Origin of the sequence: Ketobacter alkanivorans (assembly GCF_002863865.1) — a bacterium.
Lineage (GTDB): Bacteria > Pseudomonadota > Gammaproteobacteria > Pseudomonadales > Ketobacteraceae > Ketobacter > Ketobacter alkanivorans.
Map to the genome: position 1 here is coordinate 4,572,839 of NZ_CP022684.1, position 57,671 is coordinate 4,630,509.

The 57,671-nt window shown below is 50.3% G+C and carries 46 protein-coding genes and 1 pseudogene (2 of these 47 running past the window's edge); 20 read left to right on the forward strand and 27 right to left on the reverse strand.

The features are described from left to right. Positions 1-730, forward strand: the 3' portion of a protein-coding gene (locus Kalk_RS19560) for an alpha/beta fold hydrolase (RefSeq protein WP_101895859.1). It extends 251 nt beyond the left edge of the window; only the last 730 of its 981 coding nucleotides appear in the window; its start codon lies off the left edge, out of view; it ends in the stop codon at positions 728-730. On the opposite strand, the gene Kalk_RS19565 is transcribed toward Kalk_RS19560, so the two are convergent. From Kalk_RS19565 to rnt, 4 genes and pseudogenes are all read right to left on the reverse strand, one after another. Next, the gene (locus tag Kalk_RS19565; protein WP_233716734.1) at positions 723-1,829 is read right to left on the reverse strand and encodes a saccharopine dehydrogenase NADP-binding domain-containing protein; all 1,107 of its coding nucleotides are present in this window, start codon (positions 1,827-1,829) and stop codon (positions 723-725) included. The genes Kalk_RS19560 and Kalk_RS19565 overlap by 8 nt on opposite strands. Then, complete coding sequence (locus Kalk_RS19570; protein WP_158643603.1) at positions 1,826-2,836, reverse strand: DUF4166 domain-containing protein; 1,011 nt, start codon at positions 2,834-2,836, stop codon at positions 1,826-1,828. The genes Kalk_RS19565 and Kalk_RS19570 overlap by 4 nt, the downstream gene beginning before the upstream one ends. Further along, positions 2,833-3,185, reverse strand: a pseudogene (locus Kalk_RS19575) (DUF2269 family protein). Before Kalk_RS19575 ends, Kalk_RS19570 begins: the two are co-directional and overlap by 4 nt. Positions 3,186-3,196: 11 nt before the next feature. Then, complete coding sequence (gene rnt, locus Kalk_RS19580; RefSeq protein WP_101895861.1) at positions 3,197-3,841, reverse strand: ribonuclease T; 645 nt, start codon at positions 3,839-3,841, stop codon at positions 3,197-3,199. A 154-nt stretch (positions 3,842-3,995) separates the two neighbouring features. Here rnt and Kalk_RS19585 point away from each other — a divergent pair, with 154 nt between their 5' ends. The 3 genes from Kalk_RS19585 (at position 3,996) to Kalk_RS19595 (ending at position 8,433) form a co-directional block, all read left to right on the forward strand. Beyond that, positions 3,996-4,844: a flagellar protein MotY gene (locus Kalk_RS19585; protein WP_101895862.1), complete on the forward strand. Its 849-nt coding sequence runs from the start codon at positions 3,996-3,998 to the stop codon at positions 4,842-4,844. A gap of 112 nt (positions 4,845-4,956) precedes the next feature. Further along, the gene (locus tag Kalk_RS19590) at positions 4,957-6,177 is read left to right on the forward strand and encodes an argininosuccinate synthase (protein ID WP_101895863.1); all 1,221 of its coding nucleotides are present in this window, start codon (positions 4,957-4,959) and stop codon (positions 6,175-6,177) included. 162 nt (positions 6,178-6,339) lie between these two features. Next, on the forward strand, positions 6,340-8,433 hold the full coding sequence (locus tag Kalk_RS19595) for a two-component system response regulator (RefSeq protein WP_101895864.1): 2,094 nt from the start codon (positions 6,340-6,342) through the stop codon (positions 8,431-8,433). Positions 8,434-8,472: 39 nt separating this feature from the next. Here Kalk_RS19595 and Kalk_RS19600 read toward each other — a convergent pair whose 3' ends face one another. The 12 genes from Kalk_RS19600 to metG form a co-directional block, all read right to left on the reverse strand. Continuing rightward, positions 8,473-10,722 (reverse strand): patatin-like phospholipase family protein, encoded by a 2,250-nt coding sequence (locus tag Kalk_RS19600; RefSeq protein WP_199767969.1) that lies wholly within the window; start codon positions 10,720-10,722, stop codon positions 8,473-8,475. An 11-nt stretch (positions 10,723-10,733) separates the two neighbouring features. Beyond that, positions 10,734-11,720: an Lnb N-terminal periplasmic domain-containing protein gene (locus Kalk_RS19605; protein ID WP_199767970.1), complete on the reverse strand. Its 987-nt coding sequence runs from the start codon at positions 11,718-11,720 to the stop codon at positions 10,734-10,736. 163 nt (positions 11,721-11,883) lie between these two features. Next, positions 11,884-12,555, reverse strand: a complete 672-nt coding sequence (locus Kalk_RS19610) for an alpha/beta hydrolase (protein ID WP_101895865.1) — start codon at positions 12,553-12,555, stop codon at positions 11,884-11,886. Between the two features lie 18 nt (positions 12,556-12,573). Beyond that, entirely contained in the window at positions 12,574-12,774 is a 201-nt protein-coding gene (locus Kalk_RS19615) for a Trm112 family protein (protein ID WP_101895866.1), read from the reverse strand. Between the two features lie 24 nt (positions 12,775-12,798). Further along, complete coding sequence (gene nth / locus Kalk_RS19620) at positions 12,799-13,437, reverse strand: endonuclease III (RefSeq protein WP_101895867.1); 639 nt, start codon at positions 13,435-13,437, stop codon at positions 12,799-12,801. A gap of 20 nt (positions 13,438-13,457) precedes the next feature. Beyond that, entirely contained in the window at positions 13,458-14,168 is a 711-nt protein-coding gene (locus Kalk_RS19625; protein WP_101895868.1) for an electron transport complex subunit E, read from the reverse strand. A gap of 1 nt (position 14,169) precedes the next feature. After that, entirely contained in the window at positions 14,170-14,820 is a 651-nt protein-coding gene (rsxG, locus tag Kalk_RS19630; RefSeq protein ID WP_101895869.1) for an electron transport complex subunit RsxG, read from the reverse strand. Between the two features lie 10 nt (positions 14,821-14,830). Then, positions 14,831-15,877, reverse strand: coding sequence for an electron transport complex subunit RsxD (gene rsxD / locus Kalk_RS19635; RefSeq protein WP_101895870.1), 1,047 nt, complete (start codon positions 15,875-15,877; stop codon positions 14,831-14,833). Then, positions 15,877-18,042, reverse strand: a complete 2,166-nt coding sequence (gene rsxC / locus Kalk_RS19640; protein WP_101895871.1) for an electron transport complex subunit RsxC — start codon at positions 18,040-18,042, stop codon at positions 15,877-15,879. Before rsxC ends, rsxD begins: the two co-directional genes overlap by 1 nt. 10 nt (positions 18,043-18,052) lie before the next feature. Next, the gene (gene rsxB, locus Kalk_RS19645) at positions 18,053-18,649 is read right to left on the reverse strand and encodes an electron transport complex subunit RsxB (RefSeq protein ID WP_101895872.1); all 597 of its coding nucleotides are present in this window, start codon (positions 18,647-18,649) and stop codon (positions 18,053-18,055) included. Positions 18,650-18,657: 8 nt separating this feature from the next. Continuing rightward, positions 18,658-19,242: an electron transport complex subunit RsxA gene (gene rsxA / locus Kalk_RS19650; protein WP_101895873.1), complete on the reverse strand. Its 585-nt coding sequence runs from the start codon at positions 19,240-19,242 to the stop codon at positions 18,658-18,660. A gap of 50 nt (positions 19,243-19,292) precedes the next feature. Further along, entirely contained in the window at positions 19,293-21,338 is a 2,046-nt protein-coding gene (metG, locus tag Kalk_RS19655; protein WP_101895874.1) for a methionine--tRNA ligase, read from the reverse strand. Between the two features lie 218 nt (positions 21,339-21,556). Between metG and apbC the strand changes: the two genes are divergently transcribed. The 9 genes from apbC (at position 21,557) to Kalk_RS19700 (ending at position 34,176) form a co-directional block, all read left to right on the forward strand. Beyond that, the gene (gene apbC / locus Kalk_RS19660) at positions 21,557-22,645 is read left to right on the forward strand and encodes an iron-sulfur cluster carrier protein ApbC (protein ID WP_101895875.1); all 1,089 of its coding nucleotides are present in this window, start codon (positions 21,557-21,559) and stop codon (positions 22,643-22,645) included. A gap of 106 nt (positions 22,646-22,751) precedes the next feature. Then, positions 22,752-23,321 (forward strand): dCTP deaminase, encoded by a 570-nt coding sequence (dcd, locus tag Kalk_RS19665; protein ID WP_101895876.1) that lies wholly within the window; start codon positions 22,752-22,754, stop codon positions 23,319-23,321. A gap of 117 nt (positions 23,322-23,438) precedes the next feature. Continuing rightward, positions 23,439-23,891: an NfeD family protein gene (locus Kalk_RS19670; protein ID WP_101895877.1), complete on the forward strand. Its 453-nt coding sequence runs from the start codon at positions 23,439-23,441 to the stop codon at positions 23,889-23,891. 42 nt (positions 23,892-23,933) lie between these two features. Beyond that, the gene (locus tag Kalk_RS19675; RefSeq protein WP_407656837.1) at positions 23,934-24,782 is read left to right on the forward strand and encodes an SPFH domain-containing protein; all 849 of its coding nucleotides are present in this window, start codon (positions 23,934-23,936) and stop codon (positions 24,780-24,782) included. Between the two features lie 175 nt (positions 24,783-24,957). Then, positions 24,958-26,814 carry a sensor domain-containing diguanylate cyclase gene (locus Kalk_RS19680; RefSeq protein WP_101895879.1) on the forward strand — a complete coding sequence of 619 codons (1,857 nt, stop codon included), beginning with the start codon at positions 24,958-24,960 and terminating at the stop codon, positions 26,812-26,814. A gap of 244 nt (positions 26,815-27,058) precedes the next feature. After that, the gene (locus Kalk_RS19685) at positions 27,059-30,607 is read left to right on the forward strand and encodes a hybrid sensor histidine kinase/response regulator (protein ID WP_158643604.1); all 3,549 of its coding nucleotides are present in this window, start codon (positions 27,059-27,061) and stop codon (positions 30,605-30,607) included. Continuing rightward, on the forward strand, positions 30,607-31,449 hold the full coding sequence (locus Kalk_RS19690) for a CheR family methyltransferase (protein ID WP_101895881.1): 843 nt from the start codon (positions 30,607-30,609) through the stop codon (positions 31,447-31,449). The genes Kalk_RS19685 and Kalk_RS19690 overlap by 1 nt, the downstream gene beginning before the upstream one ends. Further along, positions 31,415-32,032 (forward strand): chemotaxis protein CheB, encoded by a 618-nt coding sequence (locus Kalk_RS19695; RefSeq protein ID WP_101895882.1) that lies wholly within the window; start codon positions 31,415-31,417, stop codon positions 32,030-32,032. The genes Kalk_RS19690 and Kalk_RS19695 overlap by 35 nt, the downstream gene beginning before the upstream one ends. Then, entirely contained in the window at positions 32,029-34,176 is a 2,148-nt protein-coding gene (locus tag Kalk_RS19700; protein ID WP_101895883.1) for an EAL domain-containing protein, read from the forward strand. Before Kalk_RS19695 ends, Kalk_RS19700 begins: the two co-directional genes overlap by 4 nt. A 19-nt stretch (positions 34,177-34,195) precedes the next feature. Here Kalk_RS19700 and Kalk_RS19705 read toward each other — a convergent pair whose 3' ends face one another. The 3 genes from Kalk_RS19705 to purM are packed head-to-tail and all read right to left on the reverse strand — an operon-like array spanning position 34,196 to position 36,590. Next, positions 34,196-34,951: a DUF3108 domain-containing protein gene (locus Kalk_RS19705; protein WP_101895884.1), complete on the reverse strand. Its 756-nt coding sequence runs from the start codon at positions 34,949-34,951 to the stop codon at positions 34,196-34,198. After that, a complete protein-coding gene (purN, locus tag Kalk_RS19710; RefSeq protein ID WP_101895885.1) occupies positions 34,902-35,543 on the reverse strand; it encodes a phosphoribosylglycinamide formyltransferase in 642 nt (213 codons plus the stop codon). Before purN ends, Kalk_RS19705 begins: the two co-directional genes overlap by 50 nt. Further along, positions 35,544-36,590 carry a phosphoribosylformylglycinamidine cyclo-ligase gene (gene purM / locus Kalk_RS19715; RefSeq protein ID WP_101895886.1) on the reverse strand — a complete coding sequence of 349 codons (1,047 nt, stop codon included), beginning with the start codon at positions 36,588-36,590 and terminating at the stop codon, positions 35,544-35,546. 230 nt (positions 36,591-36,820) lie between these two features. Between purM and Kalk_RS19720 the strand changes: the two genes are divergently transcribed. From Kalk_RS19720 to Kalk_RS19745, 6 genes are all read left to right on the forward strand, one after another. Then, on the forward strand, positions 36,821-38,038 hold the full coding sequence (locus Kalk_RS19720; RefSeq protein WP_101895887.1) for a DUF2066 domain-containing protein: 1,218 nt from the start codon (positions 36,821-36,823) through the stop codon (positions 38,036-38,038). A gap of 11 nt (positions 38,039-38,049) precedes the next feature. Further along, positions 38,050-38,622 (forward strand): CDP-alcohol phosphatidyltransferase family protein, encoded by a 573-nt coding sequence (locus Kalk_RS19725; protein ID WP_101895888.1) that lies wholly within the window; start codon positions 38,050-38,052, stop codon positions 38,620-38,622. Further along, positions 38,615-39,319, forward strand: coding sequence for a DnaA regulatory inactivator Hda (gene hda, locus Kalk_RS19730; RefSeq protein WP_158643606.1), 705 nt, complete (start codon positions 38,615-38,617; stop codon positions 39,317-39,319). The genes Kalk_RS19725 and hda overlap by 8 nt, the downstream gene beginning before the upstream one ends. A 57-nt stretch (positions 39,320-39,376) precedes the next feature. Beyond that, positions 39,377-42,256, forward strand: coding sequence for a bifunctional diguanylate cyclase/phosphodiesterase (locus Kalk_RS19735; protein WP_101895890.1), 2,880 nt, complete (start codon positions 39,377-39,379; stop codon positions 42,254-42,256). A 149-nt stretch (positions 42,257-42,405) separates the two neighbouring features. Continuing rightward, on the forward strand, positions 42,406-44,820 hold the full coding sequence (locus Kalk_RS19740; RefSeq protein ID WP_158643607.1) for a hybrid sensor histidine kinase/response regulator: 2,415 nt from the start codon (positions 42,406-42,408) through the stop codon (positions 44,818-44,820). An 83-nt stretch (positions 44,821-44,903) separates the two neighbouring features. Then, positions 44,904-45,932: an AraC family transcriptional regulator gene (locus tag Kalk_RS19745; protein WP_101895892.1), complete on the forward strand. Its 1,029-nt coding sequence runs from the start codon at positions 44,904-44,906 to the stop codon at positions 45,930-45,932. Here Kalk_RS19745 and Kalk_RS21280 read toward each other — a convergent pair. The 6 genes from Kalk_RS21280 to Kalk_RS19770 all read right to left on the reverse strand — a co-directional run bounded on the left by Kalk_RS21280 (position 45,862) and on the right by Kalk_RS19770 (position 51,866). Further along, positions 45,862-46,380: a homospermidine synthase gene (locus Kalk_RS21280; protein ID WP_158643608.1), complete on the reverse strand. Its 519-nt coding sequence runs from the start codon at positions 46,378-46,380 to the stop codon at positions 45,862-45,864. The genes Kalk_RS19745 and Kalk_RS21280 overlap by 71 nt on opposite strands. Then, positions 46,370-47,818, reverse strand: a complete 1,449-nt coding sequence (locus Kalk_RS19750) for a Ni/Fe hydrogenase subunit alpha (protein ID WP_101895893.1) — start codon at positions 47,816-47,818, stop codon at positions 46,370-46,372. Before Kalk_RS19750 ends, Kalk_RS21280 begins: the two co-directional genes overlap by 11 nt. After that, complete coding sequence (locus tag Kalk_RS19755) at positions 47,818-48,360, reverse strand: NADH-quinone oxidoreductase subunit B family protein (RefSeq protein ID WP_101895894.1); 543 nt, start codon at positions 48,358-48,360, stop codon at positions 47,818-47,820. The genes Kalk_RS19750 and Kalk_RS19755 overlap by 1 nt, the downstream gene beginning before the upstream one ends. Further along, positions 48,353-49,099, reverse strand: coding sequence for a 2Fe-2S iron-sulfur cluster-binding protein (locus Kalk_RS19760; protein ID WP_101895895.1), 747 nt, complete (start codon positions 49,097-49,099; stop codon positions 48,353-48,355). Before Kalk_RS19760 ends, Kalk_RS19755 begins: the two co-directional genes overlap by 8 nt. Continuing rightward, complete coding sequence (locus Kalk_RS19765) at positions 49,089-50,771, reverse strand: NADH-ubiquinone oxidoreductase-F iron-sulfur binding region domain-containing protein (protein WP_101895896.1); 1,683 nt, start codon at positions 50,769-50,771, stop codon at positions 49,089-49,091. Before Kalk_RS19765 ends, Kalk_RS19760 begins: the two co-directional genes overlap by 11 nt. 96 nt (positions 50,772-50,867) lie before the next feature. Further along, a complete protein-coding gene (locus Kalk_RS19770) occupies positions 50,868-51,866 on the reverse strand; it encodes a glucokinase (protein WP_101895897.1) in 999 nt (332 codons plus the stop codon). Positions 51,867-51,983: 117 nt separating this feature from the next. Here Kalk_RS19770 and glgP point away from each other — a divergent pair, with 117 nt between their 5' ends. Then, positions 51,984-54,542 carry an alpha-glucan family phosphorylase gene (gene glgP / locus Kalk_RS19775; protein WP_199767971.1) on the forward strand — a complete coding sequence of 853 codons (2,559 nt, stop codon included), beginning with the start codon at positions 51,984-51,986 and terminating at the stop codon, positions 54,540-54,542. Between the two features lie 9 nt (positions 54,543-54,551). Here the strand turns inward: glgP and malQ are convergent, their stop codons facing one another. Next, positions 54,552-56,003: a 4-alpha-glucanotransferase gene (gene malQ, locus Kalk_RS19780; RefSeq protein ID WP_101895898.1), complete on the reverse strand. Its 1,452-nt coding sequence runs from the start codon at positions 56,001-56,003 to the stop codon at positions 54,552-54,554. A gap of 3 nt (positions 56,004-56,006) precedes the next feature. Continuing rightward, a protein-coding gene (locus Kalk_RS19785; RefSeq protein ID WP_101895899.1) for a glycoside hydrolase family 57 protein crosses the window boundary here: on the reverse strand, positions 56,007-57,671 show its 3' portion. 39 nt of this gene lie beyond the right edge of the window; the window shows 1,665 of its 1,704 coding nt (coding positions 40-1,704); its start codon lies off the right edge, out of view; the stop codon is at positions 56,007-56,009.

A 57,671-nucleotide genomic window follows, 5' to 3' on the forward strand; every position in this document is an offset into this window, starting at 1 on the left:
GCGATTGGAGGATATGTGCGGCCTGCTGGATCATTTTGGCTACGAGCAGGCCATCTTCATTGGCCATGATTTTGGCGGAACCATTGTTTGGGGTATGGGGTTGTATCATCAGAATAGGGTCAAGGCCTTGTGTGCCTGTAATTCTCCTTTCGCTGATATGCCGATGAATCCCCTGGATTTATACAACCAATTGTATGGCCCCAATAACTATTTCGCTTACTTCCAAACACAGGAGTGCGAAAACAAATTCAATGAAGATCCCGCACGTACGTTTCGATTTTATGTTCGCCGTGATTTGGGGCAGGGTACTAACTTGTCTCGCAGCCGTGCACACGATCCCGAAAGCATCGGACACGTTCACTGGATTCATGATGATGAGAGCACTTGGCCAGGAGAAGTGATTCTGGCAGATGAAGATTTGGACTATTACGCCAGCGCCTATGCGAAAACCGGTTTTGGTGGAGCACTTAACTGGTACCGTTGCCTGCCGTTAGACTATGAGTACCAAAAACAAGTGTACCCCAATGGCCTGCCAAAAATTGAAGTACCGGTATTGGCGATTGGTTCGGATCTGGATTTTATCGCTGCCCATCATTTTTATGATTTATTGGACGGTTACTGCAGTGATTGGCGGAAAGTAGTGATTGAAAATGCCGGACATTGGACTCAGCAAGAGCAGCCGGATGCGTTGAATGATGTGTTGGTGGAGTGGTTGCAGTCGCTTAAGTGATGAGCTCCTGCCATTCGATGTGAACAGGTTTGAGTCGTTCAAAATATTCTTCCAGTGTTACCAAACCGAGACAGGCGCAGGCACCTGTTTGTGTGATTTGGTTGCGAGCCAATTTCAAGGCAACCACAATGGCAGGGATTGTGGGTATGTAAAGGCCATCTCCCTGCCGGGCAATCAGATCAAAGCGAACTTTCCTCAGGTTTTTCTTCGCATCTAACCCGATAAGCTCCATGAAAAAGCCACTGTCTTCTGTACCGAATGCATCAAATAATCGGGATAATGCCATCATTGCCGGGGCAAAAGCCGGCAGATCGGGACACAGCCTGTGCTGTACCAGCCAGGCTAGCGTGGCGAGCGCATGATGAATAAAAGGCAATTCTAACCCAGCCTGAAATCGAATAGTTTCCAAGTCAGGAAAGTGACTGGGGAACAGGGCTAGATCGGGTATGTCGCAATTTCCCAACAGTCGGTTGCCGAGTTTCCAGAACTGTTTTGATCTGGTGCCTCGCCAGCCTATTACGTTAGTGGATCGGCCATTACGCAGCGCAGCAAACGGTTTGCCCGCGTAACTCAGAACGGCTCTGGTCGTTGCCAGCCCGCGGCTGGTGTTGTGGGCGGTACTGATAGCGTAATCTACTTCGGTGATCGAGTGAAACTGAGGCTGATAGTGCTGAATCAGCGCACTGCTTAACCCAGGAACTGAACTGGCACCGCTGCAGATCAATAAGCCTTTTTCTGCGGCAGCCTGTTGCAGTGATGTGATGCCCGCCACAAAAGTACGACCGTCCGCCAGGTCAATGTAATGACTCCCTATCTCGATGCAGGCTTCTGCCACCTGATAACCTTGATCCTGAAATGGGCCGGAGGTATGAATAACAATATCGGGCGCTGCGTTGCGAAGAGATGCGGCCAGATCGGAATATATGTTTATGGCCAATGCAACAGGCTGATTGATGGCTTCAATTCGGCTACAGCAGGCCTGAGCTTTGCCCAGGCTACGGCCCGCAATAATGAGTTGAATGTCTGGCTCCTGCGCCAGGGCTTTGCTAATAAACTGGCCGAAATTTCCGTATCCACCAATAACCAGAATTCGTTTCATGATAAACACTGAATAACCTTAAAGCGGCCCGAATAGGAGTACATCACACCGAATATTGGATGGCGAATCGTGACATTCATTGCAAAATGATCGTCATCAATCGCCCTTTCTTCGGCATCACCTCTTCCCAGAATACCTGTAATAGGCAAAGGAATCAGATGGCCAAACCAGTAGAGCCCGTAGCCGTCATGGATCAGTTTGACGGTGTCATCCTGCCATGCGTATCGCGTTTTCCAGCAGAAGCCAAACCGCATGATTTCGATTACCTTATCTTCACCGATAGCAAGCATGCGAGAGCGAAATGAATAGAACCGACGTTGCACAAACCAAAAATGACGAAGAAACCCAAAGTGTTTACTATTTTTGAAACTATCAAAATGCACTGTGCAGCGAATGCCATATTCGGTAACCAAAGGTATGGAGCCCATCAGTCGATAGAATGGCGCAGCTAATTTCATTGGCCAATGGCATTCTACATTCATAATGCCATCCACAATCACTTTGTCGTCACTGTAGGGGCGGTTAGCGTAGTGTTTTTTAATCACTATGGGCAGGTTGTCCCACTGGTTTCCAAATATTGGTTGGAAGATCGGTTGCGCCTGTAGATTGAGATTGTCGATGGGCTGCTTATGCAAAAAGCGCAGCAAGGTGTTTCTTGTTGCCCTCATCCATGGATAGAGCAGGGAGCTTAGCCTCTCCGACCAGAACAGTAGGCGATTGAAGTGATTAAACAGGCCTTTGGGTGCGCCGTGTCGGGACATGAAGCGTAACGCCTGCTTGCCGTGATAAAACCGGCCTTGGTATAGAATCACCATGCCCTCATCCAAATCCAGTTGTTGATCACGAATCACATTCAACAGAGGGTGGTTTGGTTCTGCTCTGGCGTTCACTAAATGCAGCTCACCCAGTTGCTGTTTGATGCGCAGAGCATGAGCAGCCATACGACATATGGGGCAATCTCCGTCATAAACAAACCAGACGCGATCATGTTCGAGTAATGGATTCATACCGATTTTACCACCATGAAATAGAAAACGGTCACCAGCGCCAGAAACGCAGGCCATCCAAGCAAGAACCAAATCCTGAATAGTTTATTGTAGCTGGTAGGCAGCGCAGTACCATGGCTTAGGCATTTTCGTACCACGCCAACCACAAGCCGCTACCCAGCTGAAACACACCCGAAGGGAATGTAAACAGCGTGTCGGCTAATACGGTATTTTCTGCGGCGTAGAGCTTCTGCTGCAAATCTGCGGTGAAATGGGATCGGAACATGAAGAAGGCGATTCCAATACCGGTTCCGAACAGTATGGTTGCGCTGAGAATGTGAAGCGTTTTGATGAGAAGGTACCAGCTCACGTCACATCACTCTAATCGGTCTCTCGTGGTTCCGGCAATGGCCAGCCTCCCATGGCTTTCCATTTGTTCACGACCCAGCAGAAAAACTCCGCTGTTTTCACTGCATCGTAAATGGCGGAATGGGCCTCGGCGTTACTGAACTGAATATGAGCTGCCTTACACGCTTTCGCCAACACCGTTTGCCCCACGGCTAAGCCGCCAATGGTTGCTGTGTCAAAGCAGGAGAAAGGGTGAAATGGATTGCGCTTAATGCCGTTACGTTCGACGGCAGCGTTAACGAAATCCCGATCAAAAAAAGCATTGTGCCCCACCAGAATGGCACGATTACAGCCTTCTTCTTTCATGGCAGAACGCACAGCCTTGAACATATCCTTAATGGCTTCTACCTCGGTAACAGCACCGCGAAATGGGTGATAGGGGTCGATACCGGTAAAATCCAGTGCTGCCTGTTCAATATTTGCACCTTCGAAGGGGGCCACATGGCGATGAATTTGCTGGCCAGGTTCCAGGTTGCCGTTTTCATCCATGTCTAGAATTACAGCGGCGATTTCCAGAAGGGCATCGGTTTTATGGTTGAAGCCACCGGTCTCTACGTCGATTACAACCGGCAAATAGCCACGAAAGCGCTTGGCGAGGCTGGGGATATGGTCAGTCATTAGGTGAAGTTCTAGTGCATGAGGGGGAAATGCTATCCTACCGCTGTAGCGGGTACAAACTTTTTGGCTGCTGGAACAGAGAAAATTCTCAAGAGTTGGCATTTTTGACCGATAACACTATGAAGCAGTGTGTATGGCAGCAGGATTCTTGTGAATGTGGCGTAACTTACTGATCTGGATTGTGGTTTTAGTCTCATCCCCGGTAATGGCACATACTTATGTGGCGCGGGTGGATGAGGCCGTGTGGCATCTGGATCCCTCACCCCTAAAATGCCGTTTGTGGCAGGCGGTGCCCAACTATGGCGACGCTGTGTTCGAGGTTGCTGCCGGGGAATCCTTACAATTCTATATGGATATGTATCGGCCGGTTAAACGGGCCGGTCAGGCTCAGATGTTGATTGAGGCACCCGAATGGCGCGATGGGTTGGCTGCGAAAGCCATTGGCAAAACCACGTTTAAGGTCGGGCGCAGGCCAATAGAGTTAGCCGAAGAAGTGGCCAGTGAGCTGTTGGCAGAGCTGCAGGTGGGTATGACGCCATCTTTTATTCACCCTGGCTGGTACGGTAAACACGATGTTTCTGTTGGGGTGTCCGCGGTCAATTTTCAAAGTGCCTATATGGGCTATGTGTCATGCGTTGCCAGCCTTTATCCTGCCAGCTACAAAGAGCTGCAGCAGTCGTACCTGCATTTTGAAACCAATAAATATGGCATCAAGGGCGCGCTGAAAGAGCGCCTGGATCTGATTGCGGGGTACGTATCAGTCGATACTTCGGTGAAAAAGGTGTACGTGGATGGGCACACGGACAGTGTGGGCCGTCGGGGCCACAACTGGGAGCTTTCTCGCTTGCGGGCCAAGGCGGTACAAGAGTATTTGGAACAGAAGGGCGTGTTTTCGGACATGATCGTGATGCAATATTACGGTGAAGGGCGTCCGGCCAAAAAGAACTCTACCAACAACAATAAGGCGTTCAATCGTCGAGTATTGGTGCGACTCCAGCGCTAACCCCACGATCATCCCGACTCCGAAGTAGGAAAAGCCGCCCGCATTCAGGTACAATACGCGCCTCTCGAAATATCCATCACATTCAGTCCTGAAGGTCTAAGGGTTTACGCGCATGTCTGACATCAAAAAGGTGGTTTTGGCCTATTCTGGCGGTCTTGATACGTCTGTTATCGTAAAGTGGCTTCAAGAAAGCTACGGGTGCGAAGTGGTTACTTTTACTGCTGACCTGGGTCAGGGTGAAGAAGTGGAGCCGGCTCGCGCCAAGGCTCAAGCCATGGGCATCAAAGAAATTTACATTGAAGACGTGCGGGAGGAGTTTGTTCGCGATTACGTATTCCCCATGTTCCGCGCCAACACCATATATGAAGGCGAATACCTGCTGGGCACCTCCATTGCTCGCCCATTGATTGCAAAGCGACTGGTGGAAATCGCGGAAGAAACTGGCGCTGATGCTATTTCCCACGGTGCCACCGGTAAAGGCAACGATCAGGTACGTTTTGAGCTAGGGGCCTACGCGTTGACCCCCGGCATCGAGGTAATTGCACCCTGGCGTGAATGGGATCTCACATCCCGTGAAACGCTTATGGCGTATGCCGAGAAGCACAATATCCCGGTTGATTTCTCTAAGGCGGGTAAAAAATCCCCGTATTCAATGGATGCCAACCTGCTGCATATTTCCTATGAAGGCGGCATTCTGGAAGACCCCTGGGCCGAGCCTGAAGAAGATATGTGGCGCTGGTCCGTAAGCCCGGAAGCCGCCCCCGATCAGCCCACCTATATAGAGCTGACCTATGAAAAAGGCGATATTGTGGCCATTGATGGCGAGCCATTGAAAGCCCATGAAGTATTGGAAAAGCTGAATAAGCTGGGCGGAGCCAACGGTGTAGGGCGATTGGATATTGTTGAAAACCGCTATGTGGGCATGAAATCCCGTGGCGCTTATGAAACGCCCGGTGGCACCATCATGATGCGTGCTCACCGTGCCATTGAATCCATTACGTTGGATCGTGAAGTGGCCCACCTGAAAGACAGCCTGATGCCCAAGTACGCCGAGTTGATCTATAACGGCTATTGGTGGAGCCCAGAGCGCAAGATGCTGCAAACGATGATTGATGAATCCCAGGATGTGGTAAACGGTGTGGTACGGGTAAAACTGTATAAAGGCAACGTTACGGTGGTGGGGCGTAAGTCCGATGATACGCTGTTCGACGACCGAATCGCGACCTTCGAAGACGATGCGGGCGCCTATGATCAAAAAGACGCAGCCGGTTTCATTAAGCTGAATGCACTGCGTTTGCGCATTGCTGCCAACAAGGGCCGCAGATTGAAATAGTCAACTTATTGATACTTTTAGCTAAATTTAAAAGCCCCGACGTCAAAATCGGGGCTTTTTTGTGCCTTCTCACCTGTCCCTGCCGGAATCTCTATCTATACTGAAATCACACGCTGACAGAATGTTTCCTATCGAAAACCAACATCTGTAAACCAAATTATTATGACTAAACAGCATCCCCTAGTGATTGTCTGCGATCCTGAAGACAGTAACATCGCGTTCTATACCGAGGTGGTACAGGCCCTGGGTGCCCATTGCCTGGCTACCACGGCCGGTGGCAACGTGATGAATTTGGTGGTGAGCCACCAACCGGCACTGGTCATTCTGGATTCTCAGATGGATGAGCCTGATGGCTATCAGCTGCTTAACCTGCTTAAATCCGGCAAGAAAAGCAAACACATCCCGGTGCTGTTTGTTGCGGGCAATCTGTCTGAGCGCAAAATGTGTTTATACCGGGAAATGTTCGAGCTGATTGAGGTAATTGCCAAGCCGGTAAATGAAGCGCAGTTGCAAGGCTACTTGCAGCACTACATCAAACAGTATGGTTATCGTTCTGAAATTGATGCTCTTTACAGTGAAGAAAAAGCAGATCCTATTGCTAACACGGAAGAGGGCATATTGGCGCTGGATCGAGCCGGAAAAATCGTATTTGCGAACTACGCAGCTGAACAGATCCTCAAGGCCAGCTCGGTTGAATTGACCGGTGTCTATGTAGAAAGTTTATTCGAAGAACCCTGCAAAAGAGCCAAGTCTCGATGGAGTGAGCATCCCATCTCCAGAGTGACCGCAGGAGATCAGATTCTGCAAGTGGATAAGTCGTCACTCTGGCGGCGCGATGGTGAGGCTATTACTGCAAAATTCGCAGCGGTGCCGTTTTCTTCTGATAACGGAATCAAGCTTCTGTTTGCATTCAGGCAACTCAAAGATACCCGGGAATCCAAAGATAAGATTGCCATGTTGTCGCAGGTGGATCATCTTACCGGCCTGCCGATGCGCGCCGCCATTGAGGAGCATGTTGATCGCTCCGTGTTGAAAGCAGGCATTACCGGCTTCTATTTTGCAGTGTTATCTGTGGATCTTGATCACTTTCGCTATATCAACGAAAGTTTGGGGCATGATCGTGGTGACCGGTTATTAAAAGCGGTAGCCGATCGTGTGTTCAGTCTGGTGCGCCGTGATGATCAAGTTGCCCGCATGGAAGGTGATGAGTTTGTTGTGGTGTTGAGTCATATTGATCTGCCTGAAAACGCCGGTATGGTGGCCAAGAAGATCATTGAGCGCATTCGTGAACCCTTTTTGATTGATGGGCATGAGGTATTCACAGGTTGCTCCATTGGTGTGAGTGTGTATCCCTCTTGTGGTGATGACGCTAAAACGTTACTGAAGAACGCCGACGCAGCATTATCAAGAGCCAAAGCGATTGGCCGTAACAACTATCAATACTACACCGTTGAAATGAACAAACTGCGGGTAGAACAGATGCAGATGGAATTCGAGCTGCATCAGGCGCTGGAACAGAAGCAATGGCGCATTCAATACTTGCCAGTAACCAGTCGTGAGAACTCCGACGTTGTGGCCTGTGAGGTGAAACTGAGCTGGGTGCACCCGACTCGGGGTGAAATTTTACTGGAATCATTTTTGCCTCAGGCTGAAGAGGCTGGCCTTGCACCTATCATATTTCGCTGGTTATGGCGGCAGGCGCTGGATCGCTTCGATCAACTGCCGGAGGAATCGAAGGCCAAGGTAAGACTGATATTGCCTATATCCCCTGCAATTTTGTTGCAGGATGGTGGCGTAGACTGGGTGATCAGTTCTATCGCAAAGGTGGGCCTTAATTCGGATCAGATTTTCATTGAGCTGCCGGAGAGCTACTACACCGTTCGTCACAGTTTGCATGGTGAAGTATTGAACGAGCTATGTCGCAACGGATTTAACCTAATATTGGATAGTTTCGGTACAGGGTTCGCGCCGCTCAATTTGCTCAAAGAGGTGCCCTATACCTTCATTAAGTTATCGGACTCTTTTGTGGCGACTTGTGAACTGTCAAAAACCGATCAGGCTATCATTAAAGGCGTGGTAGAGATGGTGCATCAACTGGGCATTCAGGTGTTGGCGACTTCGGTTAATTCAGAAGCCCAGCAGAACTTTCTGAATGCAGTAGGTTGTGACTGGCTCAGTGGTGATGCCATTGATCGCGACCTCGAGCAAACTCCACAGAAGCTCGATGATATGGGGATTTTTGTCTTTCCTGGGTAAGATTGCTGCCTGCCTTACAGTGTTGTGCAGTAAGGCAAGTCAGTACGGTAAACCCAGATAGAAATAGGCGCTGCTGTCACCTTCTTCCGATAGCCCGTAGCCCAGATAAACCGGCCCCAGGGGGGTGTCAGTGGCGACAAAAATACTGCCAGATCGCAGCCATTTATCGCCACCGCCCGCGATTTCGGCCATATCGGCTTTTCCGATTTCCAATGAGAATCCACCGTAGGCACCTTCGAATATGCCACCACGCATGATACGCCGATAGTACATTGCGCGCCCGTAATCCAGTTGTTCTAGCAGCAACTGGTCAGTGGCATATCCCGATTGACGCAAAAAGCCGCCCCATTGAAACTGGTCGTAATAGGGTAACGGGTCGGAGCCGATGTTTCCGCCTCCGCTATAGCTGAGATTCAGGGTGTGCTCACCCAGTGAGTAGGCCACGCTTGCGTTCGATTCCCAGCGAGTGTAATCCAAATCGGCTCCTAAGCTGGTGTCTGACTGGAACACCTGCACTACACCTCGCCAACCCGAGCGTGGGAAGTGCACGCTATCGAGCTGGTCTAGCACCAGGTTCATCGTGTAAGCGCCTTGCTGAATACTCTCCTCCGTAGGCACCAGTGCCGGTGGGCCGGTATCTAGATCGGGGTGAACTTCACCAACGATCACACCAAGCCGTAGCTCACCGTAGCGGTACCAGTGTGACCCTAGGTCCAGGCCCGCCAGTGTAGATGTTAGATCATAGATAGCGATGCGATCACTATCCTGATAGAGATCTCGGGTGGATTGTTGCAGTGCCAGGTGTGGGGCAACAAAAAATAATCCGTCAGTGTTCAGTGGTTGATAGAATTCGGTGTTGATGCTGTTGGTTTCGCCGAAATTAACGTCTGTTCGCCATTCAGCGCCCAGGGTATTCAGCCAGGTACGGCGATAACTGACTAATAAATTGTAGCCTGCCCCACCGCTGAAATCGTTATTCAAGCCCAGCCCAAAACGCAGATAATCCGGTCCCCAGAGCTTTTCAACCGCTTCCACCGCGAGAATACGTTTATCGCCTTCGTGCATATAACGGTAGTTAACGTGTTCGTAATCGCCGGTACCATACAATCTCCGCATATCCCTATCGAGAACTTCCTGGTCAATAGGTTCACCCACTTTGGTTTCCATCACTGCCAACGCAGATGCAGGATTCACCCGATGTAAATCAATGAAGCGAATTTCGTCAACCGGTTCCGGGGAGGGCATCTCATTATACTTTTGGCCCTCTCGCCAGACCGCATAGTCCTCGGCAGAAATTGCCAACTGCTTGAGCTGCGGGGCCATCTGGCGTGCTGCGATATCTCCCAGTGGCGCTATTTCGGGCAGGTGATCAAAATCCGCAGTGGAGAAATCACCAAGGTCTGGTGATATCAAAATATCGTTTGCTTGCAGCGAGGTAATAGAGGTTTGTACATTCTGTTCGGTAAGAATGCTTAACATCTGGCTGGCCACCCCTACGACGCCATTTAGTTCCTCGCGCTTGAGTAGTGGAGTGCCAACATTGACCGCGATAATAATGTCGGCTCCCAGTGCGCGTGCAGTTTCCACTGGCAGGTTGCTGGTCAGCATACCATCTACGAGCATCATGCCATTGTACTCAGAGGGCGCTACTGCTCCCGGCACCGACATGCTGGCCCGCATCACGCTCGGCAGATCACCTTCGCTGAATACTACCGCCTGGCCATTCACCAAATCGGTAGCGACAGCACGGTACTGAATCGGCAGTTCGTCGAAATTACGGTAACCTTTTTCTTTGCTGAGCTTGCGCAGCACCGTCTCCAGCTGCACCCCAGAGACTGCGCCCTTGCCCAGTGCCAAGCCATCAGATTTAACACCGACTTCGGGGCCGAATAGAATACTATAGTCATCGAGTTTGCGCCGCATAGCCAATTCTTTGCGCGGTGGCTCCTCTTTGAATAGAAGTTCAGTCGTAATGCTGCCTAGAATGACGTCCATTTCCTGAATGGTCATGCCCGTAGCGTAGGCCGCCCCGACCAAAGACCCCATACTGGTGCCTACTATGCAGTCGATCGGGACATGATATTCTTCCAGCACTTTTAGTACACCAACATGGGCTGCCCCGCGTGCCCCGCCGCCGGACAGCACAAGACATATTTTGGGGCGCGCTCCCGGTTCTGCTGATGCCGCCGGCTGCTGCCCATAGGAAGGTAACGCCCATACTGATGCCGCTACGCAAAGCAGTTGCAGGATAATGGAGCGATAGGAATTAAGACCGATCAGTGCACGCATCGAAAAACATCTCATGGTTGGCCAGGGTCTGGCATAGATTCACGGATTCGGTTGGAAAAGTCCATATCCGCATCGGCCTGGTGTGCTCGTGGGTTGGCATAAGCGCGCTGCTGTAGCTCGGCGAAGGGTAAACCATAGGTTTCAAGGCGCCCATTTTGGTACATATATTCTGGCACATAGCCGCTAACCAGGATCCTCCAATCGAGAGGCAAACGCTGCTGGTTGACGTGTGCGTTTAGCCAGATCGAGGTAGTGCAGTTGCTGGTCAATGTATTGTAAAACTCGGGCTGAGTATTTAACGAATTGATCTTGCGAATATACTCAAGAAACAATCTACGGCCATCTTCCAGACTACCGGTAGTGCGATAGAGGTACACATCTTCCGGTGGATCTTTACGGTAATTTGTGCGCAAACGAACCACGTCGCGCTCGTCAGCGACAACATAGTAAAGTTCGTATTGACGAAAAAACCCCTGCAGGGTGGAATAACCCTCCCCTTGTTCCTTGCGGGTTTCGATAGAAATTGCCAGATGCTGATCGCCAGCAAAGGCAAAGCTCAGGAATACATGGGCAATCGATGGGCCCATCCAGTACACCGACACCAGATCCACCCCTTCAAGCTGATTGAGGTCGAACTGCCGGTCATAGTAGGCTTGGGTATAGTCGGTTTCGCTTTGATAGTCGAAGTTGCGGATATTATGTACTGTAATCAGGTCGCCTTCTATGGTGGCAGAAGGCAGCACCGCTACGTCCGCTTGCCAGTTGCGTTCATTGCTGGGTTCCAGGCGTGAGAATGCCAGCCATGCCCCAACAAACGCTACCACAAACACCAACACCATCCGCCAGCGCCAATGTGGCAGCGCCAGGGTGCCAGCGCTGGTTAAGGTGAGTACAGCGAAACACATGGCCATGATAGAACGCCATGGCTCGCCACCGGGGCCGGTATAAAGTAGTGACAGTGCTGCCCAGGCACCAGATAGTAGGACAAGCAGGCCCATCAGGGTGAGCCCTGTAAAACGTACGAGTGTTAGCATATGGTTAGCAGTGATCATGGCCTGTATTGTCCCGAATAAATTGGATCGTACCGAAATTCTCCAGATCGACATACGTATTGCTCTGGCCCTTGTGAATGATCCAGGCTAAAAAGTTTTGTGTTCTGAGCTACAACCAATCACTGATCCACTGACCGATTTGCCGAATCTCGGGGATGCACACTTCATGACCCATGGGGTACTGGCTCCAGTCCACATCGTATTCATTATCCTGTAGCCATTTGAGCGCCCCTCGGGCAGCATTCTCGGTGACCATGTCATCAAAGTCCCCATGGGCGATGTGAATGCCGATGTTTTGATTCGCCTTGAGCGCTTTTACGTCTAATGCTTCAGGGTTAGGCAGGTAGGTGGATAGAGCGATCAACCCGGCCAGCTTTTGAGGATATTGCAGGGCGGTATGATAGGCCACCGCGCCGCCTTGGGAAAACCCAATCAAAATGATGCGATCGGCAGATATACCCTGATCCAGCTGCTGTTGGATTAAGGTATTGATGGCGCTGCGCGCCTGTTGTAGATGTTCCAGATTGATGTCGCGAATTTCGGTCAGCGCCAGAATGTCGTACCACGCTGGCATGATGTATCTGCCATTGCAGGTTACCGGGATTTCCGGGGCATGAGGAAAGATAAAGCGTACAGCCAGATCCTGTGGCAGTTTCAAGTGGGGTATGACGGGCACAAAGTCATGACCGTTTGCACCCAGGCCATGGAGCCATATCACACAGGCCGTGGCAGTCTGTGTTGGTTCAACTACTTCACAGCGGAGCGGGTTTTCGCATGTCATAACGGGTTAGCCTAAGGGTTAAGATTTGCGTTTGTAGGCTTCTTTCTCTTCCTGGCTGATCTGGCGCGCCTCTTCTTCAAGCATTACAGGGATACCATCCCGTACCGGGTAGGCCAAGCCACTGGCTAAACAAACCAACTCTTCTTTTTCGTTATCGTATTGCAGTTTGGCCTTGGTAACCGGGCAAACCAGGATTTCCAGTAATTTTGTATCGAACATAAAGTGGTTCCTTCAGGTGTTCGCTTAATCGTACTCGGTTTTATCTTTGAATTCACACAGATCTTCAATAATGCAGGCACCGCAGCGAGGCTTGCGTGCTGTGCAGACGTAGCGTCCGTGCAGAATCAGCCAGTGGTGAGCATCCAGCAGGAACTCTTTGGGCACGTTGCGCATCAGTTTTTTTTCTACCTCCAGTACGGTTTTACCTGGGGCGATTCTGGTGCGATTGGACATGCGGAATATGTGGGTGTCGACTGCCATGGCGGGCTGGCCGAAGGCAGTATTCAGTACTACGTTGGCAGTTTTGCGGCCGACCCCTGGCAGTGATTCTAGCGCCGCCCGTTCGCCCGGGACTTCACTGCCATATTGATCCATCAGGATTTTGCAGGTTTTGATGACGTTTTCGGCTTTGCTGTTAAAGAGGCCGATAGTTTTGATGTAGGGTGTGAGGCCTTTTACCCCCAGTTTATAGATAGCCTCCGGGGTGTTCGCCACGGGGTAGAGTTTGGCGGTCGCTTTATTGACGCTTACATCGGTAGCCTGGGCTGACAGGATCACAGAGATCAGCAGCTCGAACGTACTGTTGTAGTCCAGCTCTGTGGTTGGGTTGGGGTTTTGATCCCGCAGCCTGGAAAAGATCTCGTAACGCTTTTCTTTATTCATGAGCCTTACCGGTGATAGCCTCAGGCAATATTGCCTGTGGTGCGAACCCGCTTGCTGCCCACAACCACTTTCTCTTTATTGGCTTTGGCGGCTGCCTCCACTTTGGCATCAATGATGTTCTTCAAGGCCAGCAACAGGCCTAGCACCATGAACGCACCCGGTGGCAGCACGGCAATCAGAAAACCGCGGTAATCGCTGATCACTTGAATCTTCCAGTGTAGTGCAGTGTCACCAAACAACAGATGCATATTGGCGAAGAGGGCTCCTGTGCCGATCAGCTCTCGCAGTGCGCCCAGTAACACTAACACCAAGCTGAACCCCAGCCCCATCATAAGGCCATCCCATGTCGCTGCTGGTACACTGTGCTTGCTGGCGAAAGCATCGGCGCGACCCAGTACGATACAATTGGTTACGATCAGAGGAATAAAGATACCAAGAATTAAATATAACTCGTAGGTGAAAGCATTCATCAGGAATTCGATGCAAGTGGTGAACGCCGCGATGATCATAACAAAGGTGGGCAGGCGTATCGCATCAGTGGTGGCATTACGGATGAGCGACACTGCCAGATTGGATAGAGTCAGCACGCAGGTTGTCGCCAGTCCGAGTGCCATAGCGTTAACCACACTGCCAGAAACTGCAAGAAGAGGGCAGAGCCCAAGAACCTGAACCAGAGCCGGGTTGTTTTTCCACAGACCTTCAATGGTGATTTTTTTGTAATCTTCACTCATGTTATTCACCTTTCGCCGTTGTTGGGCTGGTACGGTTGCTGTAGAGCAGTTCGCTGTGGTGTTGGTCGAAGTATAAGAGCGCTTTATGCACGGCATCCACCACCGCGCGGGGCGTTATGGTGGCGCCAGTGAACGCGTCAAATTGTCCGCCATCCTTTTTCACTTTCCAGCCTTTTTCGTCCAGGTTGGCTAGGGATTTTCCGTTAAATGAGGTGATCCAATCTGACTTCTGAATATCCACGGCATCCCCCAGCCCGGGCGTTTCGAAGTGGGGGGGAATCACACGCACACCGGTGATGTCTCCGGCGATGCCTACACCCACCAACAGGTTTATGGAGCCACCATACCCTTCCGGTGCAATGACCTGCATTATTATCCCCGAAGGCTCCTGGCTGAGCTTTGCTATGTATGCTGATTTTGGTTCCGTCGTGCCCAGCAACTTGTCTGCTTGCAGCTCCAGGCTGTCTTTCAGCAAATCATTGTTAAGTCGATCTTTGGGCATGACCTCAAGCAGGCTACGCTTGAGTGCGTTTTGCTTTTCCTCAGCGATCTTATCTTTGGTCAGGTTGGCGGTGGCCACCACCATACCCGTGGTAATGATCGCGAACAGGCCCAGTATGATACTGTTGCGGGTAACGGATTGACCTATCATGTGTTTCTCCTCAATCCGATTTCGCCAGCCCCTTGTTGGGCTTGCGGTGTCCGTAGGTTCGTGGCTGGCTGTAGTAATCCAGCGTGGGTGCGGCCAGATTCATGAGCAGTACGCTGAAGGCCACGGCATCCGGGTATCCCCCCCAGGTTCGGATCACATAAGTGAGCACGCCGATCAAAAACCCGTAGATTATTTTGCCTTTGTTGCTGGTGGCAGCAGTGACCGGATCGGTTGCTATGAAAAACGCCCCCAACATGGTGCCGCCGCTCAGCAGGTGGTGGAGGATGTCGGGATAGTTGTCGGCGTCCACTGCTGTGTTGAAAAAACCTGACAGTAAAAACAGCGCTAACAGCATGCCAACAGGGATGTGCCAGGTAATGATCTTGCGCCAGATCAGATACACACCGCCCAACAGAAAGCCGAGGTTGACCCATTCCCAGCCAAAACTGGCAAAGGTGCCGTGCAGAATGGCATTTGAATCCAGAACTTCAGGTTGCCCTGCGTAGGTTTTGAATGTATCCAGTGGCGTGGCACCGCTCAGCGCATCCGCATCGGCCCCCATAAAGATCAGTTGCAGGGTTTCTTGCAATGTGTTGGTCGTTGTCGTGTTGTCCAGGCCTGCGGCGGGTAACCAGGTGGTCATTTCCTTGGGAAAGGAAATAAGTAACAGCACGTAACCTACCATGGCGGGGTTGAATGGGTTCATGCCCAATCCGCCATAAAGATGTTTGGCGACGACGATGGCAAAGCTGGTGCCGATAATGGTGAGCCACCAAGGGGAGGTGGGGGGGATGGCCAGCGCCAGTAATACCGCAGTGACGACCGCGCTGTAGTCGTTAAGGTAAAACGCGATGGGCTTGTGGCGGATTTTAAGGATCAGCGTTTCGCAGCCCACGGCAACGACGATAGCCAGCGCTACATTGATCAGGGTTCCGTACCCGAAAAAATAAGTAAGCATGAACAGGCCAGGTACTGTGGCATACAGCACTTGGCGCATGAAGCTGCCGGTATTGCCCGGCTTGTGTATATGGGGCGAGGTAACGCTGAGCAGGGCCATCAGGCGTGCTCCTTTTCTATTCTTTTCAGGGTGTTTTCTGCAGCTTCCAGTAGATTTTCGGCTTCCTTTAGCTTGGCTTCCAGCGCTTCGGTTTCACCACCATCACTATCCTTGGCTGCCTGTAGGGCTTTGGTGGCTTTTTTTAGCAGTACCTGTTGTTTGGCCACTTCCATTTTTGCGGTTTTGACCGGGTCGCTGGCAGCGTTCTTCTGTTGGATTTGCTCCTTCTCTTTGGCTCGAGCTGCTTTCATTGCCGTTTTAGACGCATCTGAGAGGGCTTTTAATTCGGTGACTCGTTGCTTCAATGTGTCGATCTCGGAGGAACCCTGAGCTTCTGCTTCAGCCAAGTCCTGCTCTGCTTGCTTGAAGGCAGCAAAGTCATCTGCTGAGGCTTTTTTCAGGTCCGCCAGCGGATCATCCTTGATGGAGGAAAGGGCGGGGGGCTCTTTCGATTCGGCACTCTTTGCGTCGATAAAGGCCGCTTTGGCGTTGTCGGCTTTATCTTTCAGTTGCCCGACTTTTTTGCGCAGGGCTTCGAGGTTGTCAGATTCGTTTTTCTCTGCTTGCAGTAGCGCTTTCTGGGCTTCTTTGTAGCGCTTCATGGTGGATGCAGCGGCAGTTTGCAGTTTGGTCAGATCCGTTTGGCCGTGATTCTCTGCGCCGCTGCCTGCTGCTGTCGATGGCGCAGGCTTGGCGGCGGGGGCTGCTTTTTTTTCTGCCTGTTTGGCTGCTGCAGCCTTGGCGCGTTCTTGGCGTTTGCGTTCTTTTTCCTGTTCTTCACGCTCCAGTCGGGCCTGGCGTGCTTCAAAGCGCTGTCGGGCATGATCGGCTTTGCGTTGTTCTTGTTGCTGGGTTCGTATTTCACCTTTGGCGAAGCGGTAGTATTGCACCAGAGGGATGTTGCTGGGGCACACGTAGGAGCAGGCACCGCATTCTATGCAATCAGCCAGGTTGTAATGGGCGGCTTTGTCGAACTCCTTGGTTTTGGAGAACCAATATAGTTGTTGTGGCAACAGGTTGACCGGGCAGGCCTGGGCGCAGCTTCCACAACGAATACAGGGTTGCTCGGGAGCGGGATCGGGGAACTCCTGTTGCGTGGGCACCAGCAAACAGTTAGTGGTTTTAACCACGGGCACCGTCATGTTGTGCATCGCAAATCCCATCATCGGGCCGCCCATCACCAGTCGGTGTAGGTCAGTGCTTTTGACACCGGCCTGTTGCAGCAGCCAGCCCACCGGTGTGCCGATCAAAACTTCGTAGTTGCCTTTGTCGGCAACGAAATCTCCGGTCAAGGTGGTGATGCGGGAAATAAGTGGCTCGCCGTCGATGATGGCGCGCTTGATGGCATAAGCGGTGCCGGTGTTATGGCATACCACGCCAACATCGGCTGGAATGCCGCCACTGCGAACTTCTTTGCCGGTGAGCATGTAGATTAATTGTTTTTCACCGCCAGAAGGGTATTTGGTGGGGACAGTCACCACCTCAATGGCGGTGTCGACGGTGGCTTGGCGCATTGCCTCGATAGCGTGTGGTTTGTTGTCTTCGATGCCGATCAGTGTTTCTTTTGCATCGATCAACCAGGCGATGATTTGCAGTCCTTGCACTATTTCGTGCGCACGTTCGCGCATTAAGCGGTCATCTGCCGTTATGTATGGTTCGCATTCCACTGCATTCAGAATCAGCGTTTTGATTTTCTGATCCGGTTTCACGCCCAGTTTTACGACGCTGGGGAAACCCGCTCCTCCCATTCCGGCAATGCCAGCGTCGCGGATCAGGTTTAGAGCCGCTTTTTTCTCAAGGCTGTTGTAGTCGCTCCGGCCGCTGTGCTCGATCCACTCATCTTTGCCATCTGGTTTGATCACCACACACAGAGCATCCATACCGGAGGGATGCTGAACCGGATGCAGGTCTATTGCTTCAACGATACCGGAGGTGGGCGCGTGAACGGGTAAACTGACAAAGCCGTTAGCTTCCGCTATTTTTTGACCTTTGAGCACTCCCTGACCCACTTCAACACAAGGTTTGCCGGGGCTGCCAATATGTTGTTGAACGGGCACCACCAGGCGATCGGGGATGCCAGGGTTGCGAATACTGGTTTCAGATGATTGCTTTTTGTTTTCCGGAGGATGAATGCCACCGTGAAAATCCCAAATGTGGCGGCTCATGCTTGGTTTCTCACGCTATGTTCCTCACGGGTATCAGTTCACCGGGGCGACTGCCAATGCCTTTGGGTGCGGTCCAATGCCAGGTTTGCAGGGTGACCGTTACCGGTACCATATCAATGCAATCCACCGGGCAGGGTTCTACGCACAGGTCACAGCCGGTGCATTCGTCGGAGATGACGGTATGCATTTGTTTGGCTGCGCCCAATATGGCGTCCATTGGGCAGGCCTGAATGCATTTAGTGCAGCCGATGCACTCGTCTTCGCGAATAACCGCGACCATCTTGGATTCGGGTGTCGCGCCGTGCTCTTCATCCAGGGGAACAAAATCGCGGCCCAGCAGGTCGGCCAGGGCGTGAATGGTGTCGTCGCCACCGGGAACGCACTTGTTGATTTCTTCACCTTCCGCGACGCTTTCTGCGTAGGGTCTGCAACCGGGGTGGCCGCACTGGCCGCATTGGGTTTGCGGCAGCAGCGCATCGATCTGGTCGACGATGGGGTTGCCTTCTACTTTGAATTTGACCGCAGCAAAACCCAGCAGTGCACCAAAGCCCAGTGCGATGGCCGTGAGTGAACCCAGTGCAGTGATGTTGTCGAATAGTATATCCATGCTGCCCCCTAGATTTTGATCAGGCCGGAAAAGCCCATAAAGGCCAGGGACATGAGACCGGCGGTGATCAGGCCGATGGATGCGCCTTTGAATGGCGTTGGCACATCTGCAACCGCGATTCGCTCACGCATGGCAGCAAATAGCACCAATACCAGAGAGAAACCCAATGCGGCGCCGAAGCCGTAAAGAAAAGCATCCATAAAGCTGTCGATGCCTTTTTTCACGGTAAGCAGGGCTACACCCAACACGGCGCAGTTGCTGGTAATCAGGGGCAGGAATATCCCCAGCACCCGATACAGCAGCGGGCTGGTTTTGCGCACGACCATTTCGGTGAACTGCACGGTAACTGCAATTACCAAAATAAAGGAAATGGTTTTCAGATAGGCCACGTCCAGCGGCACCAACACATAGGCGTAGGTGAGGTAGCTCAGCACTGAAGACAAGGTGAGCACAAAGGTTGTGGCCAGGGACATGCCCATGGCGGCTTCCAGTTTGTTGGAAACGCCCATAAAAGGGCACAGGCCCAGAAACTGAACCAGTACAAAGTTGTTGACCAAAATGGTACTGACAAGAACCAGTAAAAATTCCGGCATGATTCTCTCTGTGTTCGGTTGTTAATACGTTATTCAGTTCTCAGTCTGAATTACTTGACTCGCATTCCGGGTACTGCACCGCTGTCTGGCGATAGCAGGAATATTTCTTTGCCGCCTGGGCCTGCCGCCATCACCATGCCTTCGGATAGGCCGAATTTCATCTTGCGGGGTGCCAGGTTGGCCACCATCACCGTCAGCCGACCTTCCAGATCTTCGGGCTTGTAGGCGGATTTGATGCCTGCAAACACGTTGCGGGTCTCGCCACCCAGATCAAGCGTTAACTGTATCAGCTTGTCCGCGCCTTCCACATGACTTGCGGTGACAATCTTGGCGATACGCATGTCAATTTTGGCAAAGTCATCGAAGTTGATTTCCGCCGCAATGGGGTCGTCATCCAGAATTGACTTGGGCTTGCCCGCAGCGGCTTCTGCCTCCGCTTCGGCCTTGGCCTCCTCGGTCATGGTGGTAATCTGTTTCATGTCGATACGCTGCATCATGGCTTTGAATTTGTTGATCTCATGATTCAGCAACAGCGTTTTGTGATCCTGCCAGCTCATTGGCGCGATGTTGAGGAATGCTTCAGCCTGTTGCGCTAAGGTGGGCAAAACCGGTTTCAGGTACAGGGCCAGCAGGCGGAACAGGTTTACGCCAACGCTGCAGCAATCCAGTACCTCTTGCGCTTTGCCTTCCTGTTTCATCAGGGCCCAAGGCGCTTTCTCATCAATATACTGATTGGCCTTGTCCGCCAGAGCCATGATGTCGCGCATGGCACGGCCATATTCACGCTGTTCATAATGCGAAGCAATTTCGCTGGCGGCGGCCTGGAATTCTGCAGTCAGTTCCGGGTTGGTGTCGCTGGCGGACAGTTTGCCACCCAGCTTGAATACGAAGTTGGCTGTGCGGCTGGCGATGTTGACCACCTTGTTTACCAGATCCGCGTTTACGCGCTGCGCGAAATCCTCCAGATTGAGGTCGATATCGTCGATGCGGCCGCTGAGCTTGGCGGCGAAGTAATAACGCAGGTATTCCGGGTTCAGGTGCCGCAGGTAGGTTTCTGCTTTTATGAAGGTGCCTCTGGATTTGGACATCTTGGCACCGTTTACGGTCACAAATCCGTGGGAGTAGATCGCAGTGGGTGTACGGAAATCCGCACCGGACAACATTGCAGGCCAGAACAGACCGTGGAAGTTGATGATGTCCTTACCAATAAAATGATACAGCTCAGCGTCGGAATCCTTGCCCCAGTATTCGTCAAAATCCAGATCTTCACGGCGATCACACAGATTCTGGAAACTGGCCATGTAGCCGATGGGGGCATCCAGCCACACGTAGAAGTATTTGCCGGTTTCACCGGGGATTTCGAAGCCGAAGTAGGGGGCCTCGCGGGATATATCCCACTGTTGCAGACCTGCCTCAAGCCATTCCTTCAATTTGTTGGCGATGCCTTCCTGCAGGCTGCCGGACTGGGTCCACTGAGTCAGGAATGCCTGATACTTGGGCAAGTCAAAAAACAGCTGCGTGTTAGCTTTCATTACCGGCGCCGCACCGGATATGGTGGAGCGTGGGTTCTTCAGCTCTTCTGCAGGGTAAGTGGCCCCGCACTTTTCGCAGTTATCGCCGTACTGATCATCGGCTCCACACTTGGGGCAGGTGCCTTTCACAAATCGATCCGCCAGAAACAATTGTTTCTCGGGATCAAATAACTGAGTGATTTCACGGGCGACGATATTGCCCTGGGCCTTGTTGCGCTCATAAATCAGACTGGACAGTACCCGATTCTCTTCCGAGTGGGTGGAGTAGTAATTGTCGAAGGACACCTCAAACGCTGCGAAGTCCCGCTCATGCTCTTGTTGCACCTGGGCAATTTGCTCTTCTGGAGTTCGCCCAAGTTGCTCGGCTTTGAGCATGATGGCGGTGCCGTGGGCATCGTCCGCGCAGACATAGGTGCAGTTCTCGCCACGCAACTTTTGGAAGCGCACCCAGATGTCGGTCTGGATGTACTCCAGCATATGGCCCAGGTGGATCGGCCCGTTGGCATAGGGCAGGGCGCTGGTGACAAGGATTTTCCGTGGTTTGGTCTGCTCGGTTTGATTCATTGTGTTTGCTAAGCGTGGTTACTTGAGTAATTGTTGGCGATATTACAGCGGGTTAGCTGCGAAAAATAAGGCGGCTAATATAGCCTTTATAGGGTCTGGATACCAGTTGGCGACGCCTGGAATCGTAATAACCTACTATATCAGTTGGTTAAATTCCGTTAGCATAGCCACCGTTTCAATCTTACCGAGTTTCGCGCCACAGATCAGGAGTAGATATCATGAGTCAATCTCTGCATGACCAGGTTCACCGCATATTGGCGGAAAACGCCGATCCCGTATCCCTGCAGAATCTATGTGATGTGGTTGAAGTTAAGGAGCTTTCCGTATCGGGTGATCGGATCAGGCTTGCTTTGTGCTTTGGCTACGCCATTGATTTGGTCAAAGATGTGCTTATGTCTCGCTTAGGCGAGCTGTTCGCGCCGCTGGGTTCGAAGCTGGAGCTTGCGTTAAGCTGGCAGGTAAAAACGGCCCAGAACACGCCTCTGGACGGCGCAGGTAAAGTGAAGAACATCTTGGCGGTGGCATCCGGTAAGGGTGGTGTTGGTAAATCCACCACCGCTGTGAATCTGGCCTTGGCCCTGGCGGCAGACGGCGCCCGAGTGGGCATTCTGGATGCGGATATCTATGGCCCCAGCCAGTCATTGATGTTGGGTGTGCCCAAGGGCACTCGTCCGGAAATACACCAGCAGAACTTCTTTGTGCCCATCGAAGCGCTGGGTTTGCAGTCTATGTCCATGGGTTATCTGGCCACCGAAGAAACACCGATGGTATGGCGTGGCCCTATGGCCAGTGGCGCTTTGCAGCAGTTATTGAAACAAACACTGTGGAATGACTTGGATTATCTGGTGGTGGATATGCCTCCTGGTACTGGGGATATTCAGCTAACGTTGTCGCAGCAGGTGCCGGTGGCGGGTGCTGTGGTGGTGACCACTCCTCAGGATATCGCCTTATTGGATGCAAAAAAAGGCGTTGAGATGTTCCGCAAGGTGCATGTGCCGGTGCTGGGCGTGGTGGAGAACATGGCGACTCACATCTGCTCCAGCTGCGGCCACGAAGAGCACATCTTCGGTCAGGGCGGTGGTGACCGGATCGCCAAAGAATATGGCGTATCAGTGCTGGGAAGCCTGCCGTTAAGCATGTCCATACGGGAGCAAGTCGATAGCGGTAAACCAACCGTGGCGGCAGATCCAGCTGGGGAAATTGCTGATATTTATCGTAAAATTGCCCGTCTGGCTGCGGGGCAGCTGGCGAAAATGGCCAGCTCCAACAGTGGTGCATTCCCTAAAATCAACATTGTGAATGACTGATCATCCTGTAGATGGTTTTTAGATGGCTTCACCTTGGGGGTGAAAAACGGGTATCATGCGGCCTCCATTTTCAGGGCCTTCATTATTAGGGGAGTGCGACTAGGCAATGTCCATTAAATCAGACCGCTGGATACGCCGTATGGCGGAAGAACATGGCATGATCGAACCATTTGAGCCGGGCCAGATACGTCACGGAGCCGATGGCAACCGCATTATCTCCTATGGCACTTCCAGCTACGGCTACGATGTACGCTGTTCCACCGAGTTCAAGGTGTTCACTAACATCCATTCTGCTACGGTGGACCCAAAGGAATTCTCCGATCAGAGCTTTGTTGATATCGATAGCGATGTCTGCATTATTCCACCGAACTCCTTTGCCCTGGCTCGAACCGTTGAGTATTTCCGTATTCCTCGGTCTGTTCTCACCATTTGTTTGGGGAAATCCACTTACGCCCGCTGTGGGATCATTGTGAATGTGACGCCCCTGGAGCCAGAGTGGGAAGGTCATGTGACCCTTGAATTCTCCAACACCACGACATTGCCGGCCAAAATATACGCCAATGAAGGTGTGGCGCAGATGCTGTTCCTCGAGTCTGATGAAGAATGTGAAGTGTCCTACAAAGATCGGGGTGGCAAGTATCAAGGCCAGACCGGAGTAACCCTGCCCAAAACCTGATATCAGTATTTTGATTGCTGCCGGACCCTGGTTCGGCAGCTTCGCCTGTGCTTGTCTTTATCGCTGCTCTCTGTGCTATTCTCTAGCTTAACTTGTTAATTTCTCAGTGGAATCCTTATGGAAATTGAAATTCTTTATTGGTATTGGGTCGTATTAGGCGTAATGCTGATGCTGAGTGAAATTGTGCTGACGACCTTTTTTATTCTCTGGTTTGGTTTGGCGGCGGTGATCATGGGGGCGCTGACCTACCTCTTTCCTGACATTGAGGTAAGTTGGCAGATTTTGATCTGGACTGTGCTCTCCAGCGCATTAGCGCTGTTTTGGTTCAAATTCCTCAAGCCACTTTCCATTGATAAAACCAAAGCAGGGCTGTCCCGAGAGGCCATTGTGGGCGAAGTTGGGCAGGTGATCAGCGTGCCCAGGGAAGGCATGCGGGGCAAGTTGCGTTTCCCTGCGCCCATTCTTGGTGCTGATGAGTGGATGATCATGTCACAGGATTCGCTGGCTGAAGGGGATCGTGTACGAGTAAAAGACGTTTCCGGCAACTCGCTGATCGTGGAAAAAGCGTAACTTATACAGATCTTAACCCAGGAAGGAATAGCACAAATGAATATCGGATTTTTGGTTGTTACTGTTGCCGTCATGCTGTTGGTGTTGTTTACCTTTTACAGCGGCGTGCGTTTGGTGCCGCAGGGATATAAATGGGTGGTGCAGCGACTCGGCAAGTACCACCGCACTTTGCCGCCGGGTTTGAATTTTATTATCCCGTTTGTGGACACGGTAGCCTACAAGGTCACTACCAAGGATATCGTGCTGGATATCCCATCGCAGGAAGTCATTACGCGTGATAACGCGGTCATCATTGCCAATGCCGTTGCATATATCAATATCCTCTCACCCGAGAAAGCGGTCTATGGGGTTGAGGACTATCGCATTGCCATTCAGACACTGGTGCAAACCACGTTGCGCTCCATTGTGGGTGAGATGGATTTGGATGATGCACTGTCCTCCCGGGACAAGATCAAAGCCCACCTGAAAAATTCCATATCGGATGATATTTCGGATTGGGGTATCACCCTGAAAACCGTTGAAATTCAGGATATTAACCCATCAGGCACAATGCAGTCTGCGATGGAGGAACAGGCCGCAGCGGAGCGTGCCCGCCGTGCTACGGTGACGCGGGCAGATGGTGACAAGCAGGCTGCCATTTTGGAAGCAGAAGGCCGTTTGGAGGCCTCTCGGCGGGATGCCGAAGCCCAGGTTGTTTTGGCCAAGGCCAGTCAGCGCTCCATCGAAATGGTTACCGCCGCCATTGGTGAGAAGGAAATGCCAGTGGTGTATCTGCTGGGTGAGAAATACATCAAATCGCTGGAACAGATATCCAAATCCCAGAATGGCAAAACCATTGTTCTGCCGGCTGACTTACCCGCCGCAGTCAAAGGGATGATGGGTAAGCTCTAGTTTCCTGTTACACCAAGCTCCGCTCTTGGCTGCGGCGTCAGGGGCGGGGTTGCCTTCCTAACGCTCCCTCGTATAACGCCCCCTCGTATCAGTAATCCGTCATATTGACGGAAGTTGCTCATCAACTAACCTTAATAACAACGTCTTTCCAACCCATAGCGACATTGCCCTGATTGTGAGCAAGCTGCATTTTGAATCAGTATTTTTGCGGGTAACCTGTTGGTTTCCCTGTATTTCGGTGCTGTTCTTTATTCTGCTAAGCCAGGGCGTAAATGCCTCTCAATCTATCCATACCGTTGATTTAAGTAACCTGAAAGCCCAGCAGCGCATTGTATTGAACGGACAGGTTCAGTATCTGGTGGATGAGCAAGGGTTGAATCTGGAATCGGTTATGCAAGCCAACGACGATCAATGGCAGGCCAACACCGAGCGTAGAAGTAATTTCGGCATATCTGCCAACCCGTACTGGTTTCGGCTCGCCCTCGGTAATGTGGATCAGGCGGGATCGCCGTTCTTTCTGCGCGTGGACTACCCCCACACAGATAAACTGGATGTGTATATAGTGAATGATGGAGTACTGATCCACTCCTATCAGCTCGGCGATACAGTGCCCTACGCTTATCGCCCGGTGGACAACCGTATATATCTGCTGCCGTTGGACGAATTGGCGTTGGCTAATATTGAGCTGTACATTCGTGCAGAATCCCAAGGGCCAATGGAATTACCCATCGACGTGCTCACCCACGCCGAGTTTTACCATCAGGATAAGTTGGAGCTGATTTGGTACGGTGCATATTTTGGCACCATGCTAGTGATGTTTTTTTATAATCTCTTTATTTACATCCTGGTGCGTGATGTAACCTATTTCTATTACCTGTTTTATGTGGCCAGCACTATGGCATTGCAGTTCACGCTAACAGGCGCCAGTTTCCAGTATGTTTACCCTGAATCCACCAACTTGAATAACACGCTGGTTTTGATGTTGACCGCATTGATGCCTTTTTCTGCGGTGTCGTTTGTGCGCAGTTTTTTGAAATTGGAAAGCACTGGCATGCGTCGGGATCGAATTATTACGCGCAGTTTTCTGGGTGCTTTTGCCATTTTGTTTGTAAGCTCATTGTTTGCCCCCTATATGATTGTTCTCAAGGCCACCCATGCCCTGTCTTTTTTAGCGGTTAGCGCTGGTTTCTATTTGGGGCTATCCGGTTGGCGCAGGGGGGTAAAGGCCGCCCGCACCTTCGCTATGGCGTGGCTTGTCTATCTCGTTTTTGTAGTTGTTTTTCTACTTAACACCAAAGGAATCGTGCAACCGAGCGTGATTTCAGAGCATGCTCTTGAAATAGGCTCGGCATTAGAGCTGATTTTGCTCTCGCTGTCGTTCGGGCATCGTATTAATGAAGAAAAAGAAATGCGAATCCAAGCGCAGGAGCAAGCGTTGCATGCCCAAAGCTCTCTGAATAAAAACCTGGATCTTCTGGTGCAGCAACGAACCGAAGAGTTAGAGGAGGCTAATCGACAGCTTAAAGATTTGAGTATTCGCGATGGGCTAACCGGCGTGTTCAATCGCCGACACTTTGATGAACTATTTCAGATTGAGTACCAGCGTAGCTTTCGCGAGAAGAACTGGTTGTGCGTTGTGATGCTGGATATCGACCATTTTAAAGGGCTAAATGATACATATGGCCACCAGTTTGGTGATGTCTGCCTGAAAACCATTGCGGATGTCGCTCTTAACAAGTTGCGGCGGCCGCCTGACCTTTTGGCACGATATGGCGGTGAAGAGTTTGTGGTGTTGCTGCCAAACACTGATCTGGAGGGGGGGCGAACAGTGGCTGAAAAGATAAGGCATGCGATCGAGTCAATCACGCTGGACAATGATGGGCAAGCGGTTACGTTGACCGCGAGTATGGGGGTGGCTTGTGTAATCCCCAACGATCGTGATGGATTTGCGGGCTTGCTGAAGCTGGCGGATCAGAGCCTCTATCAGGCCAAAGAGTCCGGTCGTAACTGCGTGGTTTGCTCTGTCAGTTAGGGAGCCAGGAGCATAAATTGGCTGTGGATTTTTTGACCGACTCCTCAGGTTCATCTATAACTTAAAGTAATTTATTGAAATTCATGTAAAAAAGTAGATATTGACGGTGCCTTAGCTTAGTGTCGCTATAAGGTGGAAGGGTAGCTGTGAGCTTACCTCAGTGATAGAAGTACAGGGTACATCAACACATTATTTTTGGGCGTTCATGCTTAATAACTTTAATTTAACATCCATCAAATTGAAAATGACCGTCATTGCCGTCGTGGCGTTGCTGGGCTTTTCAACCATCGTATTCAGTAATTTCAGCTTCTTTCAAGATACCAATCGATCCCTGAAGGAAATTCAGGAGGTTGACCTTATGCTGGTGCAGATCGCAAGTGATCTGCAGGTTGGGTTGGTTGATGTGAATCGCCTGTTTGAGGCAGCGATGGCTGAAAATGATATCGACACACTTGCTGAGGCGCTGCGTCTGGCCAAACGCCAGCGAGAGATGATTGATAAAATCGGCGATTTGAAGTCAGCGTTGCGCGATCAAGAACGCACGTTGACCGATGTGTTTGATGAATTTGTTGATGAGACTGAGCGCTACACCAAGGATGTTATTGATGGTGTGTATCGTAAAGATCAAATGTATGACGCGTTTGCAACTTCGTTAGCTAAACGCCAGCAATATGAGTCAGTGCTGAGAAGTTTCAACTCGATAATCAATACCAATTTTGAAACCACGATGAATACCATTCGAGCGGATGCAGAAGTGGTAACCACTGAGCAGTTTATCTTTGGTACGATGCTCGTGATACTGGTATTAGGCGCCTACATCTGGCTGTTTGTAGTTGTAAATAAAGCGATGTCGGATGTAATTGAGGTTTCCAGCGAAATTTCAGATGGCAATCTGGATGTTGAAATCGGTGAAGCCGGTAGTTTTGAAGTTAAACAGTTGTTTGCAGCGCTTAACGTTATGCGTGACAGGCTCAAGCAGCAGAGCCTTGAAGCGGCGTTGCGTACTCGGCGTCAGGAACAGATTACGCTGTTAAATGAAGCGCTGCGTGGCGATCTGACAGTTCAGCAAGTCACCGATGCCATGCTACAGAGTTTGGCCGGTATGTTGAACTCACTGGTGGGCGCCGTTTATCTGTGCGAAGGCGATGAACTGGTGATGCGTGCAAGCTATGCGTATTCTCATCGCAAAGGGGATCGTAACCGCCTGCAAATGGGCGAGTCTTTGGTGGGCCAGGCAGCATTGGAGCAGAACGTGTTCGTTGTGCGCGATCTGCCGGATGACTATGCCTCCATTTCGTCCGGTTTGGGTGCTGCTATTCCGAAAGAAGTATTGTTAGTGCCACTGGTGTTTAATGGTCACTTGATGGCGGTTGTTGAGCTGATGAGCTTTCAATGCTTTTCTGATGATGACATAGATTTTATTACCCGAGCTGCTGAAGGTATGGCTATTGCGCTCAGCTCAGCGATTTCCAGAGTGCAATTGGCGGATGCGTTGGAACGCTCTAAGTTGCAAGCCGAGGCGTTGGAACAGCAACAAGAAGAGTTGCGTGCGACTAACGAGGAACTGGAGGAGCAAGCAGCGATTTTACGCTCCTCTGAAGAAAGCCTGCAGCAGCAGCAGGAAGAGCTGCGTGTTATGAACGAGGAGCTGGAAGAGCGCAATCGTTTACTTGATCGTCAGAAAGATGAGATAGAAAAAAGCAATCATGATTTAGAGATTTCTCGACAGGAATTGCAGGATAAGGCGCAGCAACTGGAAATGAGCGGGCGCTATAAGACTGAGTTTCTGTCCACTATGTCTCACGAGTTACGCACACCTCTGAACAGTATCCTGATTCTGTCACAAGGTTTGATGGAAAATAAGAAAACCAATCTTGATGAGAAGCAGGTTGAGCATGCGCGGGTAATCAACTCATCCGGTCGTGACTTGTTGATGCTTATAAATGATATTCTTGATCTTTCCAAAGTTGAGGAAGGCAAGCTTGAGATAGTCTCTGAACCATTGCCCCTTGAAGATCTTGCGTCGAAACTGCATGGCCAGTTCGATGCTCAAGCAGAAAACAAGCAGATTGGGTTTGTTGTCGACATTGATCCGCAGCTGCCGGAATCCATTCTGGTTGATGAGCATCGTTTGAGTCAGATCCTGCGTAACTTCATCTCCAATGCCCTGAAATTTACACAAAAAGGCCAGGTACAGGTTAAGTTCTGTGTGCCACCAGGCCAGGTGACGACACAGTTTGGTGTGTTAAAACCTGAAAACGCGATTGAAATTCGCGTGGTGGATACCGGTATTGGGATTCCTGCGGATAAGTTGGATCTGATATTCGAAGCGTTCCAACAGGTTGATGGAACCATAAGCCGAAAGTACGGTGGCACCGGTCTGGGTTTGACCATTTCTCGCAAGTTGGCAGAGATTATGATGGGGGCAGTGGAGGTGCGCAGCGCAGGGAAGGATGCCGGCTCCGAATTCAGTCTGTACCTGCCAAGGGCTTATAGTGGTGAGTCGCAACCGGCCAGTTTGGCACCTCGACCTGTTGTGATTCCGAAAGCTGCAGTTAAAACACAGGCTCCCGCCGTAGTGCCAGCAGCGCAAAACCCCACGCTTCCTGCACCGACCAATACGATACTGATTGTTGAAGATGATGCTGGTTTCAGCGGTGTACTTAAAAGCCTGGCAGAAGAATTCGGTTTTAATGCTTTTTGCGCGCATTCTGTGCTTGAGGCACAGCAGTATCTTGAACAAACTAGGCCGGGATCGATTATCCTGGATCTGGGGTTGCCAGATGCGCCGGGAGAGGATTTGCTGAGCCAGTTGAAAGGCAACGAGCAGACCAAAGATATCCCGGTGCATGTGATCTCCGGCAAGCTGGATGTTAAACCGTCCAGTATCGAGGGGGCTGAAGAGTTTATTGCCAAGCCGTTTGGGCGTGATCGTCTCGACCAGTTATTTAGCGACATCAGTTCGGAGTTGATATCGCTTTCCAGTAATCGTGTTCTGGTGATCGAAGATGACTCGGTGCAGCGTGAACAGTTGAATGCGAGCTTTACAGAGCAGGGTGTGGCGTGCGATATGGCCGAAACCGGGCAGGAGGCCATCGCCATGCTCAAGCGGGAGCATTACGGTGCCATTATTCTTGATTTGGAACTGCCCGATTCTGATGGGTTCCAGCTGGCGGAAACCCTGAGCAATTGCACTAACGGCAATACTCCAATCATTATCTACACAGCTCGGGATCTTGATAAGCGTCAAGATACGCTGCTACGCAAATATGCCAAACGTATTGTGTTAAAAACGGATAAATCCATTGCACGCTTGTTGAATGAAACAACGTTGTTTCTGCATTGGCTGCAAGGGGTAGATCAGACACGTAAAACGACTGGGTCGACGGATACCGAGTCGGTTCAACTGGGCGGGGTAGAAGGTAAGCGATTATTGTTGGTGGATGATGATATTCGCAACCTGTATTCGTTGTCAGCGATTCTGGAGGAAAGCGGGTTCGACATTGCCACTGCCGGGACAGGCCTGGAGGCGATAGAAATGTTGGATAGCGAAGGTGACTTCGATCTGATTCTAATGGATGTGATGATGCCGGAAATGGATGGCCTTGAGGCTATGCAACGTATACGGTCTAATCCCAAATATAAGAACCTGCCAATTATTGCGCTTACTGCCAAAGCTATGAAGGATGATCGGGCTCGCTGCATAGAGGCGGGTGCGAATGACTATTTATCCAAACCTGTCGATACCAACAAGTTGAAAGCCATCGTGAAAATGTGGTTAGGACAAGCCTGATGAGCCAAGATAGCTACGCAGAACAACTTAATGAATTTGAGGTTGAAGTAGAATGCCTGATGGAGGCGCTCTATTTGCGTTGGGGTTATGATTTTCGCGAATATTCCCGTGCGTCCCTGCGTCGCCGTGTAGCCCGTTACATGTCTGATAATCATTATCAGCGGGTTGCCGATCTTCAGCATGAATTAATTCGGGATAAAAAGCGTTGTGTTCACTTCGTGCGTGGTTTAACGGTCAATGTAACGGACATGTTTCGAGATCCCGAATTTTATAAGGTTATTCGGGAGCAGGTGGTGCCCGAGCTGAGAAGTCATCCGTTTTTGAAAATTTGGCATGCTGGCTGCTCCACCGGAGAGGAAGCCTATTCCATGGCCATATTGCTGCATGAGGAAGGCTTAGGGGAGCGAGCTGTGATCTACGCCACCGACATCAATTCTCAGGTGCTGGAGCAGGCGAGCAAGGGCGTTTATCATGAAAAGATGCTATCCGCCGCTAGGGAGAACTACGCTGGAACGGGTGGTCCAGGTCGGCTGGATGACTTCATTTCAGTGGGCTACGAGCGCTTTTTGGTCGATCCAAAACTTAAAAAAAATATCGTTTTCACCCAGCATGATCTTGTTACGGATCAAGTGTTTGGTGAGATGCAAATGGTCATCTGTCGCAATGTCCTGATCTACTTTAGGCGCGAACTTCAGACTAAAGTGCTAACCTTATTCCATGACAGTCTGGATATGGGTGGCTTTTTGGGGTTGGGAATGAAAGAGTCCCTGCGCAGCCTGCCTAACCATATTAGATTTAAACCCATTGATGAATCAGCAAGAGTGTTCCAGCGGATTGATTAAACAGGTTGAGTGTGTAGTTATAGGTGCGTCCAGCGGTGGGTTGGATGTGTTGATCAAGCTGTTACAGGCATTACCAGTGCATTATCAGATTCCAACGGTAGCGATTCTTCATCAGCGACCCAACAGATCCAGCGGCGTACCCGATATGCTTTCAAAGTACACCCATATGACAGTGCAGGAGCCAGAAGATAAACAAGGAATTGAACCGGGTCACTTCTATGTGGCACCGCCCAATTATCATTTGCTGATTGATCCCGATAAAGTGTTTTCACTCAGCATTGATGCGCCGTTGAATTTTTGTCGACCGTCTATCGATATGGCGTTTCAGTCAGCTGCTGAGGTGTATCGGGAGGCACTGGTCGGATGTGTTCTGACCGGGGCTAATTCGGATGGTGGTCAGGGGGCTCGTTATATCAAGGATTACAACGGTCGTGTTTTGGTGCAGAACCCAAAGCAGGCTACAGTGGATTCCATGCCGTTGGCGGCCATTGCTGCTGCTGATGTGGATGACATACTGGATATAGAAGATATCGCCAAACGCCTGGCCTCTTTTGGTGACCCTGCGGAACGCATACCATCATGAAGCAGAGCATCCTGATAGTCGATGATCAGAAGGCCAACCTGGTTGCTTTAGAAGCGACACTCAGTGAGCTGGAGGATGTTGAGATCATCGCGGCCACTTCCGGGCCAGAGGCGTTGTCCATTTTGCTCAAACAGTCCGTGGCAATGGTGTTACTTGATGTACAGATGCCTGGGATGGATGGTTTTGAGGTGGCGAGCTACATGCGGCAGCGCAGTAAGTCGCGTCACATTCCGATTATTTTTCTAACCGCCATCAATAAGGAAGAGGGATACTTATTCAAAGGCTATGAGAATGGTGGGGTGGATTTTCTGTTTAAGCCATTCGATCCCTTTGTGCTATTGAGTAAAGTACGAATCTTTCTGGAACTTGATGGGCGCCAGCGTCAATTGGAAGAAGCCCTGAGTAAGCTGAAGCAGGTTAGAACCAGTAACGAAGTTCTGTTGCGTTCAGTGGGCGAGGGAATTATCGGGGTTTGCCTCAAGGGAACCATCACGTTTGTGAACCCTGCTGCAGAGATGATTCTAGGGGTGCATAGCTCCGCCTTAATTGGCGAGCCCCTTTATCAGGCCGTTATCGTCTCCACTCATAATGCTGGCCGTGCGGGGTGGCAGGATACCAAATTGTATAAAGCCTGCTCTGAAGGCAAGGCCTATCACTCCGATGTTGGGGTATTCCGCTCTTACCATAATAAAATGTTGCCCGTTGAATACACAGCTAGCCCCACACATTCACCTTCAGGCCAATTCGATGGTGCTGTGATTGTGTTCAAGGACATTACAGAGCGTAAAAAGATCGAAGAAAAGCTGCACTATATGGCGCAGTATGATGCGCTGACGGAACTTGGCAATCGAAACTTGTTTAATTCGGCCTTGAATAACTCCATCACGTACAGCGATCACAGTGGCCAGGCGTTTGCACTTTTATTCATGGATCTGGATCGCTTCAAGCAAGTGAATGACAGCATGGGGCATGACGCGGGCGATGAACTATTAAAAGAGGTTGCCTTAAGAGTTAACCGGTGCATCCGCGATTCTGACATTCTGTGTCGCCTGGGAGGCGACGAGTTTACTGTTATCATCAATGGTGAATTCGCGGAGAAAGCCTCAGTGAGAGTGTCGGAAAAGTTGATACATTCGTTGTCGCAGCCATTTGAAATATTTGGGCAAGAGCTATATGTGGGTGCCAGCATAGGGATCGTGTATTACCCTGAGCTTGGTAAGGACTCCAGTGAGTTGATCCGTAATGCGGATATGGCCATGTATCAGGCCAAGCATGAAGGTAGAAATCGGTACCGGGTGTTCGAACCGAACATGAAGACCCAGGTGGAAGAGTCGATGGCGCTTGAGGTTGAATTGCGTCGTGCTGTCGAAAACATGGACTTTAAACTGCATTATCAGCCCAAGTTTGATATGACCACAGGTGAAATCGTGGGTGCTGAAGCATTGCTGCGTTGGTGGGTTGGTGGCAAGCCGGTTTCTCCGGTTACCTTCATTCCCATTGCAGAAGAAACCGGGCTGATCAACGGCATAGGTCGGTGGGTGTTTGAAACGGCTGCAAAGCAGGTGCAGGTATGGAGCACGATGTTCGATTTGCCTGATGGCTTCAGAATTTCGGTGAATATGTCTGTGCAACAGTTGCAGGATCCTGATCTGTTAGACACGCTGAGCGATTTCATTTCTAAGTGTAATATTCAATCTGAGTTACTGGAAATTGAAATTACCGAAAGCCTGTTCTTAGAGCGGACAGAAATTAATTTGCGGAATTTGGCAGGCATCCGTGAGCTTGGCCCTGGTATAGCACTGGATGATTTTGGCACCGGATATTCATCCATGGGTTACTTGGCCCAGCTGCCGTTGACAGTGTTAAAAATTGATAAGACCTTTGTGGATAATGTGCATCAACCTCAAGGTAGTGCCATCATCTCTGCGGTGGTGGCGTTGGCAAAAGGGCTGGGGGTTGAGGTTATTGCCGAGGGCGTTGAGCAAGAAGATCAAGCTAAAAAACTGATTGAATTGGGTTGTGTGACCGCGCAAGGGTTCTATTACAGCCAACCTATACCTGCAGAAGATTTGGAAGTGTTGCTTGAGCAATCGCTGCTGAGATTGGCGGCTCCGTTAGAGGGCACCACTGGGTCAAGCTCTTAGTTTCTATTTTTACACTACTTTAGTCGATCGAGAACTGGGTCAGCTCTAACAGAAAACGGTCACCATCGTCATCCTGTTTCACCTTGACCGGTATGAAGGGGTAATCGTGGTGTAGCCACAGTTCGGTATGGCGTTTTTTGTCATCATGCAGTCGTTGCAAGTGATAGGTTTTTACGTCGCCCAGCGCTGTTTGGATCGTCGGTGTATCCAGCAGCGTGAATGTCCGTATTTCCTGATCGTTACCCTTGGCTTCCGTGAACTCAATACTACGGTTACCGTCTTGTAGCCTGAGGGCCAGCAATAAGGTGCTGGTGAGAGGGTCCTGCATACCTTCTATCAGTTTAAAGGAGCCCTTTTTCTTTTTATGCGTGAAGCTGCCATTGCCAGATGGCCAGTTGAATTGGATATGGTTCTCGCGTTTTTTCAGGAAGGTTCCGCGGGTTGAATCGTAACTGAGCGGCTTAGGTATGCCGTTTTCCCACAAGAAGGTGGAGCGCTCTTTGAGGCTATAGATCATGGCCTCGGCATTGTATTCCAGTTGATATTTATCCTGGCCCAGGCTTATGAGGGTTCGGGTGCCGAGGTTTTTGACCGACATACCATTGGCCTCGCCACGATAATGGGCGGTGAAAGAACTGAATGGCATGGTCTCTGCGTCTGCTCTGGAAATGCCTGCGCTAAGCAGTAGCAGGATGCAGAGCGGCAATACGCGAATAACGTCCATATCAATCCCCGGTAAGATCCAACCCTGAGTCAGGTAGTAGTGTTCCCGCATACAACACACCTTCGGGTGTCAGTTGTATCTGTTTGCTACAGAAGAGTTTGACACAGGCTGGGTAAAGGCTGTGTTCCTGTTTCTGAACTTTTTGAGACAGGCTCTGGGCGGTATCGTTCCGCTCAATATCAACTTTGGCGTGCCCAATGACGGCACCGCTATCGAGCTCTGTACTGACAAAGTGCACACTGCATCCATGCTGTGCTTCATGGGCATCCAATGCACGCTGATGAGTGTTGAGCCCTTTGTATTTTGGCAGCAGCGATGGGTGAATGTTCAGCATACGGCCTTTGAAATGATCTACAAATGCATCGGTGAGGATGCGCATGAAACCCGCCAGGACAACTAGGTCTGGCTGGTACTGCTCGATTTGTTGCTGAAGCACAGAATCGAATGCCTCGCGGCTTTCAAACTGCGTGTGATCCAGAACTAGGGTTTCGATGCCGTGCTGCTGTGCCCGCTCCAGACCCTTAACGTTAGGCCGATTGCTGATGACGGCTACAATCCGCCCGTCGATCTCGCCAGCCTCAATACCCTCTATGATCGCCTGCAGGTTGGTACCACTGCCGGAGATCAAAACAACAATATTCATTTAAATGCCTTGCAATACAACTTCGGGAGACTGCTCGTTTCCGCTTTCTATGCTGCCAATCACCCAGGCCTGTTCGCCCAGCGCAGTTAATTCAGATATTGCAGTGGAGGCCTTGTCAGCGGGGACACATAGAATCATACCAACGCCACAATTGAAGGTGCGGTACATTTCCCGGGTGTCCACGTTGCCGTTATCCTGCAGCCAGTTGAATATTTTTGGCCATTGCCAGGAGTTGGTATCGATGACGGCATTGGCGTTGTCTGGCAGCACGCGGGGAACGTTCTCGGTTATACCGCCACCGGTGATGTGTGCCATGGCTTTCACTTCACATTTTTCGATCAGCGCCAGTAAGGATTTCACGTAGATCCGGGTGGGTGCCATCAGGTGATCTGCCAGCGGTTTGCCGTCCAGATCCTGCTGTACGTCAGCACCTGACACAGCAATGATTTTGCGGATCAATGAGTAGCCATTGGAGTGGGGGCCAGAAGACGCCAGGCCGATCAATGCATCACCTGGCGCGACAGTGGTGCCGCTGATGATGCTGTCTTTTTCTACTACACCTACGCAGAACCCCGCCAGATCGTAGTCATCTCCTTCGTACATGCCGGGCATTTCAGCCGTCTCACCGCCTACCAGCGCACAGCCTGCCTGCTCGCAGCCGGTGCCGATACCGGTAACAACATCGGCGGCTACGTCTACGTCCAAGTGTCCGGTGGCATAGTAATCAAGGAAGAACAACGGTTCTGCGCCGGTAACGACCAAGTCATTGACGCACATGGCCACTAGGTCGATGCCCACGGTATCGTGCTTTTTCAGGTCGATGGCAAGGCGCAGTTTGGTGCCCACACCGTCTGTACCGGATACCAAAACCGGTTTTTTGTATTTTTCAGGAATTTCGCACAGTGCGCCAAACCCGCCCAGGCCACCCAGTACTTCAGGACGGCTGGTGCGTTTGGCTACCCCTTTGATGCGCTGAACCAGTTCATCCCCGGCGTTGATGTCCACACCGGCGTCTTTATAGCTTAGGGAAGGGGTTTTCTCTGACATGGCTGTTCTGCGCTCTTGCTGAAAGTGGGTAGCTGGCGGCTGACAACGGGTGTGCAGCCTGTGCCTGATAGGGCGGCTATTCTATCAGGAGTTGCACTGAAGCCCAATGTTTCAGCAACCTTTGTTGCCGCCTTATAGGGCATGCTCAACTTGATCAGGTTTCGGTTTTATCGCTGGCGTCGACGTTGTACACTTTCGCGCAGTGGTTTTTCGAGGTACACCAGTGCGTTATGACTAAGATAGTGAACCTGTTGTCCGTGGCTCCTTTGTTGAGAGCCTTGATGTTCAGAGCCTTGACGTTGGCGGCGCTGATGTTGTCCAGTGCTCTGACAATTGGGGCTGAAGTGACTGATCTGTACAAGGCTTCTGTGGCGGTGCCGGATCGCAGCGTAGCTGCCCGTGACTCGGCGGTTGCAGAGGGCCTGAGCAGGGTGCTGGTGAGGGTGAGTGGCAATTCATCGATTGTGTTACAGGATTCGGTTAAATCAGCCCTAACTGATGCAGGCCGATATGTGGTTCAGTTTGGCTATCACTCCAAAGAGACCCTCTCCCCAGAAGACGGTGCAATGATCAAAACGGTCTTCCTTAATGTGAGTTTTGACGATGTTGCAGTAAATCAGTTTCTGCGTCGGGAAGGCTTTCCCATTTGGGCCACCAGTCGTCCCAATATCCTGTTTTGGGGGGCTGTCAGCGGAGTTGGTGGGCGTCAGCTCGTGGGCGGGCAGCAGCAGATAGCCTTGCAGCAGGCACTTGAACAGCAAGCGAAACGTCGAGGTTTACCTCTTGTGTTGCCCAAATACGATGACCAGGATCTGGCTCAGGTTCGTGCTGGCGATATTTGGGGAATGTTTGTGGATCCAATCGTCAGCGCCTCTGCGCGTTATGATGCCAACGTGGTCGTGATCGCCAAGGTGCTTGAGACCCCTGATTCCGTTCGGGTCAGCGCGGCTCTGAGTATTCAGGAGCAACAGCAGTGGTGGGAAGTGGCGGCCGAAACTTTGGATCAAGCGGTGGTGATGTTAATCGATCAGCTGGGTGACCGGGTGGGTGAGCGTTTTGCGGTGCAGGCGTCCTTGGCCGTCGGTGAGCAGGTGATTTTGGATGTGAGTGGCGTTGAAGAATTGAAGGACTATGCCCGTTTGGGTGAATATCTGGATGGATTGCTGGCTATTCGCGGTTGGTATTTAAGTCAGGCCCAAGGGTCGCATCATCAATACACCATTATATTGGAAAGCGATCTGGACGCATTGGAGCAAGGGTTACGCCTTGATCGCAAGCTTGTGCCGCAACCGGTTAAATTGGTGGTGCCATTAGGAGAGGGGAGTACCGATGCAGCTGAATCTACTTCCACTTCCACGATCCCGGTGACGGAAGGCCCGGCGGAAGCGTCTACGAACGGGCCTCAGGTGCCAGCGCGACCTGTTCTGTATTATCGCTGGAACGGATAGCCGTCGCATCCATGAGTCTCCCCATACGACATCTGCCTAATATCCTGACGTTGATCAGGATCGTGCTTGTGTTGCCATTCATATGGTTTATGTCAGAAGCGCAGTACGACCGGGCCCTTTGGACGCTGTTGATCGCTGGTGTTAGCGATGGCGTGGATGGTTTTTTGGCACGGCAGTTTAATTGGCGCAGTCAATTCGGTTCAATCGCTGATCCGGTAGCCGACAAGATCCTGTTGGTGAGTACTTTTCTGGCATTGGCCCTTACTGACAATATGGCTTGGTGGGTGGTTGCGGTTATTGTGGTGCGGGATATCGGTATTTTTATTGGTGCCATCGCATACTGGTTCCTGGTGGGGCGTTACGAAGGGCGGCCAACGTTTCTGAGCAAGATATGTACATTTCTCATGATAGTGCTGGGCTTGGGCGTGCTGTGTAATCTGGTTTGGACACTTATTCCGGCCGTTTGGCTGACCTATCTTAGTTATGTGGTGGTGGCGTTGTGTATCATCAGCATGCTGCAGTACACCATGCTGGGTGTACAGGGGTATCGGGCAAAACAGCGCGGAACAAACCACCATGCATGACACCTCCCACCCGCAACTGGCCCTTAAGTTGTCCAGAAAGCCCAATACCGACTTTGCCAGCTTCTACACCGGGCAGAACACCCAGCTGGTGGGGCGTTTGCACCAGGTGGCCAATGGCAGCTTTCCTGGTTGGCTCTACCTGTGGGGAGCAGAACAGAGCGGAAAGAGCCATCTAATGCAGGCGGCCTCGCAGTTGGCAGAAGATGAGGGGTTCAGAGCCTTTTATCTGTCTGGAGAGCAGGCGCGAGCGGGGTCCCCCCTGTTGCTGGAAAACCTTTCATCCTTCCAGCTGCTTGCCATAGACGATATCCATTTGCTTCTGGCTGATCCCGAGTGGGAAGAGGCCTTGTTTCATTTGTACAATAAAATCAAAGATTTAGGCTCTACGTTGTTGGTGAGTGCAGATGCATCTCCCCGCCAACTGGGCGTGCACTTGCCTGATTTAGCCTCCCGCTTGATGGCGATGGAGGTGTATCAGGTGGTGGCCATGGATGACCAGGATAAGGCGGGCGTACTGCAGCTCATGGCGCGCCAACGGGGGTTTACGCTGTCGGATGAGGTCGTTGCTTTCATTTTATCCCGTTCGGATCGTCAATTGAGCGCGCTGCAGGCAGTCATTGAGCGTTTGGATCACCAATCTCTGCAGGAAAAACGCGTAATAACAATCCCTTTCGTAAAAAAGGTCATGAGCTGGTAGAACTCTCATCTATACTTTTTAGGGTAGATGATTAACGAAGAGTCGATCCTGTTCTAGATGACTGATCACACGTCCGACCACAGTAAGCGATTTATCAGCCTGAAATGGCGCGCGCTGGCTTTAACCAGTGCGCTGTTGGTGATTGTGTTTACCATCTTTATGATGGCGTCTCGCTATTCCTCACAACTGCAATTAAGGGAGTTGGGCAAGGATCGCACCCACCGATATGTCGAGCAACTGGAGGCCTTGCTGGAGCGCCAGGTGTTGCGGATGCAGTCGATATCCGGGGTGCTGGTTCAGTTCGAAGGGGTTGAGTCAGCTATTCGTGCCGGTCAATCGGATGCGATCATAAAACGCATACAGCCATTTTGGAGCCGTTTGCAGGATGAGAGCTCAATCAACTCTGTCGTGATATTTTCTCCTTCTGACGATGTGCTGTTGTGGCAGGGTGATCCCCGAATTCCTCCTGATATGGTGGAAAAGTTTCGCTCTGATTGGAAAAGCCGCTCGGCGTTGTCTTGTTTTGATACCTGTGAAGTCTATACGGTCGTACCACTGGAGCTGGAAGGATGGGGCAAAGGTATGGTGGTGTTCGGTGCCTATATGGATCAGGTGATTCAGCGCCTGCATGCTTTGTCGAAAGCGGATATTTCGCTTGCGGTGCGACGTAATCAAGGGGCCGTAGACAAGGCCAATAACCTTTCTGGCTGGGGCAGTGACGTTGTCTACGCCACCAACCAATCCGGTTCGTTGGGTATGTTGCAACAGTTGGCGCGTCAGCACAGTCGGGCAGAAGTATTCAACGGTATTCTGGTGCAGCAAAAAAACCGCTTTTTTGAAGTGGTGCTACGCCCGCTGAGAGGTGCAGTGTTTCCCAGGCAAGGGGAGCTATACATTGTTTCAGACGTGACAGCAGAGATGATGCAGCATCAGAACCTGCAGCGAAATGGCTTGGTATTTGGTGTGGTGGGGCTGATCTTTGCAGAGCTGGTGCTGTTGACCACGTTGTGGGGGCCTCTCAATCGCCTACGGGCAATGGCTTCAGTGTTACCGATGCTGGCCACCCAAAAATTCACCCATATTCGGCAAGAACTGACGGCGCTGCATCGCGACATTCCTTTCTCTGATGAAAGTGATGTGCTGAACAGTTCGGCCATGCGGCTATCCCATTTATTGGAAGAGCTGCAGTCTGAATTGCACAGCCGGGCTGAGGAGCTGGAGAAAAAAACGGTGGATCTGGAAGCCGAGAAGCATTTCGTGCAAGGTATTCTGGATACAGCCCACGCCCTGATACTGACTCAGGATCGCACCGGTACCATTGCTATGGTGAATCACCATTGTAGCTGGATCACCGGCTACGATACCGGCGAACTGGTTGGCAAATCGTTCTTCTGGTTGTTGCCGCAAAGTGAACAGTTGCCTGACCTTCAATTCCAGATCAATGAATTGGCTAATGGCTTTCGAAATGAACTGCACCACGAGTCAGCGGTGGTGAGAAAAGACGGCACAACCATGCATATGGCGTGGTATCACTCCCTGTTGCCTAACAGCAAAGAGGGGCATCAGATACTCAGCATCGCTTTGGATATCAGTGAGCGCAAAGAGGCAGAGGAGCGCCTGGGTTGGTTGGCTTCCCATGACACGCTCACCGGGCTGTTTAATAGGCGTCGCTTTGGCGAGGAGCTGCAGAAATCCATATCCCACGCTAAACGTTATGATCGATCCGGGGCCATCCTGTTTTTTGATCTCGACCAGTTCAAAGATGTGAACGACACCAGTGGCCACAAGGTTGGAGATGACCTGCTGCGGAGGGTGTCTGAACGCCTGCGCATAGAAGCGCGTGACTCCGATTTGATTTTTCGTCTGGGCGGTGATGAATTTGCCATGTTGGTGCGTGAGGTGGATATGGAAGGGGCCGCCAAAGTCGCTGCCCGCCTGTGTGATGCACTTAATGGTGTGGAAGTAATGGGCAGTAATCGTGTGCATCGCGTGTCCAGCAGTATCGGTGTGGCACTGTTTCCTGATCATGGGGAATACGTTGATGATCTGGTCGCCAATGCTGATATCGCCATGTATCAGGCCAAAGCATCCGGACGTAACGGTTGGCACATCTACTCGCCAGAAGAGCAGGATCGAGAGCGCACCCATGAGCGTGTTTACTGGAACGAGAAGGTGAAAGAGGCGCTGTCGACAGATAGCCTTAATGTTGCTTTCCAGCCTATTCAAAATATTGCCGAGCAGCGCCTATCTCATTTTGAGGCATTACTGAGGGTGTCCGATGAGGAAGGTAAGCCGCTGCCGACCTTCAAATTCATACAGTCTGCGGAAACTTCAGGGCTAATCCAGGAAGTGGATTTGCGCATTGTAGACAAAGTACTGGAATACAAGCAAAAACTGGAAAGACAAGGGATAGCGGCTGTATTTGCAATAAACCTATCGGGGATTTCATTCAGAAACCCAAATCTGTATGACGAAATATCGCGCAAACTGAAACACTATAACGTGAATACAGAAGAAATTATCTTTGAAATTACCGAAACGTCTGCGGTTGAGGATGCGGTATCCACAGCAGAAAAAATGCGGGATATTAAGAAGCTGGGATGCAAATTCGCATTGGATGATTTTGGTGTCGGGTTCTCATCGCTCTACCACATTAAACAGTTGCCCATTGATTTGGTGAAAATTGACGGCTCATTTATACGGCACTTGGTTACAGAAGCAGAGGATCGTGCCTTAGTTAAGGCTGTTGTCGAAGTGGCCAAGGTGTTTGGGCTTGTGACGGTAGCGGAATTTGTAGAAAATCAGGAAATTCTCGATATTCTGAAGGAATTGGGAGTTGATTATGCTCAGGGATATCATATTAGCAAGCCCGAGCCCTTTGATTCCGTGTGGGGTGATCAATTTCAGTCTGACGAAGAGACAATCAGCTCTGAATGATTGAGCTGACAGGGTGAGTCAGTATATTCTGGCGGCTCTCATAACAACAAAATAACCATACAAGGCAGTATTAGAGCGTGATCAGGGCTCACAAGGAGTTTGGCAAATGCCAGCTGGGGACAGTGTTCGCTATTCTGACAGGATTGCTTTTGTTTCTTGTCACACCGGTTCATGGGGATACCGACGCTCCAAGCCACCCAGTTGCCTCAATTCCTCTTAAAGTTGATGGGTATGATCTTGCCCCATACCTGTTGTTTTGGCATGACAAAAATGGGCGCGCCTCCTTTGAAGAAGCGTTTGATCACTTTAATCGGGGTGGATTCAAGTTGTTGCCAGACGGTGTGCCTAATCTTGGATTCCGCAAGGGCAGCGTATGGTTTTACCTTGGTTTGAATAATCCATATGTATATAAACGGATGTTGCTGCTTGAAGTGGATTATGCCGTGTTGGATCAGGTCGAGATGTATTGTTCCGGCCCGGAGCAGGGCCCCATATACTACCCGTCAGGTGATCATGTTCAGTACGACAGCCGCCCACTAAAAGTCAGAAACTTCGTCTTCCCTCTCCCAATAGAAGCATTTCAGAGTTTGGATTGTTTGATCCGGGTGCGATCAAACACCAATATACTCCTGCCGCTGCGTGCTTACGATAACTTGTCTTATATCGAGCACACCCACGTAATGGAACGGTTTCTGGGTACGATGTACGGAGTGGCTCTGGCATTTCTGTTCTACAACATCATCCAATATGTATTAACCAAAAAGATTGTATTCGCTTATTTTTCTGCGCATGTATTAGGGGGGATGGCGTATATGAGTTTTATGGACGGTACACTGGCACCTTTCTGGATTGCGTTGGAGATGCAGGATGTTGGAACAGTTTTGGCCATTTGTATAGGGGTTGGCTCGGCATTACTGTTTTCGTCCGAGTTTCTTGAATTAAAAGGTTCTCGTACTGCTTACCGCCGGGTAGGGCAAGCGCTGGTTTATGGCACCTTTGGACTGTTTATACTGACATTGTTCGCACCAATGCGCCTGATGCATATTCTTATCTCCGCATACACACTGGCGATATGCAGCTATTTACTGGTGATCGGTGTTCAGCGGTGGTTGGAAGGTTACGCACCAGCGAAGGTCTATTTGTTAGGGTTTGGTATGGTGTTCATCCTGGTGATCTGGATCGTGCTGAATATATTCTTTCTCAAGTCAGACGTGCGCTGGATTACTTATGGCGTGAGCACCGTATGGATGGTTGAGTTAGTTGTGCTTTCGGTGGCGATAAGCATACGGATAAAGAGCATGGAGCTTGAACGCGTTGATATGAGTGAGAAAATGCGCCTCATCAAAGATGAAAGCCATACCAAAACTGAGTTTCTTGCAAAAGTGAGCCATGAAATAAGAACGCCAATGAGCGGTATGCTTGGCCTGATGGAGCTTCTTGATACGACGCCCTTGAATAAAGATCAGCGACGTTATATCAGCGCTATACAGAATGCCGGAAAAGGGTTGCTGGAGGTTATAAATGACATGCTGGATTTTTCTCGCATGGAAGCCGGTAAGATGGAACTGAATTCAGATCTGTTTCAACTGCAGGATTTACTTTCAGATGCATGCTCAATCTACGAGTTTGATGCGCGTCAGAAAGGAATCGAATTGGCATGCATGATCGCGCCAGGCACGCCGCTGAATCTGATTGGCGATAGCGTGCGGATTCGACAAATTTTACTAAACACTCTGTCAAATGCTCTTAAATACACGAAAAAGGGCTTTGTTCACATTAACGTTCATCTCACGGATCAAATCCATAACGATAAATTGGTGCTGCGATTCGAAGTTGAGGATTCGGGGATGGGCATTGCTGCAGAAGATCAAAACAAACTGTTTCAATCATACAGTCAGTTGAATTCTGATAAATTCTCTAGCCGAGTCAGCTCAGGTTTGGGGTTGGTCATTAGCCAGCAATTTGTTCAATTAATGGGAGGCCAAATGGGGGTGAAGAGCGAGCTGGGAGCGGGGGCCTGCTTTTGGTTTGACATTCCGCTTGGTATGCCCGATGCCGTTGAGATAGCAGAGAAATCGATAGTCCTGGAGCTTTTTGATGGTGTAGTGCTTGAACCTGACTTGGGCCTGAATCAGGCTCCTATGAATCGTCAGCAACCAGTGGGCCAGATAAGCAAGGCAAGCCGTGTTCTATTGGTAGAAGACAACGAAATTAATCAGAGTGTATTAATTGAATTTTTGGCTAAGATGGGGATTCAGCCTGAAGTCGCGGATAATGGTCGGGCAGCGGTGGAATTTGTACAGCAGGAGCAGCAATTTGACTTGATTCTAATGGATTGCGAAATGCCGGTTATGGATGGATACGAGGCAGCATCCAGAATTATTCGCTGGCAGAAATCCAGAAACGTGCAGCACACCCCCATCATAGCGTTATCAGCTCATGCATTACAGAAGCATCGAGACATGGCATTGGAGGTGGGGATGGTGGATTATCTAACAAAGCCCATTTCTTATGAGCAGTTGCATGTGAAACTGGCTCGCTATCTTGAGTTAGAGGCAAGTTAGCCTGCGTCAATGGTGATTTGATTGTGTGATAGACTGGGATACTAAATGAAAATATATCGTATGACCGTTAAATTGAGTTGAAAATGAAAGAGCGCATGGTTCCTGCAGCGATCATCCCGGCTATTATGGATCTCGCTATCAAAAATCGTCTCAATATCGAAAGTATTCTGACCCGTGCAGATGTTGGGTTGGCCGTGGAGCGAGATTCTGGCACCTATGTGAGCATCTCTCAGCAGTTGCGCATATTTAACGCAGCCTACGATGTGATGGATAATCCTGCCTTTGGACTGTTGCTTGGCGAATCAATTCAGTACCACAGCCTTGATCTTGTTGGGCAGCTGATTGCTACCAGTCAGAATGTGCAGGAGGCATTGGATGAATTGTTTCAGTTCAAGGATTTGATTACACCATTTACAACGTTTTCACTTGAGATTAAAGGTCAAGATGCGGTTCTGGTTTATTCTGTTGATAGTACAATGGTGCGAGAAAACCTGCCTGTGCATCATGATGTGGTCGCTTCTAGCGTGGTGTCCATTGCCAATGCAATTATTGCCGAAGGTGTACGTCTGAAGCGGGTTTGCTTCATTCATGATAAGCCTGAATATTTGGATCACTATCATCGTATTTTTGGTGATTGTGTAGAATTCGGTAGTGTACGTAATGAGGTGGTGTTCGACAGAGCACAGTTGCAGGAGCCCTTGCTCACTTCCTATCCTGATTATCATGATGGTGTGAAAACTCTGGCCAAAGAAAAGCTCCGTTCGATTGAAAGCAGGGAGTCACTGGCAGCAAAGGTGAATTATTATATTGCTCGTAATATAGGTGTGGCTTCAACCTCGCTCGAGGATGTGGCTTCTCACTTTAATGTGACCCCTCGCACCATGCAGCGTAAATTGAAACAGGAAAATACATCTTTTGTAGCGATAAGGGATGCGTGTCGTCATGATCGCGCATTGCGGGATCTGGCTGATCCGTCGATTGATGTTGATGCCCTTGCTGAACTGTTAGGTTTTTCGGATACATCGAATTTTTATCATGCCTTTAAACGTTGGCAGGGCGTATCGCCTGGAGCCTATCGTAAACAAGCGCTTGCAGAGCGTGGTTTGAACTGAGCTTTTCCAAAAGAAATTCTTTGGCTGCATCCAGGTTATTCTTCGTGGTGGGTGATATGGGGTCGCCGAGACCAAATTGGCTGCCAGCTATTCCCAGTAGGTAGCACGGTGGGGGCGCTTTATTCAATGTGTTCCCGTAAAGATAAAGCAGGCTTTCAGTTGTGACGCTGTGGCTGGTGATCATCAGTTGTTGTCCGACATCTACAGGTTGCCACAGGAACGCTTCCTTTGTTGCCAAATGACAGTCAATAAATATGCCGAGATCAGCTCCATCTAAATCGAAGATGTGTTCTGGTTCGAGTTGAAAGTCAACTACAAGCCTAATACTGATATCCTTATTGGTTAACGAGTCATTGGAAATGATTTGGCCAAGCCACTGATGAATATGCTCACCTGCGGCATCATCACCCCTTGATGGATTGCCAAAACAGAAGATGCTAATCAGCATGGTGAATGCTGCCGTCACTGTTGCGTTGCAGTCGATCGATGGTCGAGCCTGTCTGGGTTTGAAGTTCTAACTGCAAAGGCATTTTACCGGCTGCATGGGTAGCGCAGGAAAGGCATGGATCAAAAGCACGTATAATCACTTCGATTAGATTCAGTAGTTCAGGCGTGAGCTTTTTTCCGTTCAGGTGCTGCGAGGCTACCTTGCGAATGCCTTCATTCATGGCCTGATTGTTGTTAGTGGTTGATACGATTAAATTGGCCATGATCACTTGGTCGTTATCATCTATCTTGTAATGATGGATCAGAGTGCCCCTCGGTGCCTCAATGATGCCGATCCCCTCGTGCCGTTTGGTTCCTGTCGCCAGTAAATCATGTGACAGCAATCTCGGGTCATCCAGCATTCGCTCAATCGCTTCGGCACAATGTAGGGCTTCTATCATTCGAGACCAATGAAATGCCAGCGGTGAGTGAACGGGCGCTTTAAAATAGGATAAGTATTCCTGCCTGGCGGCTTCGGCCTTGGGTGTGTCGATAAAGCTACAAGTATTTAAGCGTGCCAGAGGGCCAACGCGATACCATCCCTCTTCAGGAGTATGCCCTGTTAAAAATGGAAACTTCATGTAGCTCCAAGACTTAACCTGTTCCTGAATGAGCGTGTGATATTGGTCGCATGGGTGTCGGCGCATGAGTGAGCCATTGGCGTCTATGACTTTGATGTCACCATCATAAAGCTCTAATTGATCTTGCGGGCCTACCAGGCTCAGAAATGGGGATTGATACAGGCCAAACTGATGATGAAAGTCGCGATTGCTTAGGAATAGCGTTTTTACCAGCTCAACTGTTTCGGAACACCAGTTAATAATATTGGTAGATTGTTGCTTGAAAGGGGTTATTTTGTCTCGTGTCAAAGGGGCATTCATTCCACCGGCTACAGCCGCGATGCCGTGGATGCGTTTTCCTGAAATGGCTTCGATCACTTGCTGTCCGAACTTGCGGATTTGTACACCATGCAGAGCCAATGTTTTATGTTGTTGAATAACTGCAATAATATTACGTTTCGCAACGTCGCTATCGAATCCAAATAAGAGATCCGGGGATGCTAAGTGGAAGAAATGCAAGGCATGGGATTGCAAAACCTGGGCAAAATGCATCAAGCGACGTAAAGCCAATGCAGGCTCCGTTATCTGTGATACCCCGACGATTTGATCGATAGCTTTTGCAGCTGCTAAGTGATGGCTCACAGGGCAGATTCCGCACAGGCGCTGAACTACTAACGGCAATTCCCAATAGGGACGACCCTGTATAAACTTCTCAAAGCCACGAAACTCAACGATGTGCAGGCGAGCTTCAGTGATGCGATCATCATCGTCGACTAGAAGGGTAACTTTGCCGTGACCTTCTACTCGGCTTACTGGATCGATGGCAACACGGCGAGTCATCAGTCGAATCTCCTGTTGTGATAGTCCAGAACGGGTTCCCGCTTTTCGATGATGGCATTGATTAACTCTAGAAAAGCCTGCGGAGGCGGTGGGCAACCCGGCAAGATATAGTCGATCCTAACCTCTGACTGTAGAGGAATGACTTTGCTAAGCAGCTTTGGTAGCTCTGCATCGGATGGGATTTGTGCATCGATGACACCGAGGCCATTGAGGTATGATTCTTCCAGGCATTCATCCACAGTAAAGTGATTGCGCATGGCCGGCACGCCACCGTTAATTGCGCAGGCGCCCACAGCAACCAGTAGGGTGCAGTGCTGACGAAACTGATGTAGAACTTCTTTGTTTTCTTCGTTGCACAACCCGCCTTCGATCAGACCGATGTCACAGGTTCCAATAGACTTGATATCAGTCAGTGGAGAGCGATCGAATTCAATTTTTTCTATAAGTGGGATGATGGCTTCATCCATATCCAGAAACGACATATGACAACCGAAGCACCCTGCCAGTGAGCAGGTGGCGACTCTTACCTTCGGCTTATTCATTGGTATGGCCTTTGTTGGCGCTAGTGGAATCGTCCATGCGATGATTGCCTACCTTATGTATAGGGGCATTGTCGTATAGGCGGTTGCCGATGGTTTGCATATAGTTTCCTTGTTTGGGCAGAATGCACCCTACTGGACAGATGTGAGCAGCATGATCATTTACTGACGCTGCTGTGTCAGCCAGATTGCCGCTATTGCTGCGAAAGATAAGATGAGTTTGCTCCCCTCGTCCTGAAAGACCATACACATTTTTGTTATCACTTGAGCAGGAAGCTCGACCGCATAAATCACATAAAATACAGCGATCCCGGTCGATGAATAATTCTGGATGACTGCCATCCTGTGCTCTTACAGCTGAAAATGGTGCGTAATGATAGTGGGTCATGCCTAAATCATAAGCCAAAGCTTGAAGCTGGCAGTTCCCGCTGACTTCACAACTGGGGCAAAAATGATTGCCTTCGGCAAACAGAAGCTGTATCAGCCGAAGGCGTGCTTGCTGGAGCTCTGGAATGTTGCTGTGAACCTCTTGCCGATCTTCGGCAGGTTGGGTGCATGAGGACACTGTTTTTCCGTTAACATCTACAATACAGAGTCTGCAGCTACCATGGGGAGCAAGATCAGGGTGAAAGCACAGATGGGGAATGTATGCTCCTGCGGCAGTGGCGGCTTGCATGATGGTCTGCCCTTTATGAAAGGGGATTTCTACGCCATCCAGCAGAAAGTTTAATTCATCGGTCATGGTCGTTGGCCCATCTCAACATGCTTGCAACCGGTTGTCCGGCAGTTTTTCCGAGCCCACAGTGACTGCTCTTGTTCATCAGCTCTGTCAGCTCCAGTAAATCTTTGGACGTTTGCTGTCTGTTTTCTGGTAGTTTGGTGTAGCGTTCTAACAGATGGGTTAAGGCCACCGTACCCGCTCTGCAAGGTGTGCAAAATCCGCAACTTTCATGTCGAAAGAAATTAGAAAAATTCTGGGTGATGCTCATAACGGATCGACTTGTGTCAAAAATCATAATCGCGCCGCCATGACCCGGCCCCTCGAAATCCAGCGTTGTGTCAAATTGGTCAGGAAACAGTAGCTGACCTGATGGCCCACCAACCTGTACACACTGAGTTGCTTTTGCTCCACACAAGCTCAGTAGTTTAGAAAGCGGCGTACCCTGGGGCAGCTCATAAAGCCCAGGTTGTTCGCAGTCACCTGACACGCTGTGTAATCTGCTGCCTTTCGATTTTTCTGTGCCCATACTGTGAAATGCGGAGCTGCCTTCTTGAAAAATATAAGTAACTGAAGCAAAAGTCTCGACGTTATTCACCACGGTTGGTTTGCCGAATAATCCTTTCTCTCCGGGGTAGGGCGGCTTGCTGGTTGGGATGCCGCGCTTACCTTGCAAGGATTCGATCAAGGCAGACTCTTCACCACAAATGTAGGCTCCTGCCCCCAAGTGCAGCTCGATTTCAAATAAATCGTTCAATATGCCGATCTGCTTAGCATGTTGTAACTCTTGTTGAATGGCTTGATACAGGTAGAGATATTCACCTCGCAGATAGATATACCCTTTCCTCGCACCCACTGCGCGGGCAGCAATTGCCATACCTTCTATAACCCGATCCATCTGTTTGGTGAGATAAAACCGATCCTTGAAGGTACCGGGTTCGCCTTCGTCGGCATTGCAGACAATGTATTTGATGGGTTCAGGCTGCTGTTCACACCAATGCCATTTGAATGCAGTGGGAAAGCCTGCACCTCCCAGGCCGCGCAGCCCTGCATCTCCAACCTGTTGAATAATCTGTTCGCGAGTTAATCCCTGAGCGTTCTTAATGCCAAGGCCGGGGATGTACTGGTAGCGGGTTAAGGGGCCACTATGGCGGACGACGTTGTTGATCCCAAACCAGGATTCTGGCCAGCATTCCAATGGTGTTTTGCTGCGAATCAAATTACAGAAGTCGTGGACGTTGTTCATGTCAAGACGAGTGACCGGAAAACCGTTTACCAACACAGGCAGCGGATGATCGCTAAGACCAATGCACGAGGTGGTTTCAATGATGCAGTCGGTACCGCAGAGCTCTGCTTGAACGCGCTCATGCAGTTCATCTAAACCAGCATGCTGTTCAATGATGTTGTTGGCGAAGCGTAAATGAAAAGCCGGTGGCGGGGTGTCTACCAGAAAGCTATAGAATGACAAAAGGCTGCGGATGTCTGCTATATGGGTTCCGGTTTTGCGCACGAGCCATTCTTGCGCTTGCGGGGGGATGTACCCAAAGAAAGCTTGCAGTACGATTAACGTCTGAAGTATTCGTTGTGGCGAGAACGGAGCCGAATGAGACTGCAATAGAACCCGTTCAGCCGACTCGGTGCTCCATGCGGTGTATGTGCTTCGACGTGAGAACCACTCTGTGGCGGAGTTTTCCAATGCCTTCGGCCTCTGAACAGATGTTATTGCTAGAGTAGCAAGACCCTAAGCAGATATGAAGCGCTGCTGCGTGAAGAGTGTGTTACAGGTGCAACTTTAGGTCATCATGTGTTTGATACAGTATTGCGCAGCACCTACCAGGGGAATGTCAGTATTCTTACACAAGGCAACCGGTACAGCTCTTAGCCGATCAACGTACTCGTTTTTACGGTGAATGTAGTCGATGTTGCCTTGCAGGCTGAAAAAAGATTCCAGTTTGGGAGGGATGCCCCCCGCAACGATTACTCCGCCCCATGCTAAATACTGTAGGACAAGATTCCCACATTCGGCGTAGATCGCCTGGGTGAATAGTTGTATTGCCTGCCCGCAGTGACTGTCGGGGTTGGATAAGGCATTATCACTCATTGCCTGGTTGTTTGGGGCGGCTTCGTTTGGGAACATTGCCTGATACAGTTGCCCGAGGCCTGAGCCTGAAAACCAGTTTTCCCAGCTGGGTGGAAAATTATGTTGTTGCCAATGTTGGTGCAGCAAATCGGCACTCAATTTATTGAATGGAGCTATGGATTTATGACCTCCTTCGGTGGCTTTTATGCAGTAACCACCTTCATGAGGCACGATACAGGCTTGTCCGAGGCCAGTTCCTGGGCTGATGACCACTACCGGCTGGTCAAAATTCAACCTTTTTCTGCGTAGAAGGGTCAGCTGGTTTTGCACCGAAGTGGACGTCATTCCCCATGCTGTAGCTTGCAGGTCGTTTAGTAATACAATACTTCGTAGATTAAACCGATCACGGAGTGCCTCACCGTCTATTAGCCAGGGTAGATTGGTCATTTGGCAGCGAATACCGCCATCAACCGGGCCCGCTACCGCAAGTACAGCGTAGTGCGGCGTTTCCGTTTCAGGTGCCAAAAACTCATCTATAACGCCCTCGATATCGCGGTACTCGTTATTTAATACCTTGCACTTGCGAACCAATACGCCAGAATGATTCATCAGAGCAAGTTGGGTTTTCGTGCCACCAATATCAGCCAGCAGGGTGATCATGCTTTTTGCTTGCTCCTGTAAACACTTAAGCGCAGTTAGCTCATATGACATGCATCGAATCTTGCATGATGTGATGCAGCTTGATTGACGTCATACGCTTTGTAATGATTGTTTGGTTTAATTCCAGTTTGCCATAATACTGTTCTCAAATCTGCCAGGATTCGCATTATGCCCGGAACTCTCTATAGCATCGAAGTACAGCCAAAAATCCCCCAGGCTCTGCAGCGGCTGGAGGAGCTTGCTAACAATTTGATTTACAGCTGGGATCGTCAGATTCGTGGCATGTTCTTTCGTTTGGATCGAGAGCTGTGGGAACGCACAGGGCATAACCCTAAACTCTTTTTGCGCAGGATAGATCAGCGTAAGTTAGAAGAAGCGGCAGATGACCCGGCTTATATGCAGGATTTTGCCAAGGTGATATCGACCTATGACAGCTACCTTAAGGCGAAAAGTGGCAAGGTTGTACGCAAACTGATTAACTCACAATCCGATCTGATATCCTATTCTTGCGCGGAATTTGGGCTTCACGAAAGTGTACCGATATATTCTGGTGGTTTGGGGATTCTGGCTGGGGATCACTGTAAGGCAGCCAGCGACATGGGGCTGCCCTTTGCTGCGGTGGGTATGCTGTACCGGCAGGGTTATTTTACCCAGCAAATTGACAGTCACGGCAATCAACAGGCCCAGTATAAGCCTTCTTTGTTTAATGATCTGCCTGTGCAGCCGGCCTTGGACGAACACGGCGGATCGGTTCAAGTCAGTATCCAGGTGCCAGGGCGTTCTATCGAGTTGAAAGTTTGGGTAGCTCGAGTTGGACACAATAACCTCTACTTACTGGATAGTGATCTGGCTGCTAACCGTGAGGAAGACCGCCGAATTACCTATCAACTATACGGTGGCGATAGTACCAATCGACTTTTGCAAGAGATGGTGCTGGGGATTGGCGGTGTTCGGGCCAAACGCGCATTGGGATTAGCTCCGACTGTTTGGCACATAAATGAGGGGCATGCCGCGTTCCAGGTGCTGGAGCGGTGTCGTGAGTTGGTGAGTCAGGGTATGAGCTTTGCCGCTGCACTAGAAGCAGTGGCAGCCAATACCGTGTTTACAACCCACACCCCGGTTCCAGCAGGGCATGATATTTTTGATCACCGGCTGATTGAGTTTTACTTTTCAGAATACGTCGGGGAACTCGGAATCAGCATGGAGCACTTTTTGAGCCTGGGGTCGAGCCCGGTAAATAGCCATGGTTTCAATATGACCGCTCTGGCATTGAGAGGCTCCCGTTTCCATAATGGGGTAAGCCGTATACATGGGCAAGTTGCATCAGAAATGGAGCGTTATATTTGGCCGCAGATCGAGCCTGAAGAAAACCCGATTCGACATGTTACCAATGGGGTGCATGTGCCGACGTTTCTTGCTAATGAATGGGTTAACATGTTCGATCTACAGTTTGGCGGTGGTTGGCGTACCGAGCTGCTTAACCCTGAGTTCTGGCGTAAAACATGGGATATCCCTTATCACAGCTTCTGGAGCGTGCGGCAATCCCTAAAAGCGAAAATGCTGGAAGCGGTATACGATCGCAGTGTAGAGCAGCAACGCCGAAACGGTATCAGTGAGTCACAGATTCGGCGTTTGACTAAATACGTAAAACCTCGAAAAACCGACATATTAACCATCGGGTTTGCTCGACGCTTCGCGACATACAAACGTGCAACGCTCATTTTCTCTGATCGCGCTCGATTGTCCCGCTTGTTAAATGATCCAGAGCGGCCAGTAGTGTTGATATTCGCTGGTAAAGCGCATCCAAGCGATCACCCTGGGCAGGAGTTTATTCGCCAGATACACATTTTTGCCCATGATCCTGAGTTTGAAGGCCGCATAGTGTTATTGGAAGATTACGATATGGCACTGGCCAGAAAGCTGGTTACCGGTGTGGATGTGTGGCTGAACAACCCGGCCTATCCTCTGGAAGCCAGTGGAACATCCGGGCAAAAGGCTGGTATCAATGGCGTGCTTAACCTGTCGGTGTTAGATGGCTGGTGGGATGAGGGATACAACGGTCAGAATGGTTGGGCTATTACCCCTCACGGCCCTCAGTTTTCGCCGGACTTTCGTGATCGTGAGGAAGCGAATGAATTAATGGATGTGCTGGAAAGTGAAGTGGTGCCTTTATATTACGAGCGTGATGGCCATGGGTTTTCTGTGGAGTGGATCGAAAAAAGTAAAAACGCCATGGAATCTTTGATACCTGCTTTTAACGCCCAACGTATGGTGATGGACTATGTGAGAGATTTCTATAGCCCTGCAATTCGTCACGGTCAATTGCTGCATGCGGATGAGTATCAGGTGTCAAAAGCGCTGGCAGAATGGAAGCATCGAGTTCGCGAAAGCTGGCCTCATGTTCGTGCTGAACGCCTGGATCTTCCCGCGGATTCCATTTTTCGGGATGATACCTTTAAAGTCAAAGTGGTGGTGGATCTTGCAGGGCTTTCAGCATCCGATGTTACGGTGGACTGCCTGGTTGGAACACTGGACAGAGAGGGGGCGTTTGATCGCCATTCCTGCTTTCAATTAAGTCATGAGGAAGCAGAGCATGATGGTAAAACCGTATACTCGCTATCGGTTACGCTGGCAGAAAGTGGCAAGCAATGTTACAAACTCCGGGTTTATCCTTATCATCCAAGCTTGGGGCAGCGCTTTGAAACAGGAGCCATGATCTGGCTGTAATAGTCAGCCTCAACGATTGTATAACTGGTTAAGAGCTTTCATTTTTTGTGAAAGCTCTTGGTTAACCTGATTCCAGTCAAAGCGCCAACCCCAGTTTCCTTCTGTCGTACCCGGCGTATTCATTCTGTATCGCTCATCGAGTTCAAGCAAATCCTGAAAGGGTAGCATGGCCCATCGGGCAGGTGACGCCAACGCACTTTTGATTAGAGGCCAAGGCATAGGCTCGGCAGGGGTAGCGTAATAATTTTGAATGCGTTGTCTGATCTCGGGTGTTAGGTGGTGGTACCAGCCTAGTGTTGTGTTGTTGTCGTGTGTTCCCGTGTAGATAACCGTGTCGCGGGTATGATTGTGAGGCAGATAGGGGTTCTTGCCATCGCTATCAAAAGCGAATTGTAAAATCTTCATGCCGGGTAGATTGTATTGCTTTCTCAGCGCTGTAACGTCTTCTGTAATGATACCCAGATCTTCAGCGATTAAAGGCAGGTTTGTATGCTCGTCCTGTAATGCTTGAAATAGTTCGCTTCCTGGCGAGGTCACCCAGTGTCCGTTGATAGCGGTGGTTTCATCTGCTGGTATCTCCCAGCAGGCCAGAAATCCGCGAAAATGGTCGATTCGAATTGCGTCATACATGCTAAGGCAGTGGTTTACTCGCTGACGCCACCAGGCGAAGTTGCTGTCTTTGTGAGCTTGCCAATGATAGATAGGATTGCCCCAGCGCTGACCTGTTACCGAGAAATAATCAGGGGGCACCCCGGCTACCACGTAAGGGCTGCCATCTTCGTTTAACTTGTACAATGTTCGGTTTGCCCAGACGTCTGCACTGTCATGGGCTACAAAAATAGGCAGATCACCGAATATCAATACACCTCTATCGTTAGCGTAACGTTTAAGATTATGCCACTGCTGGTAGAAGACAAATTGAGTAAAGGCCTGCAGATCAATTTGTTCTTTGAATTCGGTTCTGTAGCGCTCAATAGTGTCGTTTTCCCGTTCGCGCAGAGGTGTAGGCCAATCAAGCCAGCGTTCAGGGTGTTGCTGTTTGATCACTGTAAACAGGGCTGCGTCATTCAGCCATGAGGCCTGCGCCTTGAATGACTGAAATTCTACATTGGTTTTGCAGTCTGAGTTGCACATTAGCCACTCATAGGCTGCTTTTAGCGCGGCTTGGTGTTCATCGTGACAGGTAACGGGGTGATGGTATTCGGGTAGCCCCAGTTGCTGCAGCAACGTTATGTCAATAAAGTATGGGTTTCCTGAAAACGCGGAGTAACTGTTGTACGGGGATCCATCCGCTACCGGACACAATGGCAGTAGTTGCCACACTCCAAATCCCGCTTGTTGCAGCCAGTCAACCCAGCGATAGGCATCGGCACCAAAGCCTCCGTGGAACTGTGAACCTGGTAGGGATGTGGGGTGTAGCACTACGCCGGAAAGACGTTTGTTTAATACAGCCTGTGACATGTATTAACCCTGTCCGCGCCGCATAACGCCATCATTCTCTGGGGTGCCACCACCCCGACTGATGACATGGTTCAGACTTTCTGGGGCGGGTTCGTCGAGAAATCGGTACAGGTTTTTTAAATGGGTTCGATAGAGCTGATCGAAATCTGATACCGATTCAGTGGGGTTGTAGTCACCAAACCACCAGAACCAATCAGACCCTTCACAAATTGCCAGCTGTTCTTTAGCGCGCAGGGCAATTTCGGGTGCCAGTTTTCCACTGGCGATGACTCTATCGTAGTCGTCTTTCGCCTGGCACAGCAGATCCCACGCGCGGTTTTTTGCCGGATCACCGATCCAGGTTGAAAAAGAACCGTATACCCAGCTACCCGCTACCAGTGATGGTAATGGTGTGCGCTTTTTATGTGTCTTGATGTAGTCGCGGAAAGTGGTCAGATTGATCTTGGGGTGATCAACGAGTCGGGCGTACAGCTCTTTTAAAAAATGATAGCCATTGTTAGCGTAATATTCCCAACAGTTCTCGCCATCCATAATGATGGGGACGATAGTGTCCTCCTGGTAGCCGCAGGCAACGCGGATGTTTTCGATATGATGTATTAGGTTGTTCACAGCATCAGTTTCATTCCAGCCAGAGTAGGTGAAACCAATTAGATCTGATAGGTTGTCGTCCCTAAAGAAGCAGGTAATAGGATATTCCCGCACTTGGAAACCATGATGAATGCAAAGATTATCGAGTTTGTTTGCATTTTTCGTATTGTGTAGAACCCCACCACCTGTGGCTGTCCATTGGAACTGCTTGTCGGAAAGTAGCGCGAGAGTGGGCTCGCTTAGGGCGCCCTCCGAGGGCCAGCAACCAACTGGTTGAAAGCCGAAGTGGCGTTCGAAGGTTTTCAAACCGTTCTTTATGTGCTCTATTGCGCGTTCATGTCCACCCGGGTAGTGATCTCTGTGGGGGAGTGCCGATTTAGGCATTGCTTCTAGTGCGGACTTGAAGTCCAGCATGAGTGGCAATATGGGATGTTTGTCTGGCGTGACGCTGATCTCCATTTGACCACTTTCAGCCAAGTGTCGATATCGTGGTACAACGCTGCGTATTAACGAGTCGATAACGCCTAACAGTTCTTTGCGATCTTTGCTGGTAAACCCTTTGGATTTACGAACCAGGCGCTGTACGGTTTCATTCTCTGCACGTACGGTCTCGCCCATCCAAACCAAGTGATACCACACCAACAGGTCAAAGAAGAACTGTTCATCCAGGTAGGCAAGATAACCCGGTTTATTCAGCGCTTGCCGAGCCAATTGTACCAGGTCGTGATAGGGGCTGAATCGTTCTATGAGGCGTTTTTCGTTGGCACGAATACACTGTTTAATAATGAATAGACGTAACGATTCAGTAGGGCCAATGGTAACGGCCGCCAATGTAGCCAGTAAGCGATCATTAAAGGGTTCACCGTAATGAAAGTAGCGATCAAACTGCTGGATGTAATCGTCAATCTGATCCAATAGAACCGGCGTGAAGTTAACGACGACTTTACTTTGAGGAACCTGCTCCACCACCGCTGCCATATCGGCGTAGTCTTTGATCGCATGCAGGTATGTCCAGGGTAGATGAACATGGCGGGTGAACTGATCTTGATATTGAGGCTGATGCATGTGCCAGCACAGTAC

Excerpts from the sequence above, each read along its gene's own strand:
- Kalk_RS19565 (WP_233716734.1), bottom strand. The coding sequence starts at position 1,829 with ATGAAACGAATTCTGGTTATTGGTGGATACGGAAATTTCGGCCAGTTT.
- Kalk_RS19570 (WP_158643603.1), bottom strand. The coding sequence starts at position 2,836 with ATGAATCCATTACTCGAACATGATCGCGTCTGGTTTGTTTATGACGGA.
- rnt (WP_101895861.1), bottom strand. The coding sequence starts at position 3,841 with ATGACTGACCATATCCCCAGCCTCGCCAAGCGCTTTCGTGGCTATTTG.
- Kalk_RS19585 (WP_101895862.1), top strand. The coding sequence starts at position 3,996 with ATGTGGCGTAACTTACTGATCTGGATTGTGGTTTTAGTCTCATCCCCG.
- Kalk_RS19590 (WP_101895863.1), top strand. The coding sequence starts at position 4,957 with ATGTCTGACATCAAAAAGGTGGTTTTGGCCTATTCTGGCGGTCTTGAT.
- Kalk_RS19595 (WP_101895864.1), top strand. The coding sequence starts at position 6,340 with ATGACTAAACAGCATCCCCTAGTGATTGTCTGCGATCCTGAAGACAGT.
- Kalk_RS19600 (WP_199767969.1), bottom strand. The coding sequence starts at position 10,722 with ATGCGTGCACTGATCGGTCTTAATTCCTATCGCTCCATTATCCTGCAA.
- Kalk_RS19605 (WP_199767970.1), bottom strand. The coding sequence starts at position 11,720 with ATGGGCCTGCTTGTCCTACTATCTGGTGCCTGGGCAGCACTGTCACTA.
- Kalk_RS19610 (WP_101895865.1), bottom strand. The coding sequence starts at position 12,555 with ATGACATGCGAAAACCCGCTCCGCTGTGAAGTAGTTGAACCAACACAG.
- Kalk_RS19615 (WP_101895866.1), bottom strand. The coding sequence starts at position 12,774 with ATGTTCGATACAAAATTACTGGAAATCCTGGTTTGCCCGGTTACCAAG.
- nth (WP_101895867.1), bottom strand. The coding sequence starts at position 13,437 with ATGAATAAAGAAAAGCGTTACGAGATCTTTTCCAGGCTGCGGGATCAA.
- Kalk_RS19625 (WP_101895868.1), bottom strand. The coding sequence starts at position 14,168 with ATGAGTGAAGATTACAAAAAAATCACCATTGAAGGTCTGTGGAAAAAC.
- rsxG (WP_101895869.1), bottom strand. The coding sequence starts at position 14,820 with ATGATAGGTCAATCCGTTACCCGCAACAGTATCATACTGGGCCTGTTC.
- rsxD (WP_101895870.1), bottom strand. The coding sequence starts at position 15,877 with ATGGCCCTGCTCAGCGTTACCTCGCCCCATATACACAAGCCGGGCAAT.
- rsxC (WP_101895871.1), bottom strand. The coding sequence starts at position 18,042 with ATGAGCCGCCACATTTGGGATTTTCACGGTGGCATTCATCCTCCGGAA.
- rsxB (WP_101895872.1), bottom strand. The coding sequence starts at position 18,649 with ATGGATATACTATTCGACAACATCACTGCACTGGGTTCACTCACGGCC.
- rsxA (WP_101895873.1), bottom strand. The coding sequence starts at position 19,242 with ATGCCGGAATTTTTACTGGTTCTTGTCAGTACCATTTTGGTCAACAAC.
- metG (WP_101895874.1), bottom strand. The coding sequence starts at position 21,338 with ATGAATCAAACCGAGCAGACCAAACCACGGAAAATCCTTGTCACCAGC.
- apbC (WP_101895875.1), top strand. The coding sequence starts at position 21,557 with ATGAGTCAATCTCTGCATGACCAGGTTCACCGCATATTGGCGGAAAAC.
- dcd (WP_101895876.1), top strand. The coding sequence starts at position 22,752 with ATGTCCATTAAATCAGACCGCTGGATACGCCGTATGGCGGAAGAACAT.
- Kalk_RS19670 (WP_101895877.1), top strand. The coding sequence starts at position 23,439 with ATGGAAATTGAAATTCTTTATTGGTATTGGGTCGTATTAGGCGTAATG.
- Kalk_RS19685 (WP_158643604.1), top strand. The coding sequence starts at position 27,059 with ATGACCGTCATTGCCGTCGTGGCGTTGCTGGGCTTTTCAACCATCGTA.
- Kalk_RS19690 (WP_101895881.1), top strand. The coding sequence starts at position 30,607 with ATGAGCCAAGATAGCTACGCAGAACAACTTAATGAATTTGAGGTTGAA.
- Kalk_RS19695 (WP_101895882.1), top strand. The coding sequence starts at position 31,415 with ATGAATCAGCAAGAGTGTTCCAGCGGATTGATTAAACAGGTTGAGTGT.
- Kalk_RS19700 (WP_101895883.1), top strand. The coding sequence starts at position 32,029 with ATGAAGCAGAGCATCCTGATAGTCGATGATCAGAAGGCCAACCTGGTT.
- Kalk_RS19705 (WP_101895884.1), bottom strand. The coding sequence starts at position 34,951 with ATGCGGGAACACTACTACCTGACTCAGGGTTGGATCTTACCGGGGATT.
- purN (WP_101895885.1), bottom strand. The coding sequence starts at position 35,543 with ATGAATATTGTTGTTTTGATCTCCGGCAGTGGTACCAACCTGCAGGCG.
- purM (WP_101895886.1), bottom strand. The coding sequence starts at position 36,590 with ATGTCAGAGAAAACCCCTTCCCTAAGCTATAAAGACGCCGGTGTGGAC.
- Kalk_RS19720 (WP_101895887.1), top strand. The coding sequence starts at position 36,821 with ATGACTAAGATAGTGAACCTGTTGTCCGTGGCTCCTTTGTTGAGAGCC.
- Kalk_RS19725 (WP_101895888.1), top strand. The coding sequence starts at position 38,050 with ATGAGTCTCCCCATACGACATCTGCCTAATATCCTGACGTTGATCAGG.
- hda (WP_158643606.1), top strand. The coding sequence starts at position 38,615 with ATGCATGACACCTCCCACCCGCAACTGGCCCTTAAGTTGTCCAGAAAG.
- Kalk_RS19735 (WP_101895890.1), top strand. The coding sequence starts at position 39,377 with ATGACTGATCACACGTCCGACCACAGTAAGCGATTTATCAGCCTGAAA.
- Kalk_RS19745 (WP_101895892.1), top strand. The coding sequence starts at position 44,904 with ATGAAAGAGCGCATGGTTCCTGCAGCGATCATCCCGGCTATTATGGAT.
- Kalk_RS21280 (WP_158643608.1), bottom strand. The coding sequence starts at position 46,380 with ATGCTGATTAGCATCTTCTGTTTTGGCAATCCATCAAGGGGTGATGAT.
- Kalk_RS19750 (WP_101895893.1), bottom strand. The coding sequence starts at position 47,818 with ATGACTCGCCGTGTTGCCATCGATCCAGTAAGCCGAGTAGAAGGTCAC.
- Kalk_RS19755 (WP_101895894.1), bottom strand. The coding sequence starts at position 48,360 with ATGAATAAGCCGAAGGTAAGAGTCGCCACCTGCTCACTGGCAGGGTGC.
- Kalk_RS19760 (WP_101895895.1), bottom strand. The coding sequence starts at position 49,099 with ATGACCGATGAATTAAACTTTCTGCTGGATGGCGTAGAAATCCCCTTT.
- Kalk_RS19770 (WP_101895897.1), bottom strand. The coding sequence starts at position 51,866 with ATGTCATATGAGCTAACTGCGCTTAAGTGTTTACAGGAGCAAGCAAAA.
- glgP (WP_199767971.1), top strand. The coding sequence starts at position 51,984 with ATGCCCGGAACTCTCTATAGCATCGAAGTACAGCCAAAAATCCCCCAG.
- malQ (WP_101895898.1), bottom strand. The coding sequence starts at position 56,003 with ATGTCACAGGCTGTATTAAACAAACGTCTTTCCGGCGTAGTGCTACAC.